At 73.0% G+C, this 56016-nt stretch carries 53 protein-coding genes (1 of these 53 only partly in view); 24 read left to right on the forward strand and 29 right to left on the reverse strand.

Annotated features, from left to right (window positions below):
• Positions 1-86: 86 nt before the first annotated feature.
• The 5 genes from MNZ27_RS00005 to MNZ27_RS00025 all read right to left on the reverse strand — a co-directional run bounded on the left by MNZ27_RS00005 (position 87) and on the right by MNZ27_RS00025 (position 6661).
• Positions 87-863, reverse strand: coding sequence for a GIN domain-containing protein (locus tag MNZ27_RS00005; protein WP_242391960.1), 777 nt, complete (start codon positions 861-863; stop codon positions 87-89).
• A 198-nt stretch (positions 864-1061) separates the two neighbouring features.
• Entirely contained in the window at positions 1062-2048 is a 987-nt protein-coding gene (locus MNZ27_RS00010; RefSeq protein ID WP_242391961.1) for an MBL fold metallo-hydrolase, read from the reverse strand.
• Between the two features lie 25 nt (positions 2049-2073).
• Positions 2074-2877: a ribonuclease H-like domain-containing protein gene (locus MNZ27_RS00015; protein ID WP_242391962.1), complete on the reverse strand. Its 804-nt coding sequence runs from the start codon at positions 2875-2877 to the stop codon at positions 2074-2076.
• Between the two features lie 52 nt (positions 2878-2929).
• Entirely contained in the window at positions 2930-4477 is a 1548-nt protein-coding gene (locus MNZ27_RS00020; RefSeq protein WP_242391963.1) for a sensor histidine kinase, read from the reverse strand.
• 114 nt (positions 4478-4591) lie between these two features.
• The gene (locus MNZ27_RS00025; RefSeq protein WP_408629665.1) at positions 4592-6661 is read right to left on the reverse strand and encodes an AAA domain-containing protein; all 2070 of its coding nucleotides are present in this window, start codon (positions 6659-6661) and stop codon (positions 4592-4594) included.
• A gap of 279 nt (positions 6662-6940) precedes the next feature.
• Between MNZ27_RS00025 and MNZ27_RS00030 the strand changes: the two genes are divergently transcribed.
• Positions 6941-9223 carry a hybrid sensor histidine kinase/response regulator gene (locus MNZ27_RS00030; RefSeq protein WP_242391964.1) on the forward strand — a complete coding sequence of 761 codons (2283 nt, stop codon included), beginning with the start codon at positions 6941-6943 and terminating at the stop codon, positions 9221-9223.
• Between the two features lie 35 nt (positions 9224-9258).
• On the opposite strand, the gene MNZ27_RS00035 is transcribed toward MNZ27_RS00030, so the two are convergent.
• The gene (locus tag MNZ27_RS00035) at positions 9259-10797 is read right to left on the reverse strand and encodes an ATP-binding response regulator (RefSeq protein ID WP_242391965.1); all 1539 of its coding nucleotides are present in this window, start codon (positions 10795-10797) and stop codon (positions 9259-9261) included.
• 103 nt (positions 10798-10900) lie between these two features.
• Between MNZ27_RS00035 and MNZ27_RS00040 the strand changes: the two genes are divergently transcribed.
• Positions 10901-11899 carry a DUF6976 family protein gene (locus tag MNZ27_RS00040; RefSeq protein WP_242391966.1) on the forward strand — a complete coding sequence of 333 codons (999 nt, stop codon included), beginning with the start codon at positions 10901-10903 and terminating at the stop codon, positions 11897-11899.
• Between the two features lie 233 nt (positions 11900-12132).
• Here MNZ27_RS00040 and MNZ27_RS00045 read toward each other — a convergent pair whose 3' ends face one another.
• Positions 12133-12954: a phosphatase PAP2 family protein gene (locus tag MNZ27_RS00045; RefSeq protein WP_242391967.1), complete on the reverse strand. Its 822-nt coding sequence runs from the start codon at positions 12952-12954 to the stop codon at positions 12133-12135.
• A 149-nt stretch (positions 12955-13103) separates the two neighbouring features.
• Here MNZ27_RS00045 and MNZ27_RS00050 point away from each other — a divergent pair, with 149 nt between their 5' ends.
• A complete protein-coding gene (locus tag MNZ27_RS00050) occupies positions 13104-13427 on the forward strand; it encodes a Smr/MutS family protein (protein ID WP_408629666.1) in 324 nt (107 codons plus the stop codon).
• Between the two features lie 456 nt (positions 13428-13883).
• Here MNZ27_RS00050 and MNZ27_RS00055 read toward each other — a convergent pair whose 3' ends face one another.
• Genes MNZ27_RS00055 through MNZ27_RS00075 form a run of 5 tightly spaced genes read right to left on the reverse strand, consistent with a single transcriptional unit; the run spans position 13884 to position 20127 of the window.
• Entirely contained in the window at positions 13884-15800 is a 1917-nt protein-coding gene (locus MNZ27_RS00055) for a hybrid sensor histidine kinase/response regulator (protein ID WP_242391968.1), read from the reverse strand.
• Entirely contained in the window at positions 15764-17188 is a 1425-nt protein-coding gene (locus MNZ27_RS00060; protein WP_242391969.1) for a hypothetical protein, read from the reverse strand. Before MNZ27_RS00060 ends, MNZ27_RS00055 begins: the two co-directional genes overlap by 37 nt.
• Positions 17163-17531: a hypothetical protein gene (locus MNZ27_RS00065; protein ID WP_242391970.1), complete on the reverse strand. Its 369-nt coding sequence runs from the start codon at positions 17529-17531 to the stop codon at positions 17163-17165. The genes MNZ27_RS00060 and MNZ27_RS00065 overlap by 26 nt, the downstream gene beginning before the upstream one ends.
• A complete protein-coding gene (locus MNZ27_RS00070) occupies positions 17528-18274 on the reverse strand; it encodes a sensor histidine kinase (RefSeq protein ID WP_242391971.1) in 747 nt (248 codons plus the stop codon). The genes MNZ27_RS00065 and MNZ27_RS00070 overlap by 4 nt, the downstream gene beginning before the upstream one ends.
• A gap of 14 nt (positions 18275-18288) precedes the next feature.
• Positions 18289-20127, reverse strand: a complete 1839-nt coding sequence (locus tag MNZ27_RS00075; RefSeq protein ID WP_242391972.1) for a sensor histidine kinase — start codon at positions 20125-20127, stop codon at positions 18289-18291.
• 325 nt (positions 20128-20452) lie between these two features.
• Here MNZ27_RS00075 and MNZ27_RS00080 point away from each other — a divergent pair, with 325 nt between their 5' ends.
• Both MNZ27_RS00080 and MNZ27_RS00085 read left to right on the forward strand, forming a co-directional pair.
• Entirely contained in the window at positions 20453-21088 is a 636-nt protein-coding gene (locus MNZ27_RS00080) for a DUF47 domain-containing protein (RefSeq protein ID WP_242391973.1), read from the forward strand.
• Positions 21089-21098: 10 nt separating this feature from the next.
• The gene (locus MNZ27_RS00085) at positions 21099-22157 is read left to right on the forward strand and encodes an inorganic phosphate transporter (RefSeq protein WP_242391974.1); all 1059 of its coding nucleotides are present in this window, start codon (positions 21099-21101) and stop codon (positions 22155-22157) included.
• A gap of 237 nt (positions 22158-22394) precedes the next feature.
• Here MNZ27_RS00085 and MNZ27_RS00090 read toward each other — a convergent pair whose 3' ends face one another.
• On the reverse strand, positions 22395-23441 hold the full coding sequence (locus MNZ27_RS00090) for a radical SAM protein (protein WP_242391975.1): 1047 nt from the start codon (positions 23439-23441) through the stop codon (positions 22395-22397).
• Between MNZ27_RS00090 and MNZ27_RS00095 the strand changes: the two genes are divergently transcribed.
• Positions 23440-23838, forward strand: coding sequence for a hypothetical protein (locus MNZ27_RS00095; protein ID WP_242391976.1), 399 nt, complete (start codon positions 23440-23442; stop codon positions 23836-23838). The genes MNZ27_RS00090 and MNZ27_RS00095 overlap by 2 nt on opposite strands.
• A gap of 204 nt (positions 23839-24042) precedes the next feature.
• On the opposite strand, the gene MNZ27_RS00100 is transcribed toward MNZ27_RS00095, so the two are convergent.
• Positions 24043-24651 carry a DNA-3-methyladenine glycosylase gene (locus MNZ27_RS00100; protein WP_242391977.1) on the reverse strand — a complete coding sequence of 203 codons (609 nt, stop codon included), beginning with the start codon at positions 24649-24651 and terminating at the stop codon, positions 24043-24045.
• Between the two features lie 152 nt (positions 24652-24803).
• Between MNZ27_RS00100 and pyk the strand changes: the two genes are divergently transcribed.
• From pyk to MNZ27_RS00120, 4 genes are all read left to right on the forward strand, one after another.
• A complete protein-coding gene (gene pyk, locus MNZ27_RS00105) occupies positions 24804-26276 on the forward strand; it encodes a pyruvate kinase (protein WP_242391978.1) in 1473 nt (490 codons plus the stop codon).
• A gap of 243 nt (positions 26277-26519) precedes the next feature.
• Positions 26520-27704, forward strand: coding sequence for a M24 family metallopeptidase (locus tag MNZ27_RS00110; protein WP_242391979.1), 1185 nt, complete (start codon positions 26520-26522; stop codon positions 27702-27704).
• Positions 27704-29197, forward strand: coding sequence for an MBL fold metallo-hydrolase (locus MNZ27_RS23820; RefSeq protein WP_242391980.1), 1494 nt, complete (start codon positions 27704-27706; stop codon positions 29195-29197). The genes MNZ27_RS00110 and MNZ27_RS23820 overlap by 1 nt, the downstream gene beginning before the upstream one ends.
• A 185-nt stretch (positions 29198-29382) precedes the next feature.
• The gene (locus MNZ27_RS00120) at positions 29383-29907 is read left to right on the forward strand and encodes a hypothetical protein (RefSeq protein ID WP_242391981.1); all 525 of its coding nucleotides are present in this window, start codon (positions 29383-29385) and stop codon (positions 29905-29907) included.
• A gap of 566 nt (positions 29908-30473) precedes the next feature.
• On the opposite strand, the gene MNZ27_RS00125 is transcribed toward MNZ27_RS00120, so the two are convergent.
• The 3 genes from MNZ27_RS00125 to MNZ27_RS00135 all read right to left on the reverse strand — a co-directional run bounded on the left by MNZ27_RS00125 (position 30474) and on the right by MNZ27_RS00135 (position 33106).
• Positions 30474-31031, reverse strand: a complete 558-nt coding sequence (locus tag MNZ27_RS00125) for a hypothetical protein (protein ID WP_242391982.1) — start codon at positions 31029-31031, stop codon at positions 30474-30476.
• Positions 31032-31169: 138 nt separating this feature from the next.
• On the reverse strand, positions 31170-31700 hold the full coding sequence (locus MNZ27_RS00130; protein WP_242391983.1) for a toxin-antitoxin system YwqK family antitoxin: 531 nt from the start codon (positions 31698-31700) through the stop codon (positions 31170-31172).
• A complete protein-coding gene (locus MNZ27_RS00135; RefSeq protein ID WP_242391984.1) occupies positions 31697-33106 on the reverse strand; it encodes a sigma-54-dependent transcriptional regulator in 1410 nt (469 codons plus the stop codon). The genes MNZ27_RS00130 and MNZ27_RS00135 overlap by 4 nt, the downstream gene beginning before the upstream one ends.
• A 329-nt stretch (positions 33107-33435) precedes the next feature.
• Here MNZ27_RS00135 and ftsH point away from each other — a divergent pair, with 329 nt between their 5' ends.
• The 4 genes from ftsH to MNZ27_RS00155 all read left to right on the forward strand — a co-directional run bounded on the left by ftsH (position 33436) and on the right by MNZ27_RS00155 (position 38931).
• Complete coding sequence (ftsH, locus tag MNZ27_RS00140; RefSeq protein ID WP_242391985.1) at positions 33436-35310, forward strand: ATP-dependent zinc metalloprotease FtsH; 1875 nt, start codon at positions 33436-33438, stop codon at positions 35308-35310.
• A gap of 131 nt (positions 35311-35441) precedes the next feature.
• Positions 35442-36860 (forward strand): phospholipase D-like domain-containing protein, encoded by a 1419-nt coding sequence (locus MNZ27_RS00145; RefSeq protein WP_308197882.1) that lies wholly within the window; start codon positions 35442-35444, stop codon positions 36858-36860.
• A 251-nt stretch (positions 36861-37111) separates the two neighbouring features.
• Complete coding sequence (locus MNZ27_RS00150) at positions 37112-38416, forward strand: DUF2157 domain-containing protein (protein WP_242391987.1); 1305 nt, start codon at positions 37112-37114, stop codon at positions 38414-38416.
• Positions 38416-38931 (forward strand): GDYXXLXY domain-containing protein, encoded by a 516-nt coding sequence (locus tag MNZ27_RS00155; RefSeq protein WP_242391988.1) that lies wholly within the window; start codon positions 38416-38418, stop codon positions 38929-38931. Before MNZ27_RS00150 ends, MNZ27_RS00155 begins: the two co-directional genes overlap by 1 nt.
• Positions 38932-39159: 228 nt before the next feature.
• Here MNZ27_RS00155 and MNZ27_RS00160 read toward each other — a convergent pair whose 3' ends face one another.
• The 5 genes from MNZ27_RS00160 to MNZ27_RS00180 all read right to left on the reverse strand — a co-directional run bounded on the left by MNZ27_RS00160 (position 39160) and on the right by MNZ27_RS00180 (position 43991).
• Positions 39160-39867: a hypothetical protein gene (locus MNZ27_RS00160; protein ID WP_242391989.1), complete on the reverse strand. Its 708-nt coding sequence runs from the start codon at positions 39865-39867 to the stop codon at positions 39160-39162.
• Positions 39864-41399: a recombinase family protein gene (locus MNZ27_RS00165; RefSeq protein ID WP_242391990.1), complete on the reverse strand. Its 1536-nt coding sequence runs from the start codon at positions 41397-41399 to the stop codon at positions 39864-39866. The genes MNZ27_RS00160 and MNZ27_RS00165 overlap by 4 nt, the downstream gene beginning before the upstream one ends.
• Positions 41400-42440: 1041 nt before the next feature.
• Positions 42441-43607, reverse strand: coding sequence for an AAA family ATPase (locus MNZ27_RS00170; protein ID WP_242391991.1), 1167 nt, complete (start codon positions 43605-43607; stop codon positions 42441-42443).
• Entirely contained in the window at positions 43604-43786 is a 183-nt protein-coding gene (locus MNZ27_RS00175) for a hypothetical protein (RefSeq protein WP_242391992.1), read from the reverse strand. Before MNZ27_RS00175 ends, MNZ27_RS00170 begins: the two co-directional genes overlap by 4 nt.
• Before the next feature lie 13 nt (positions 43787-43799).
• On the reverse strand, positions 43800-43991 hold the full coding sequence (locus MNZ27_RS00180; RefSeq protein ID WP_242391993.1) for a helix-turn-helix domain-containing protein: 192 nt from the start codon (positions 43989-43991) through the stop codon (positions 43800-43802).
• A 267-nt stretch (positions 43992-44258) separates the two neighbouring features.
• Here MNZ27_RS00180 and MNZ27_RS00185 point away from each other — a divergent pair, with 267 nt between their 5' ends.
• The 6 genes from MNZ27_RS00185 to MNZ27_RS00210 all read left to right on the forward strand — a co-directional run bounded on the left by MNZ27_RS00185 (position 44259) and on the right by MNZ27_RS00210 (position 47007).
• Complete coding sequence (locus MNZ27_RS00185) at positions 44259-44498, forward strand: hypothetical protein (protein WP_242391994.1); 240 nt, start codon at positions 44259-44261, stop codon at positions 44496-44498.
• A 389-nt stretch (positions 44499-44887) separates the two neighbouring features.
• Positions 44888-45076, forward strand: a complete 189-nt coding sequence (locus MNZ27_RS00190; protein WP_242391995.1) for a hypothetical protein — start codon at positions 44888-44890, stop codon at positions 45074-45076.
• A 4-nt stretch (positions 45077-45080) separates the two neighbouring features.
• Entirely contained in the window at positions 45081-45365 is a 285-nt protein-coding gene (locus tag MNZ27_RS00195; protein WP_242391996.1) for a hypothetical protein, read from the forward strand.
• Positions 45366-45422: 57 nt separating this feature from the next.
• Entirely contained in the window at positions 45423-45947 is a 525-nt protein-coding gene (locus MNZ27_RS00200) for a hypothetical protein (RefSeq protein WP_277957414.1), read from the forward strand.
• Positions 45948-46091: 144 nt separating this feature from the next.
• The gene (locus MNZ27_RS00205) at positions 46092-46517 is read left to right on the forward strand and encodes a hypothetical protein (protein WP_242391997.1); all 426 of its coding nucleotides are present in this window, start codon (positions 46092-46094) and stop codon (positions 46515-46517) included.
• Positions 46518-46632: 115 nt separating this feature from the next.
• The gene (locus tag MNZ27_RS00210; RefSeq protein WP_242391998.1) at positions 46633-47007 is read left to right on the forward strand and encodes a helix-turn-helix domain-containing protein; all 375 of its coding nucleotides are present in this window, start codon (positions 46633-46635) and stop codon (positions 47005-47007) included.
• A gap of 40 nt (positions 47008-47047) precedes the next feature.
• On the opposite strand, the gene MNZ27_RS00215 is transcribed toward MNZ27_RS00210, so the two are convergent.
• Positions 47048-48022 (reverse strand): hypothetical protein, encoded by a 975-nt coding sequence (locus tag MNZ27_RS00215; protein WP_242391999.1) that lies wholly within the window; start codon positions 48020-48022, stop codon positions 47048-47050.
• A 55-nt stretch (positions 48023-48077) separates the two neighbouring features.
• Here MNZ27_RS00215 and MNZ27_RS00220 point away from each other — a divergent pair, with 55 nt between their 5' ends.
• Positions 48078-49232: an IS4 family transposase gene (locus MNZ27_RS00220; protein ID WP_242392000.1), complete on the forward strand. Its 1155-nt coding sequence runs from the start codon at positions 48078-48080 to the stop codon at positions 49230-49232.
• Between the two features lie 13 nt (positions 49233-49245).
• Here MNZ27_RS00220 and MNZ27_RS00225 read toward each other — a convergent pair whose 3' ends face one another.
• The gene (locus MNZ27_RS00225; RefSeq protein WP_242392001.1) at positions 49246-49425 is read right to left on the reverse strand and encodes a hypothetical protein; all 180 of its coding nucleotides are present in this window, start codon (positions 49423-49425) and stop codon (positions 49246-49248) included.
• Between the two features lie 150 nt (positions 49426-49575).
• Here MNZ27_RS00225 and MNZ27_RS00230 point away from each other — a divergent pair, with 150 nt between their 5' ends.
• Entirely contained in the window at positions 49576-50280 is a 705-nt protein-coding gene (locus MNZ27_RS00230) for an AbiV family abortive infection protein (RefSeq protein ID WP_242392002.1), read from the forward strand.
• A gap of 273 nt (positions 50281-50553) precedes the next feature.
• Here the strand turns inward: MNZ27_RS00230 and MNZ27_RS00235 are convergent, their stop codons facing one another.
• The 5 genes from MNZ27_RS00235 to MNZ27_RS00255 all read right to left on the reverse strand — a co-directional run bounded on the left by MNZ27_RS00235 (position 50554) and on the right by MNZ27_RS00255 (position 54743).
• Positions 50554-50949, reverse strand: coding sequence for a hypothetical protein (locus tag MNZ27_RS00235; protein WP_242392003.1), 396 nt, complete (start codon positions 50947-50949; stop codon positions 50554-50556).
• A gap of 263 nt (positions 50950-51212) precedes the next feature.
• Positions 51213-51818 carry a recombinase family protein gene (locus MNZ27_RS00240; RefSeq protein WP_242392004.1) on the reverse strand — a complete coding sequence of 202 codons (606 nt, stop codon included), beginning with the start codon at positions 51816-51818 and terminating at the stop codon, positions 51213-51215.
• A gap of 51 nt (positions 51819-51869) precedes the next feature.
• Entirely contained in the window at positions 51870-52052 is a 183-nt protein-coding gene (locus MNZ27_RS00245) for a hypothetical protein (protein ID WP_242392100.1), read from the reverse strand.
• Positions 52053-52169: 117 nt separating this feature from the next.
• Positions 52170-53594, reverse strand: coding sequence for a sensor histidine kinase (locus MNZ27_RS00250; protein WP_242392005.1), 1425 nt, complete (start codon positions 53592-53594; stop codon positions 52170-52172).
• Positions 53595-53603: 9 nt separating this feature from the next.
• Entirely contained in the window at positions 53604-54743 is a 1140-nt protein-coding gene (locus tag MNZ27_RS00255; protein ID WP_242392006.1) for an alpha/beta fold hydrolase, read from the reverse strand.
• Between the two features lie 451 nt (positions 54744-55194).
• Between MNZ27_RS00255 and MNZ27_RS00260 the strand changes: the two genes are divergently transcribed.
• Both MNZ27_RS00260 and MNZ27_RS23825 read left to right on the forward strand, forming a co-directional pair.
• Entirely contained in the window at positions 55195-55533 is a 339-nt protein-coding gene (locus MNZ27_RS00260; protein ID WP_242392007.1) for a P-II family nitrogen regulator, read from the forward strand.
• A 10-nt stretch (positions 55534-55543) separates the two neighbouring features.
• Positions 55544-56016, forward strand: partial view of a two-component system sensor histidine kinase NtrB gene (locus MNZ27_RS23825; RefSeq protein WP_242392008.1) — the start only. Its footprint extends 586 nt past the window's final position; only the first 473 of its 1059 coding nucleotides appear in the window; it begins with the start codon at positions 55544-55546; the stop codon falls past the right edge of the window.

Below are 56016 nucleotides of genomic sequence, written 5' to 3' on the forward strand. Positions count from 1 at the left end.
CGGCCGTCCACGCCTCCCCGCGGGCGGCCGCCCGGCCGGCCGGCGCGGCGCGGGGCGATCGCCACCCGCGCCGGCGCCCGGGCTCGCTACGGCGACGGGGCGCAGCTCACGCGATTCCCGCTCCCGTCGTAGACGTCGCAGCCCGCTCCCGGCGCCGAGTTCTCGACCCGGCCCGGCGGCACCGCGGTGCCGGTCACGTCCTGGGTCGCGTCGAGCTGGGCGAGGGCCTCCCCGGTGAGGGCCACGCTCGCGGTGGCCACCGCGTAGTGCCGCGCGTCGAGCCGCGCGCCGGCGAGCACGACGTCGAGGGCCGGCGACGCGCCCGTCCCGGCGCCGGAGAGGAGGAGCGTGCTCCCCTCCCCGCCCTCGACCCGGAGCGCCTCCGCGGCGACCTCGCTCGCGGCGATCCGCGTCTTGCCGACCGCCCGGGCGAGGCGCAGGTCGGGCACGGAGACGGTGAGGCGGAGCGGGTTGCGGGCGGTGTAGCCGCTCAGGTACGAGACCCGCGCCACGAGCACCGGGATCCCCTCCGTCGCGTCGGTCTCGACCTTCGTCTCGACGTACGGGACGACGTTCTCGTCGCCGCTCACCACGACGCGCAGCGGCTGCCCGACGGTGACGTCGGTCTCGATCCCGTCCTCGACCTGCACGCCGACGAACGGCGAGAGCGTCGAGGTCCGGTCCTCCTCGCGGAGCACCCCGTTCCCCTGGATCGAGGGGTGGCACCCCGAGACGGCGATCGCGAGGAGCGCCGCCACGAGCGCGCCGGCCCCGCGCGCCAGGTCGGGGACGCCGCGCCTCGAGGGCTCGCGCGCGCCGCGGGACGCGCCCCTTGGGCGGGCGAGGCGGACGACGCGCGCCACCGCCGATGGTTTCCGATCGCGCTGCACGCTCCCTGCTCCTCGCGGCGCCCGCGCAAGAGGGCCGCGGGCCGGAGGCGAGGATACCTGCGCCGCCGTGGCCTGGACCATCCTCCGATGGCGTGTGTGGACGCAGGTCCCACCCGCTCGGCGGCCGCTCGCGGCGCCCGCTCCGAGGGATGGAGCCGGGGGATGGAGGGGCTACCGCGGCGGCGCCGGGGGCGCGCTCCGGGCCACCTCGAGGCTCTCGCCCACCGCGAGCACCCGGACGCGCTCCGGCGAGATCCCCCGCCGCGCCCGGGCCGCCTCGAGCCGCCGCGGCGGCTCGTCGAGCGGCTCGTCGGTGAGCTTGAACGTGCCCCAGTGCATCGCGACGAAGGTCCGGGCGCGGAGGGCCTCGAACGCCTCGAGCGCCTGCTCGGGGTTCAGGTGCTGCCGCTCCATGAACCAGCCGGGATCGTAGGCGCCGATGGGGAGGAGCGCGGCGTCGAGCGCGAACCGGGCGCCGATCTCCTCGAAGCCGTCGAACGCGGCGGTGTCGCCCGCGTGGTAGAGCGTCGCGGTGGAGCCCTCGACGACGAAGCCGCCCCACAGCGTGGAGTTCGAGTCGAGGAGGCCGCGCCGGCTCCAGTGCTGCGCCGGCACGAAGGCGATCCGGACCGCGCCCACCTGCGTCGTCTCCCACCAGGCGAGCTCGGTCGCGGGGATCCGCCGGGCCTGGAACCACCGCGCGAGGCCGAGGCCGGCCACCACCGGCGCCCGCACCCGCTCGATCGTCGGCAGGTCCAGGTGATCGTAGTGCGAGTGCGACACGAGCACGGCGTCCACCGGCGGGAGCCGCTCGACGGGCACGCCGGGCGGGACGTTCCGCTCGACCCCACCGAAGATCGACGGGAGGAGTACGGGATCGACGAGGAGCGAGACGCCGTCGAGCTGGACGAGGAAGCTCGCGTGGCCGAGCCAGGTGATCCGCGCGGGCTCGCCGGCCGCGGGCGGGCGGGCGAGCCGGTCGAGGTCCGGGGCGACCACGCGGACCGGCGCGCGCGGCGGCGACACGCGGCGACGCCCGGTGAGCCGGTCCCACACGGCCCAGCGGAAGATCTTCCCGACCGAGTGCGGCCGCGAGCCGTCGAGGTTCACGTAGCGACCGTCGTCGTCGCGGGGCTGGGCGGGGGCGGAGGCGGGCATGGGAGGTGTCCGGGGCGGCGCCGGGTCAATCCAGGGCGAGCAGGAGCTTCGTCACATCGTAGCGGACGTCGCCGCGCTCGGACACTGGCACCGGCTCGGCCGGCAGCCGGAGCCGCTCGATCATCCGGTTGTAGCCGAGGTCCATCAGGGGTCTCAGGTTGACCGCGTCGAGCAGGTTGTACTCCGCGAGCAGGCGGAGGGCGCCCGCCTCGCCCGCCTGGTGCGCCCGCCAGAGCCGGACCGCGTCGCGGCCGGTGAGGCCGTGGAGGTGCGGAGGGCGCCCCACGCCCGTCTCGGCCTCGAGCCGCTTCAGCCCGCCCGCGTGCCCCAGGCGGCGCCACAGGACGTAGAGGTCCACGTGCGCGAGCGGCGGGCGCCACCCCGGGAACGCCCGGCGGAGCGCGGGCACGTCGAAGGCCGCGCCGTTGAAGGTGACGAGGAGCTTCCAGCCGCCGGTGGCCTCCGGGAAGCGGTCGAGGTCGCGGCCGGCGACGAAGATCCGGGGACCGTTCCGGTCCAGGACGGCGACGCAGGTGAGGTCCTCCCCGTCGCTCTCGACGTCGAGGAACGCCGCGTCGGCGGCGAAGGCGGCGTAGAGGCGCCAGCGCTCGGCGCGGGGGAGCATCGCCGCGAGCGCCTCGGCGTCCCCCGCGGCCAGGGCGACCTCGGCGCGGGCCACCGCGTCGGCGAGGCGGGGCCGGAGCCGCGGGGAGATCGCGGTGTCCGGCGCGCCCGGGAGCTCGGCCCAGCGCCGGACGCCGGCGTTCCAGAGGCGCGACTCGAACCACGGCCCGATCCCGGGCGCGAGCCGGAAGGTGCTGCGGATCACCCGCGGGACTGTACGGCGCGCGGTCGGCTCGCGCCAGGGCAGGGCTCGAGACCTACTCGACGCCCTCGCGGCCCGCAGCGGGGAGGTGGATCCGGAAGGTGCTGCCCTGGCCGAGCGCGCTCACCGCCTCGATCCGGCCGCGGTGCGCCTCGACGAGCAGGCGGGTGATGTAGAGGCCGAGCCCGAGCCCCTCGGGCCGGCGCGCCCCGCGGGCGCGGTAATAGCGGTCGAAGACGTGCGCCAGGTCCTCCGGCGCGATGCCGACGCCCCGGTCGGACACGGCGATCCCGACCGCGGCGCCGCCGTCCTCCGGCCCGACCGCGACCGTCACGGGCGCCTGGCCGGGCGAGTACTTGAGCGCGTTCGAGAGGAGGTTCGTGAGGATCCGCTCGAGCCGCGCCGGATCGGCGAGCAGCGGCGGCAGCCCGGGCTCGAGCTCGAGGGCGACCCGGTCCACCTCGAGCCCGCCCCGGAGGCGCTCGACCAGCTCGGGGAGGAGGCTCGCGAGGTCCACCGGGATCGGGGCGAGCTGGAGCTGCCCCGCCTCGAGCAGCGTCGTCTCCACGAGGTCGTGGATCATCGTGCTCATCCGCTCGCAGCTCCGGACGATCGCGCGCGCCCGGTCCGAGACCTTCGCCGGGTCCTGCGCCGCCTGCCGGAGGAGGTGGGCCTGGGTGTAGACGGCGTTGAGCGGCGTCCGCAGGTCGTGGCTGATCATCCGCACGAGGTCGTCCCGCGCGTCCTCGAGCGCGTGCACCGCGCTCTCGTCGGAGAGCGTCAACACCGCCCCGGCGACCCGGTTGTCCGGGGCCCGGACCGCCGCCGAGCTCGCGAGGAGCCAGCGCTCCGCGCTCGACGGCGTCGCCACGCGGAGGTGCGCGCCGAGCACGGTCTCGCCCGCGAGCGCGCGCGTCACCGGCGCGTCCTCCGGCGCGAGCGGGCGCCCGTCGGCGGCGGTGAACCGGCGCCAGAGCCCCGGGCTCGCGAGGGCCGTCCGCGGATCGACGCCCTCCCGCTCCACCAGCCGCGCGGCGCTGCCGTTGTAGCGGAGCACCTCGCCGCGCGCGTCGTAGAGCACGAACCCGTCGGGGATCGCGTCGATCACCGCGTCCAGCTCCGCGGCGCGCCGCAGGGCGTGGTCGAGCGCGGCCTCGGCGCTCCGGCGGGCGAGGACGAACGCGGTGGTCTCCCAGAGCTCGAGGAGGAGCGCGGGGCAGCCGGCGTGCCGGAGCGGGCGCGCGCGGCAGGAGAACCACCGCGTCGCCGGGCCGAACGGGACCGGGTGGTCCTCGAGGTGGAGCGGCTGGCCGTTCAGGAGGGCGCGCCGAAGGTTCGGGATGCGGGCGGCAGGCAGGGGCGACAGCTCCGGCACGGTGCGGGAGACCGGATCGACCTCCGGCGCGGAGGTGAGCGCGCGGTACGCCCAGTTGACCCGGACGTACCGCAGGTCCTCTCCCACGACGAGGGCGAGCCCTGCCGCCGACGCGTCGAAGACCGCCGCGAGGAGCTCGCGGTCGTCGGCGTCACGCTGCGTGGAGGCGACGAAGGCGCCTCCCGCGCCCCCCGGACCCGCGACCGGGCCAACGACCCTGCTCGCCATGGGATCTCCCCCCAGAGACCGGGCGGCATCTTACGACGTCCAACGGGCTCGCGCCCGGATTCGACCCGACGGCGGGCCCGATTACACGATCTGTCGCACCCGGGCGGGCCAGCGTCAATCCCCGCCGGCGAGCGACGCGTCCCGCTCCCAGGCGCTCCGCCATGCGCCGACGTCCTGGGCGTGCCTGAAGAATCGCTCGTAGAAGGGATGGCGCGACACGGTGGCGCCGTCGCCGATCACCACCAGCTTGGAGCGCGCCCGGGTCAGGGCGACGTTCATGCGGCGGATGTCGGCGAGGAACCCGACCTCGCCCCGGTCGTTCGAACGGACGAGGGAGACGATCACCGCCTCCTTCTCCCTCCCCTGGAAGCCGTCCACCGTGTCCACCTCGAGGCCGCGATCGAGCCAGGCGGAGAGCCGCTCGCGGATCCGCTGCACCTGCGCGTCGTAGGTGGCGATCACCGCGACCTCCCCCGGCGCGACGCCGAGGGCGAGGAGCCGCTCCGCCTCCGCCCCCGCGAGATCGGCCTCGCCCGGGTTCTGCTTCGAGTCGGAGCCCTCGGGCGTCTCCTCCTCGAAGCCGCGCCCGGCCGTGTCGATCACCTCGAGCGGCGCGCCGTCGAGGGCGCGCGACGCCACCGCGGGGTGCGCCCGGAGGGCGCCGCCGTAGACCGCCGCCGAGGGGAACGCCATGATCGCCGCGTTCATCCGGTGCTGCTCGGCGAGCGTGACCTTCACCGCGTCGCCGTGCGCCAGGGCGAGCCGCTCGAACAGCGAGATCCCCAGGCCGCCCGCCTGCGCCGCGGCGGAGAGGACCGTCGGCGGGAGCTGCAGGTGATCGCCCGCGAGCACCGCCCGCTCGGCGCGGAGGAGCGCGAGCACGGTCGCGGGCTCCACCGCCTGGGTCGCCTCGTCCACCACCGCGAGCGCGAAGCGCCGCGCGGCGAGGGCGGGGGCGTCGAGGGAGGTGAGCGTGGCGAGCACCACGTCGGCGCGGTCGAGCACCTCGGCCTCGGCGCGGGCCTCCAGGGCGCGGGCCTCCGCGAGCAGCGCCCGGGCGTCGCGCTCCGCGGCGCGGGCCTCGCTGAAGCGTCCGGGGCCGCGCCGCGCCTTGCGCTTCCGGGCGTCGCGGCGGAGCGCGAGCGCCTCCTCGACGAGCCCCTTCGCGATGCGCGCCGCCTCGTGATCCGCCACCCGCGCCTCGAGCGTGTGCGCGAGCACCGCCGGCAGCACGCGGGCGGGGTGGCCGACCCGCACGCAGGAGAGCCCCGCCGCGGCGAGCCGCTCGACCAGGTTGTCCACCGCGAGGTTGGAGGGGGCCGCGGCGAGCACCTTCTCGCCGCGCGCGGCCGCCCGGCGGATCACCTCCACGAGGACGGTGGTCTTGCCGGTGCCGGGCGGGCCGTGCACCAGGGCGAGATCCTCGGCGCGGTCGGCGAGGTCGAGCGCGGCGCGCTGCTCGCCGTTCAGGGCCGCCTCGAGCGCCGGGCCACGCGGGCGGGGGAGGAACCGCGGCGGCGCCCCCGAGAGCGGCCCGTGCCAGCGCCTCCCGGCGCGGTCGGTCCGGAGCCGGGAGAGGCCGGCCGCGAGCCGCTCCCAGGTCACCGGCGAGGGCTCGAGCTCGAGCACCACCCGACCGTCGGTCGCCCACTCCGGCGGCGGCTCGTCGAACGCGACCGCCATCTGGGTCCGCGTGCGCCGGGCGACCACCCCGGTGGGCGCGTCGTCCCGGACCTCGCGCCGGAGCGCCACCGACACGAGGCTGCCCGCGCCGATGCGTCCGCCGGGGAGCGGGCGCCCCCCGCGCGCGAAGGTGACCAGGGTTCGCCCGGCGAGGGCGCCCTCCTCCGCCGCCTCGACGTCGGCGAGGGCGAGCCCGCGCGCCTCGCGCTCGGCGAGCGAGAGCCGCGCCCTGCCCTCGGCGAAGCGCGCACGCTCCTCCTCGCGCTCGGCGGCGAGGAGCCCGGCCAGCCGGTCGATGTGATCCGAGAGATCCAGGGCGCTGACGTATAGTCCGCCGCCCGCCCCTGCGCGAGCGCCGCACTCGCACGCGTGAGCGTGGCCGGAGCGCGTGCCCGGAACCCCGCCATCCGACGCCGGCCGCCCGCCCCCTCGACCGAGAGAAGTTCCGATCCCCGACCGAGGGCCACCCGGCCACCCGACCGAGAGAAGTTCGCGGGCCACCCGACCGGGCCACCCGACCGAGAGAAGTTCGACTGCGCGCCGGCACCGCGGGGCAGCATCCCCCCATCGGACCGGGGCGCCGGGCACCCCCGAGGCGGCAGCGACCCGCCGCGCCAATGAGGGCCGATCGTCAGCTAGTCCCCCGATCACGGGACAATGCCGGAAAAGGCGCGGTCCGTTCGCGGGCGAACGGATCATGCATCCAGGGGCGACGTGCCCGTGATCCCGTCCTCCGCCGACCCGTCAGGCGCACCGGGCTCCTCCCAGGAGGATCCGGCGTTGACGGCGGCGCTCCTGCGTCTGGTGGCGGGACGGGCCCCGCTCGGGTTCGCGGTCTGCGGTCCACGCGGCGAGCTCCTCGCGATGAACCGGACGCTCGCCGAGCTGTTCGGCGTGACGACCGGGGAGGTCGCCGCGATCCACGCCCTCGGCCGGACGCCCGAGGCTCGCGCGGCGCTCGCCACGGCGCTGTCGATGCGGACCCTCGACGCCACGGCGTGGCGCTGGAAGATGCTGCACGAGGGCTCCTCGGGCGCGCCGGAGGAGCTCGCGCTGACCGACGGCCGGGTCCTCGAGCGGTCCTGCATCGCGAGCGCGGGCCCCGCGACGATCGCGGCCTTCTACCGTGACGTCTCCCTGCGGCGCCGCAACCACGCCGAGCTCGCCGCCCGGGCGAGCCAGCAGGCCGCGCTCGCGGTCCTCGGGGAGCTCGCGATGAGCGCGGAGGAGGTGGAGCCGCTCCTCCACGCCGCCTGCGCGTCGATCGCCGAGGTGCTGGAGGCGGACGCCGCCGCCGTCTGGGACCAGCCGGAGGGCCGGGTCACGATCGTCGCCGGCGCCGGGATCCAGAAGGGTCCGCTGGACGGCGCCTCGCCGGCGGCGGCGCTCGGGTTCCGGACCGCCGCCGAGGTGGCGCTCTTCGGGTGCGAGCGCAGGGTCCTCGGGGCGTACGCCCGAGACGAGCGCGCCTTCTCCGCGGACGAGGTGCGCTTCCTCGAGACGGCGGCGAGCCTCCTCTCCACGGCGCTCGCGCGGCGGCGCGCCGAGGAGGAGGTCATCGACCGCGAGCGCGAGGGGCGCGCGGTGTTCGAGGCGGCGCTCGACGCCATGCTGGTCTTCGACGACGACGGCGTGATCCGGGACGCGAACGCGGCGGCGGGGACGCTCCTCGGCACGACGCCCGCGGCGCTGGTCGGGCGGAGCATCGACACGCTCGTGCCGGTCGCCCACGACCGGCTCCCCGCGGGCCCGGGCGGCCCGTCACCTCTCCGGGAGGCCCAGGTCACCGGGCCGGACGGCCGCGCCCACCCGGTCGAGCTCGCCGTGCTCGCGGCGATCCACCCCGGCCGGCAGCTCGCGGTGATGCGCGACATCGCCGAGCGGAAGCGGCTGCACGCGCGGCTCGCCTTCGAGGACCGGCTCGTCTCCACCGGCACCCTCGCCGCCGGCGTCGCGCACGAGCTGAACAACCCCCTCGCGTACGTCAACGCGAACGTCGCCTTCCTCGCGGAGCGGCTCGAGCGCGTCCGCGAGCTGCTCGCGCGCACGCCCGGCCTCTCCCCGGAGGACGCCGACCTGACGGTCCAGCTCGCCGAGGCGGCCCGCGACGCGCGCGCGGGCGCCGAGCGGATGCGCGGCGTCATCCGGGACCTCGAGACGTTCTCCCGCGCCAGCGACGAGCCGAGCGGGGCGGTGGACCTCCGCCCGGTGATCGAGTGCTGCGTGAAGCGGGCCTGGACCGAGATCGGCCACCGCGCCCGGCTGGTGAAGGACCTGCCCGAGCTCCCGCCGGTGCGCGGAGACGAGGCGCGCCTGAAGCAGGTGTTCCTGAACGTGCTCGTGAACGCCGCCCAGGCGATCCGCGAAGGCGGGGTGGCGGAGAACGAGATCGCGATCCGGGCGCGGCGCGACGGCGCGCGCGTGGTGGTCGAGATCCGCGACACCGGCTGCGGCATCGCGCCGGAGCACCTCCAGCGCGTGTTCGATCCCTTCTTCACGACCAAGGCGCCGGGCGCGGGCATCGGCCTGGGGCTCTCGATCTGCCACCACATCGTGACCGGGCTCGGCGGCGAGATCTCCGTGGAGCCGGCGGCGCGGGGCACCCTCGTCCGCGTCGCCCTCCCCGCGGCGGAGCGCGCCGGGCGGTCCGCCGCCCCGCCGGCGCCGGCGCCGCCGCCGGCCGGCCGCGGCCCGCGCCGCCTCGGGGACGCCGAGCCGCTGGTCGGCACCGGCCTCGCGCGGGCGCTCCGGGGCGAGCACGACGTGACGTTCGTCTCCTCCGCCCGCGCGGCGCTCGAGCGGATCGAGGGCGGCGCCCCGTTCGACCTCGTGCTGACCGACCTGCTCATGCCCGGGATGAGCGGCGTGGACCTCTACCGCGCGCTCGGGCGGCGGGACCCGCGCCTCGCCCGGCGGGTGATCTTCCTCACCGGCGGGGCGTTCACGCCGGCGGCCCGCGCCTTCCTCGCGACCGAGCCCGTGCCGTGCGTCGAGAAGCCGTTCGAGCTCGACGCGATCCGCGGCGTCCTCGCGCGCCGCCTCGCCGAGCTGTCAGCCGCCTAGCGGCCCGCGAGCGCTCGCGACGGAGGCGCGGGCGATCAAGGGGGCACCACCGACGAGACCGCGCGGAGGAGGTCGTCGATCCCGGTCGGCTTGCCGAGGTGCAGGTCGAACCCCGCCTCCCGCGCGCGCGCGCGATCCTCCGGGCCGGCGTACCCGGTGAGCGTGATGAGGGGCGTGTCGCGGAGGGCGGGATCGGCCCGGATCGCGCGCGCGACGTCGTAGCCGTCGAGCCCGCCGGGGAGCCCGATGTCGCAGATCACGAGGTCCGGCCGGAGCCGGCGGACCGCGGCGAGCCCCGCCGCGCCGTCGCCCGCGACGGCGACCCTCATGCCCTCGAGCTCGAGCGCCTCCCGCACCGTCTCCGCGGCGTCCACGTTGTCCTCGATGACGAGGACGTGCGCGGCGCGCGGCGCGGCCGGGCGGGGCGTCGGCGTGGAGACCACCGCGGGGGCGCAGGGCAGGCGCAGCGACACCTCCGTCCCGGCGCCGCGGCCGGCGCTCGAGACCGTCACGCTGCCCCCGTGCAGCTCGACGAGCCCCTTCACGATCGCGAGCCCGAGCCCGAGCCCGCCACGCGTCCGGGCGAGGCTGCGGTCCGCCTGCGAGAACGGCTCGAAGATCCGCCCGAGGACGTCGGCGTCGATGCCCTCGCCCGTGTCGCGGACGGAGAGCAGCGCGCTGCCCGCGGCCTCGTCCTCGAGCTGCACCGTGACCGTCCCGCCCGGCGGCGTGAACCTGGCCGAGTTGAGCAGCAGGTTCCCGAGGATCTGCGCGAGCCGGGTCGGGTCGCCCTCCACCCAGGTCGGCGCGGGCGGGAGCTGCAGGACGACCCGGACGCCCGCCGCCTCGAGCCCGGCGCGGTGGTCCTCCACCGTCTCGCGGACGATCCGCGCGAGATCGACCGTCACGCGATGGAGCTCGATCCGCCCGCGGGTGATCCGCGTGACGTCGAGGAGATCGTCCACCAGCCGGGAGAGGTGCCCGACCTGCCGCTCGATCACCTCGCGGGCGCGCGCCGCGCGCCCGGGGTCGTCCCCCCCGTGCGAGAGGAGGTGGAGGGCGTTCCGGATGGGCGCGAGCGGGTTCCGCAGCTCGTGCGACAGGACCCCCAGGAACTCGTCCTTGCGCCGATCCTCCTCCTCCAGCCGCGCGGCGATGGCGCGACACCGCTCCTCGCTCTCCTGCAGCGCCCGCTCCGCCGCCTTCTCGGCGGTGAGGTCGAGGACGAACGCGGCGAGGCCGTCCTCCTGCGCCGAGATGCCGACGAGGATCGGCACCCGGGTGCCGTCCGGCCGGACGCACTCGGCGGCGTGGCGCGGACCGAGCGCGGGATCCAGGAAGTCGGGGAGCGCGCTCCCGGCGAGGCGAAACCGCTCGGCCTCGAACTCGTCGCTCGAGCGACCGACGATCCGCAGGTACTCGTCGTTCGCGAACTGGGCGGTGCCGTCACTCGCGATGAACAGGATGCCGATCGGGGCGTCGCGCGCGAACCGCTGGAACCGGGTCGCCTCCGCCTCGAGCGCGGCCATCCGGAGCTGCTGCGCCAGCAAGTTGAGGCCGGAGAGAGGGGGCATGGGCGTGCTCGGCCGGTCGGCGGCTGTCACGAACGGCTCCGCGTCTTCCTCCGATAACCCGCCCGGCGCACCGGCGCCCGGGCGCCTATGATGCATTGACCCCATGCAACGTCATCTCCTCGACGTCGACGAGGTCGCGACGCTGATCCGTCGCGGCGAGCCGCTGCTGCTCGCCGGGGACGAGAGCCGCCTCCGGCTGCTGCCGCGGGGGAGGTGGATCGCGGGGACGATCCCGTACTTCATGAGCGACGACGGCGGGATCGCCGATCGAAGCCGGATCTTCGCGGAGCGGCTCCCGGACGGGTTCGAGCACGTCGCCATCCGCCGCTATGACGAGGCCGGGATCGCGCGCGTCTACACCGATCTGCCCCCCGACGGGATGGGGGTCATCGTCGCGCCATACGGGAGCGCCGTGCACCTCTCCTTCGCGCGCAACGCGCCGCGGTACGACGGGTTCGCGACCGCCCCCCTCTTCGGCTGGATCTCGGGCGTCCACCTCTCCGAGATCGGGAGAGCGCTCCCGAGGGTGTTCGACGGCTCGACCGGAGAGGTCCTGCATCGGCACGCCGTGGTGATGCAGATCGCGATCCCTCCACGAAAGGTCGTGGACCTCGCGATCCTCAACATCTTCGAGAAGGGCGACGGCCCCGCCATCACGTTCCCCGCCACCGGCTTCACGGCCACCTCGGCCGACGTGGACGGCCAGCGCCGCGGCTTCGCGGAGTACGTGCGGGAGGCCGGGCTCGACACGCGCCTGCCCCTCGTCGCCGACTACTACGGCGCGCGGATCAACGTGAGCTTCCAGGCGGTGGACGACGCCGCGGGCGAGGTCCGGTTCTTCGCGCCGGTGTTCGCGGGCGTGCGCTATCACCACGCCCGTCCGGTCCCCGACTACGTCGCCGCGTTCGCCTCCGCGCTCCCCTCCGGGCTCGGGAACCGGATCGCGTTCTCGTGCAACTGCATCCTCAACTACGTCAACTCGTCGCTCGAGGGCAGGAAGACCGGGGACATCGTCGGCCCGATGACGTTCGGCGAGATCGCCTACCAGCTCCTGAACCAGACGATGGTCTACGTGAGCGTCCTCGACGAGGAGAACGCCTAAACGAGGGTTCGCGATTCGCGAACACCTTCGGTGTCGCGCCTCGCGCCCTCGTTTAGCCAGGTTACACGGGGGCTGCGCCCCCGCCCCGTCGAGCGAAGCTCGCCGGGGCCCCACCCCTGGCTTCGCGGGGCCCACGCGCGCTGGCGCGCGCTGTCCCGCGGGGAGGGGCGCTGCCCCTCCCCACCTGCGGTGGGGCCCCTCCCCGCTGACCGTTCTCGAATCATGATCGCCGTTTAGAACGCCACCAGCACCCCGAGCGGCAGCGGGAACACTTGTACGCGCGCGGTCGCTCCCGGCGCCTGCGCCCCGTCCTCGCGCCCGTGCAGGGCGAGCGGCACCGCGACCCCGATCGCACCGCCCAGCGCGGCGCCCACGAGCACGTCCGTGAGGTAGTGCTCGTCCCCGGCGATCCGGAGGTAGCCGACGGTCGTCGCGAGCGTCATGCCGACCGCCCACACCCACGGTGTGCTCCGGTAGCCCCGGAGCGAGGAGACGGTCCCGGCCGCCGCGGCCAGCGAGAACGCGACGGTGGTGTGGGCCGAGTAGAAGGAGAGGTTGTCGTCCGGGTCGGGGGCGCGACCCGCCGGCGCGTTGCCGTAGTGCGCGAACGGGCGCTGCCGCCCCACCGTGTACTTGACGAGCTGGTCCAGGGACCCGGCGATCCCGACCGCCTCCACCACGAAGAGGAGGTCCCGCGCCCCCTCGCGCGCGCTGCCGCCGGCGCGCGCGGCGAGGAGCTGGTGCGCCGCCACGCCGGCGGGCATGACGGCGTAGGTGAGCACGTCGGACGCCCGGCGCGGCAGGTCCACGTCGCGGGCGAGGAGGAGCTCGCGGGCGCCCGCGTCGAGGGAGTTGGTCCCGCAGACGCGGCAGCGCGCCGGCGCCAGGTCGTGCTTCAGGAGCTCGGTGCCACCCCAGAGGACGAGGGTCCCGGCGGCGATCGGGACGTCCACGGAGAGGTCGTACCGGAGCAGCCGGGGCCCGGCGGCCGCGGCCGGAGCCGGCGCAGCGGCGGCGAGGATCGCGGCGAGGGCGAGGGAGGCGGCGAGGCGCATCGCCGGAAACTACCCGATCCCGGTCGCTCGCAGGGCTCGCGCGGGGACGAGCGAAGGGGGACCGGCCTCGCGCGCCGCTCGACCGCGTAGGGGCGCCGCCCTTCGGAGGCGACGCCGCTCGCACCTGTCCACCTCGCGGTGACCTTTCGATGGCCCACCCGTCTCCGGTCGGGCTACTACCTGGCGCGATGAGCCTGGACGACGAGCACGACGCGCCGGTGCCGCTCCCGATCGACGGGCTCCTCGACCTGCACGCGTTCAGGCCGTCCGAGGTGGGCTCGCTCGTGCCGGAGTGGCTCGGCGCCTGCCGCGCGGCCGGCCTGGTCGAGCTCCGGATCGTGCACGGGAAGGGCACCGGAGCGCTCCGGCGGACGGTCGAGGCGCTCCTAGCCCGCGATCCCCGCGTGGCGTGGTTCGGGCCGGCCGGTGAGGACGCCGGCGGCTGGGGCGCGACGCTCGTGCGGCTGCGGTGACGGGCACGGATCACCGGGGCGTGCCCGAACGCGAACGCGAACCCGTACCCGTGACCGTGACCGTCACCGTGACCGTTCCCCGTATCCGTACCCGCCTCCCGCATCCCGTGGCCCGTGTCGCGTCGGGTCACGGGATCGGGCGACGGGCCACGCGATACGGTTCACGGGGCACGGGACGGTCGGTGACGGTGACGGGGACGGATCACGGGGCACGCTGTGCTGCTCGCCCTTCGACTCCGGCGCGCCGCGCGCGCCTACGCTCAGGGCGAACGGAATCGCCAGTCACGGCATGCAGGTGACCGCAGGCAGCGATCGTGCGTCGCAGCCAGGGCGAGACGCACGAGCGCGTCGCCGAGGCGGGCACAAGAGGAGCGCGCAGCGCAGGCGTACTGTTTCCGTACGCCGAGCAGCACAGCGACGAGTCTGCCCGCCGCAGGCAGCGATCGTGCGTCGTAGCTACGCGATCGCCTTCGGCGGCCCGAGCAGCCGCCGGAGATGGCCGAGCAGCGCCTCGCTCGTGAACGGCTTCTGGATGAGCTCCACGTCGCCGTCCACGAGCCGGTCCTGCACGAGCGCGTCGTCGGTGTGGCCGGTCATGAAGAGGACCTTCATCCCGGGCTGGTCGGACGCGAGCGAGTCGGCGAGCTCGGCGCCGCTCATCCGCGGCATGACGAGGTCCGCGAGGAGGAGATCGATCGGCCCGCCGCGCCGGCGCGCCGCCTCGAGCGCCTCGGCGCCGTTCCGCCCGGCGATCACCTGGTACCCGGAGCAGGCGAGGACCCGGCCGAGGAGCGTGCGGAGCGCGTCCTCGTCCTCGGCCACGACCACGGTCTCGCCGAGCCCGCGCGGCGCGGCGGCCGAGACCTGCAGCCGCACGTGCCCGGCGCGCTCGGGCGCGACGGGGAGGTACACCGTGAACGCCGTGCCCGCCTTCGGGCGCGACTCGACCCGGATCGCGCCCGCCGCCTGGCGGACGATCCCGTAGACGGTGGCGAGGCCGAGCCCGGTGCCGGTCTCCTTGGTCGTGAAGAACGGCTCGAAGATCCGGGCCCGGACGTCCTCGTCCATCCCGCAGCCGTCGTCCTTCACCGTGAGCGTCACGTAGCGCCCGGCGGGGAGCGGCAGGCCCCGGAGCGGCTCGCGGAGCTCCACGTTCTCGGTGGCGATGGAGAGCCGGCCGCCGTCGGGCATCGCCTCCCGGGCGTTCACGGCGAGGTTGATGAGCACCTGGGCGAGCTGGTCGGCGTCGGCGAGCACCGGCCAGAGCCCGTCCTGCAGCCGGGTGGTGAGCTCGATCCGCTCGCCGATGGCGCGCGAGAGGAGCCGACTCACGTCGGTCACCGCCTTGTTGAGCGACAGCAGCTCGGGGCGGAGCAGCTTCTTGCGGGAGAGCGTGAGGAGCTGGCGCGTCACGCCGACCGCGCGGTTCGCCGCCTCGACGATCCCCTCGGCGCTCTCCCGGACCCGCTCGTCGCACTCGGGCAGGTCGCGCATCAGGAGCTCGGAGTAGCCGAGGATCACCGCGAGGACGTTGGAGAAGTCGTGCGCGACCCCGCCGGCGAGCCGGCCGATCGCCTCCATCTTCTGCGCCTGCCGCAGGTTCTGCTCGAGCTCGCGCCGCTGCGCCTCCGCCCGCTCGCGCTCGGAGACGTCGCGGACGAAGACCACCCGGAGCGCCCGGTCGTGCAGCCTGAGGTCGTCCACCGTGATCTCCACCGGGAACCCGGTGCCGTCCGCCCGCCGGTGGCGCCCCGGGGCGGCGTGCAGCCCCGGGCGCGGCTCCTCGGGCTCCGCCTCCGGATCGAGGAGCTCCGCGAAGCGCAGCCGCCGGAGCGCGTCGCGGTCCCGGCCGTAGAGCCGCTCCGCGGCCGGGTTCGCGTCGTCGAGCCGCCCGCTCCCGGCGTCCACGATCAGGATCGCGTCCGAGGAGGTCTCGAACACGCCGCGGTGCAGCGCCTCGCTCTCGACGAGCCGCGACACGAGCTCGCGCTGGGAGCGCTTCATCCGGACCTTCTCGGCGGCGTTCTCCACCTTGAGGTTGAGCGCGTCGTAGTCCGACACCGGCTTCGTCACGTAGTCGTAGGCGCCGATCTGGACCGCCTGGATGGCGGAGTCGAGCGAGGCGTACCCCGTGACGAGGATCACCTCGACGTCCGGCTTCGCGGCCTTGAGCCGCCGCGCCACCTCGAGCCCGGAGCCGTCGCCGAGGTTCTTGTCCACCAGCGCGACGTCGATCTCGCCGGCCTCCGCGGCGAGCGCGAGCGCCTCGCGCGCCGAGCCGGCGAGCAGGAGGGTGCGCCCGTCGCCCTCGAGGAAGCGACGGAAGACGTCGAGGATCACGGGCTCGTCGTCGACGATGAGGATCGTCGCCATGGGACTCCTTCCAGGTCGAAGCGGAACCCGGCCGAGAGGCCGAAGGCCGCGAAGGCGCCCGCGGGCCCGCCGCTCGCGGCGAGGACCGACGCCTCGAGGTAGGGCGCGCCGGGCCGGAGCGGGAGGGCCGCCCCCACCGCGAGCCGCCCGGCCGGGGCGACGCCGGGGCCGGGCGCGGAGGGGCGAGCCCGCGCGAGGAGGGCGCCGGCCGTCGCGCTCGCCCAGACGTGGACGCGGCGCACGTCGCCGTGCAGCGCGCCGCCCGCGAGGAGCGCGCCCGCGAGGAGCCGGTCCACCCCGGCGGCACCGCCCGGGTCCGCGGCGAGCGCCTCCGCCTCCAGGCGCCACGCGAGCGGGAGCGTCCCGCCGGGGCCCGCGAGCTCGGCGGCGAGCCCGACCCGGGGACCGACGAAGCGCCCCCGGGCGTCCGCCGCGACACCGGCCCAGACCGAGGCGCTCGAGCTCGCCGGGCGCGGCGCGAGCAGCCGCTCCGGGTCCGCGGCCGCCACGCCGGGCGGCGCCTCGACCGCGCCCGCGGTGCGCTCGACCCGGAGCACGACGCGCGAGGCGGGCGATCCCGGGAGCCGCACCACGAGCCGGTCCTCGACCTCGCCGGCCCCGCCGGGCGGCAAGGTCCAGGTGCCCTCGAACGCGCCCGGCTCGCGGGCGACGAGCGCGACGCTGCCGCGGCTCGCCTCGAGCGCCGGCGCGTCGCCGCGGCGCGCGGTCCCGTGGGGCGCCACCACGTACGCGAGGACCCGGACGCTCTCCGGACGATCGGCGCGCACCGAGGCGCGGTCCACGACGGCGTGCAGGAGCGCGGTCTCCGGGACGTGGAGGTCCACGGGCGTGAAGCCCTGGTGCCCCTCCCGGACGCCGGGCGGCACCACGACGGGGATGACCGCCACGCCGTCGGCCCCCGCGACGCGCGGCCCGAAGGTCTCGTCGCCGATCCGCAGCGCGACCTGCGCGCCGGGCGCGGCGTGGACGTGCGCGTCGCCCTGGCCGGAGAGCGGCAGCGCGAGCCAGCCGTCGAGCAGGCCGTGCCCGGTGCGGGCGAGGGCGGAGACGATGGCGACCTGCGGGAACCGCGCCGCCGGCGGGCGGTAGCGCGCCGCGAAGCCTCCGCCGGGGAGCCGCCGCACCGCCTCGATCGACCCCGCGCTCGCCGAGAGCGCGACGTCCTCCACCTCGGCGGGCGCCGCGATCCGCAGGTCGGCGCCGGCGTCCCGCCCGAGCACGAGCCGCCGCGGCTCGGCGACGATCCGCAGCGTCCCCCCCGAGGCGGGGACGGCGTCCGCCGCGCGCGCGCTCGCCGCCAGCGCGGCGAGCGCGGCGGCGACGGCGAGCGCGGGGAGGCGATCAGCGAGCGGACGACGACGCACCATTCCAGTCGATCTCGACGTCCGCGTTCGCCTTCACGCAGCGCGCCTCGGGGAACGGCGCGGACGGATCCGAGGGCGCCGCGTCGGGCGAGCACGTCTCCGCGCGCGCGGCGGCCCGGCGCGCCAGGCGGGCGACCACGCCGGGGGGGACCTCGGCGGGCGAGCGGGCCCGCTCCCGCCACGCCTCGGGGGCGGGTGCCTTCACCGGGGCGAGAGTCGCCGCCGGCGCCGTTCGCGCCGGCACCGGCGCGGGCGCCTGCTCCTCGTGGGCGCGGAGGCCCGCGCGCGCGAGCGCGACGACCCCGAGGATCGCGAAGGCGCCGATCGCGACGCGGAGCCCCCTCACGGCGTCACCCCCGCCGGCGGCGCCGGCACGGTGATGCAGAACTCGGTGACCGCCCAGGGGAGCCGCGCGGGGTCGCCCTCGTCCACGAGCCAGATCCGGCCGCCGAAGCGGCTCATCAGGCGGCGCGAGAGGTGGAGGCCGAGCCCGGTGCCCTTGCCGGGCGGCTTGGTCGTGAAGCGCGGCTCGAAGAGCCGGGCGCGGTGCTCCGCGGCGATCCCGGCCCCCTCGTCGGAGAACCGGATCTCGACGCCGCGCTCCGCGGCGGGCAGGACGCGCACCGCCACGCGCCGCTCGCCGCCCACCTGCTCCACCGCGTCGAGCGCGTTGGCGAGGAGGTTCGTCGCGGCGTGCACGAGCGCCGTCGGCGCGCCGAACCCGTGGAGCGGGGCGCCCGCGGCGCTCAGGTCGAAGCGGTGCGCGAGCGGCCGGATGCGGTGGGCGAGGAGGTCCACCGCGCGCGCCACCACCGGCCCGACCTGGAACGGCGCGGGGCCGGCGTCGTCGGCGCGCAGCAGGGCCTCGTACCCGTGCACCACCTCGGCGAGGCGCGCGAGCTGCCCGCGCAGGAGCCGCCACTCCTCGTGGCGCGCGAGCTCCGCGCCGGCGACGCGCTCGAGGAGCGCCGCCGCCGCGTCCGCCCCCATGAGCGGCTGCTTGAGCTCGTGCAGCAGCCCGGGCGCGAGCAGCTCGGCGTCGAGCAGCTCGAGCGCGGGGGGCGAGGTCTGGTCCCGTGGCTCCGCCATAGAGGTTCCTCCGGTCACGCGAGGTGCGCGGCGGTCGCCGCGGGGAGCAGCACGGTCACGGCCGCGCCGGCTCCCTCCTCGCTCTCCACCACGATCCGGCCGTGGTGGGCCTCCACGATGCTGTGCGAGACGGACAGGCCGAGCCCGACCCGCCCCACCGAGTCCTTGGTGGTGAAGAAGGGATCGAAGATCCGCTCCCGGATCGTGACCGGGATCCCCTTGCCGGTGTCGGCGACGCGGAGCCGGAGCGCCTCGCCGCCGACGGTGCCGAGGCTCACCTCGAGGGCGCCGCCGCCGGGCATCGCGTTGACGGCGTTCTCGACGAGGTGAGCGACCACCTGCTGGAGCTGCACGGGGTCGCCCTGCGCGTCGGGCAGCGGCTCCTCGAACCGGGTGGTGAGCGTGATCCCGGCGGCGCGGAGCCGGTCCTCGTAGAGCGCGAGGGCGGCGCGCACGGGCCGCGCGAGGGGGAAGCGCTGCCCGGGGGTCGCCTGCTCCTGATCGGCGAACGCGCGGAGATCCTCCACCACCCGCGCCACCCGGCCCGCCTGCTCCTGCGCCCGCGCGATCATCTCCGCCTGCTCCGTGCCCTGGAGCTGCTTCTTCAGGATCGCCAGGTAGCCGGTCACCGCGGTCATCGGGTTGTTCAGCTCGTGCGCGAGCCCCGCGCCGAGCGAGCCGAGCGCGGCGAGCCGGCGCGTCCGCAGGATCTGATCCTGGGCCGCCTCGAGCTCCGCGGTCCGCTCGTCCACGCGCTTCTGCAGCTCCCGGTTGAAGGTCCGGATCTCCTCGTCGCGCCGCCGGACCTCGCCGGTCATGTGGGCGAAGGCGCGGCCAAGGTCCGCGATCTCGTCCCGGCCGCCGACCGCGACGGGCGCGGAGTAGTCGCCGGACGCGATCGCGGCGGCGGCGCGCGAGAGCCGCGCCACCGGCCGCGTCACCATCCGCGCGAGGACCACCCCGAGCGTCCCGGCGAGGATCACCGCCACCGCCGCCCAGCTCCAGGTGTAGAACCGCAGCCGCCCCGAGGCGCTGAACGCCTCCGCCATCGGCTGCGCCACCACGGCGCCCCAGCCGAGCCCCTTCACCGGCGCGAAGGCCGAGAGCCACCGCTCCCCGCCGGCGCGCCGCACGAGCCGCGACCAGGACAGGTCGCGCGCGAACCCGACGTCCGAGAGCACCCGCTCATCGGGGGTGAGCGAGAGCGGCCGGCCCGAGGCGATGGGCTCGCCGCGCGCGTCCACGAGGTAGGCGAGGCTGCTCCCGCCGGAGAGCTCCGCGAGGCGGCTCTCGACGTCCCGCAGCACCAGCTCCGCCGCGAGGGTGCGATCCTTCGCGATCCGGAGCGCCACCGCGATCCGGACCGGCCCGTGCGCGCCGCGGTAGGGCGCGCCCAGGGCGGTCGCGCCGGGGCGGGGCGGCGCCGGAGGGATCCGGCGCGAGAAGGCCTCCACGTCCGCGTCGGTCACCGGCTCGCGCCCGGCGAGCGCGGGGGACTCCTCCGGGTCCCGCTCGAGGACGGGCCCGGCGATCGGGACGCCGCGGTCGTTCACGACGGCGAGGATCGAGACGAAGGAGAGCTGGCGGTACGGCACCGACAGCATCTGCGCGGTCTCGCCGGGCGCGAGCTCGTCGAACGGCAGGGCCGCCACCGCGAGGCGGAGGCTCTCGATCGAGCTCGAGACGAAGCGATCGGTGAAGAGGGCGAGGTCCGCCGCGGTCTGCGTCTGCATGCGCCCCACGGTCCGCTGCAGCTCGTCCCGGCTGACCGTGTAGGACACGAGCCCCAGCAGCGCGACGGGCAGGACGCCCACCGCGAGGAGCACGAGCCCGATCTTGGCGCCGAACCGCATGCGGTGCGCGTCCTCCGACCGGCCCGCCGGCGCCCCGGCGGGGAAAGAGGCGAGCCCGCCCCGGGTGGCCATCCCACCCGCTCGTACATGGGCGGGTCAATATGGCTGCCTCACCGGCGGGCGGACAAGCCACGAAACAGCCCCCAATGTCCCACATTCCGGAGACATGTCCACGAAAGGGATGCGCCCCCGTGGTCAAGGCCTTCGCGCGGGCTGCCGCACGATCGGGCGCCCTGCCCCCCGCCCGGTGCCTGTTTGACTGGCGTGCCGGAATGGGTATGGTCGCGCCGCCGAGCCAAGGCCCCCCGGCAGGAGACGACGGTCGATGACGATGTTCGAGAAGCTGATGCCGAAGTCCGACGATTTCTTCTCGGATTTCGAGGCACAAGCGGCGACGGTCGTGGCAGGCACCAAGCTGCTCCACGACCTCCTCCAGGACTTCACGGACGTCCCCGCGAAGTGCCAGGCGATCAAGGACATCGAGCACCGCGCGGACGACATCACGCACCGCGCCTTCGCCCGCCTCCACACACAGTTCATCACCCCGTTCGACCGGACCGAGATCCACCGGCTCCTCTCCCGGATCGACGACGTGCTCGACCTCGCCGACGCCGCCGCGGAGCGGCTCGGGCTCTACGACATCGAGTCGGTGCTCCCGGAGTCGCGCGAGCTCGCGGCGGTGCTCGTCGCCCAGTCCGAGAAGATGGTGGAGGCGGTGAAGCTCCTCCGGACGATGAAGAAGGATCCGCGCGCCATCATCGAGGCCTGCAAGGAGATCAACGTCCTCGAGAACCAGGCCGACACGCTCACGCGCAAGACCATGGCGATGCTCTTCAAGCGCGGGAACGATCCGCTCACGGTCATGAAGTGGAAGGAGATCATCGACCTGATCGAGAGCGCGACCGATCGGGTCGAGGACGTCGCGAACGTGATCGAGGGCGTGGTCCTGGAGCACGCGTAGCGAACCCACCATGCTCACGCTCGTCGTCGTCGCCCTCATCGCAGTCGCCCTGGCGTTCGACTTCCTCAACGGCTTCCACGACGCGGCCAACTCCATCGCGACGGTGGTCTCGACGCGCGTCCTCTCGCCGCTCACCGCGGTGGTCTGGGCGGCGTTCTTCAACTTCGTCTCGGCGGCCCCGGTGCTCTGGGGCGTCGAGCTCAAGGTCGCCGCCACGATGGGCAAGGGGATCGTCGAGTTCCCCGCGCTCCAGGCGCGCGGGCCGACGTTCGTGCTCGCCTTCATCTTCGCCGCCCTGGTGGGCGCGATCGTCTGGAACCTCGTCACCTGGTGGTGGGGGCTCCCGTCGTCCTCCTCCCACGCCCTCGCGGGCGGGATGATCGGCGCCTGCCTCGTGGCGCTCGGGCCGAGCGGCCTCATCCGCGCCGGCATCCTCAAGATCGTCCTCTTCATCGTGCTGTCGCCGGTCATCGGCCTCGTGCTCGGCGGGACGATGATGGTCCTCACCGCCTGGGTGGTCCGGCGGAGCACCCCGCTCAAGGTGGACCACTGGTTCCGCCGGCTCCAGCTCTTCTCCGCGGCGATCTTCAGCTACAGCCACGGCACCAACGACGCCCAGAAGGTGATGGGCATCATCACGGTGATCCTCTACGGCACGGTCTGGGCGGATCGCGCGGCGATGACCCCCGGCCACTTCCCGGTGCCGTTCTGGGTGGTCCTCGCCTGCCACCTCTCCATCGGCCTCGGGACGATGTTCGGTGGGTGGCGCATCGTCAGGACGATGGGCCACAGCCTGACGAAGCTCCAGCCCATCGGCGGCTTCTGCGCGGAGACGGGCGGCGGCGTGACCATCCTCGCCCTCGCCCACCTCGGCATCCCGGTCTCGACGACCCACACCATCACCGGCGCGATCGTCGGCGTCGGCGCGACCAAGGGCTCGCGGGCGGTCCACTGGGGCGTCGCCGGCCGGATCATCTGGGCCTGGATCTTCACGATCCCGGCGGCGGCCGTGGTCGCCGCGGTGCTGTTCAGCGTGACCCGCGGGGCGATCGCGCTCGTCGGGGGTTAGGCGCGCAGGGCCGGTGACCGCTCCCCCCGTGGCCGTGCCCGTACCCGTCACCGATCACCGTGCCCGCCTCCCGAGTCCCGTGTCCCCTGGCCCGTGACTCCGTCGGATCACGGGGTGCGGGCCACGGGCCACGCGAGGGCGGGTCACGGGTGACGCAGAAGCCGGTGACGGTGACGGGCACGGTGCACGGGTGAGCGAACCCTGACCTCGTCGTGCTCGTGACCGTGCCGACCGCGCTCACCGCCCCCGGGCGCGCGACGCGAGCATCCCGCAGGCGGCGTGCTCGTCCTGCCCGCCCGAGTAGCGGCGGACGATGGGCTGCCCGGGCAGCTCGCGGGCGAGGGCGTCCCGGAACGCGTTCCACTCGTCCTCGCCGGGCGGCCGGAAGCGGCCGCTCGCGTCGTTCACGGCGATGGGGTTGAGCCGCACCGGGATCCCGGCGAGGAGCCGGCCGAGGGCGGCCGCGTCCTCCGGGCCCACGTTCACGCCGGAGACCATCACGTACTCGAGCGTCACCCGCCCGCGCGCCGCGGCGTGCTCCCGGATGGCGTCCACGAGCTCGTCGAGCGGGAAGCCCTCCTCGACGGGCATGAGGGCGCGGCGCTTCCAGGGGATCGCGGCGGTGAGCGAGACGCAGAGCCGGAACTTGTGCCCCTCGGCGGTGTACCGCCGGATCATCGGCACCACGCCCGCGGTGGAGATCGAGATGCGGCGCGCGTCGATCCGGCCGCCGGCCGGATCGCAGAGCGCGTACGCCGCCTCGAGCACCGCGTCGTAGTTCAGGAGCGGCTCGCCCTGCCCCATGAAGACGACGCCCGTCACCGGGAGGGTCGAGTCGGCGCGGACGTGCAGCACCTGGGCGACGATCTCCCAGCTCCGGAGCGAGCGGGTGAGCCCGAGCTCGCCGGTGGCGCAGAAGGCGCAGCCGAGCGCGCAGCCCACCTGCGAGGAGACGCAGACCACGTGATGCGTGTCGTGGAGCGGGATCCGCACCGCCTCGACGCGCTCGCCGTCCGGGAGGGCGAGGAGGTACTTGCGGAAGCCGTCCCGGGCGTCCACCGCCTCGACGCGGGTGAGCTCGCCGGGGATCGCGAGGGCGGCCACCCGATCCAGCACCTCGCGCCGGACGTTCCGCGCCCCTCGGAGCGACTCGCCCCGCCCGATGACCGCGCCGGTGATCCGCCGTGCGTCCTCCAGGGAGATCCCCGCTTTGCGGGCGAGGGCCCGGCTGTCCTGACCCAGCAGGTGGAGCACGGCCGCCAGATAGCATAAGTTCCGCGCCATGAGAGCACTCGCGCTAGCGGGCCTCCTCCTCCTCGGAGGGTGCATGGCCTACGTGGAGCCGTACGCCGAGCCGACCACGCCCCCGCCGCCGGCCGCCCCGCCGCCGCCGGCGAGGCCCGCGCCGCCGCCTCGCCGGTACCTCTCCGAGCGCCAGGCGGTGGACGTCGCGTTCCAGATCGCGCAGGACCGCGGCCTCGACGTGGAGCGCGTCCGTCACGCCCACCTCGACGGCGCAGGGCGCTGGCACGTCGAGCTCGGCGGGCGCGATCGCGCGAACCTCGTCCTCGACGCGCGCGACGGCCGCCTCCTGAAGGGCCAGTTCAAGCAGCGCGGCCACGGCCACGGCCACGGCCATGGCCACGACGACGACGACCAGGGCGAGGAGTGGGACGACTGAGCATGGGCCGCTCGGCCGGGTCGAGCCCGTCGCGAGGCACACGATGCCGTCGCCGAGCCGGGCACACGACGACGGAGCAGCGCAGGCGCTTCGAAGTTCCGTTCGCCCTGAGCGTAGGCGCGCGCTGCGCGCCGGAGTCGAAGGGCGAGCAGCGGACGGAGGAGTCTGCCCGGCGCAGGCAGGCAGCGTGCGCCGCAGCAGGGCTCAGCCCGCCCGCCCCCGCCGGCCGGAGGGCGTCGGCCTGCTCACCCACGGGTTCCCGGCCAGCGCGAACCGCCACGGCCGCTCCGCCCACTCGCCCGCGGACTGCACGTTGACCCGCGGCCCGGCCACGATCCGCTCGGCCGGGGGCGGCGCGTCCTCGACGAAGAGATCGTCGCCCAGGAGGTCGCGGCCGTTGTCGTGCTCGCGCCGGATCGCGAGCGCGCGGCAGAGGTTCCCCGGGCCGCGCGTCGAGTGCAGGCACCCCTCGAGCGGCTCGGCGGCGCGGACCAGGACCGCGGAGGGGAAGCCCTCCGGCCCGGTCACCACGTTCATGCAGTGGCTGGTGCCGTAGATCAGGTAGACGTACGCGACCGCCGGCGGCCCGAACATGATCGCCGCGCGCGGCGTGGGGCCGGCGCGCGCGTGCGAGGCCCGGTCGTCCGGGCCGTGATACGCCTCGGTCTCCACGATGCGCGCCGCGCGGCGGTCGCCGCCGTCGCGGTGCACGAGGATCTTCCCGAGCAGCTCGCGCGCCACCGTCCGCGTGTCACGCGCGTAGAACTCGCGCGGGAGCTTCCGGGGGGCGCGCGCAGGGAGGGCCTGGGCCATCTCGCCGTGACCGTACCGCGCGGGCGACGCGGGCGCCAACGCGATGGCCCCGTGCGGGGCGTGCACCGCGCCGGCGCTCGCCCGGCGGGCAGCCCGCGCGCCGGGCGGATGCGTGGACTCCGGTCGCCGTGCGGCGTTAAGAACACGCTTCTATGCGCCGAGCCAAGATCGTCGCGACGCTCGGGCCCGCTTCCGCAGACCCGGCGGTCCTCGAGAAGCTCCTCGATCTCGGGGTGGACGTCGCGCGCCTCAACTTCTCCCACGGGCGGCACGAGGATCACGCCCAGATGCTCGACAAGGTCCGGGCCGCCTCCCGCCAGCTCGGGAAGGCGATCGCCGTCCTGCAGGACCTGCAGGGGCCGAAGATCCGCACCGGCCCGCTCAAGGCGGGCAAGGCGGGCGTGCGCATCCGCAGCGGCGACGAGCTCGTCATCACCACCGAGGACGAGGTGCTCGGGGACGAGAAGCTCGTCTCCACGACCTACCCCCACCTCGCCGAGGACGTGCGGGCGGGCGACCGGCTCCTCGTGGACGACGGCCTGCTGGAGTTCCGGGTCCTCTCCACCGACGGCGTGCGGGCGCGCGTCGAGGTGGTCGAGGGCGGGATCCTCGGCGAGCACAAGGGCATCAACCTGCCCGGGGTGGCGCTCCGGGCCGAGGCCCTCTCCGAGAAGGACCGGGCCGACGTCGCGTTCGGGATCTCGCACGGCGTGGACTACGTCGCGCTCTCGTTCGTGCGCACGCCGGCGGACGTGCAGCTCTGCCGCGCCGAGATGGAGCGGGCGGGGCGCGTCGTCCCGATCATCGCGAAGATCGAGAAGCCGGAGGCGCTCGACAACATCGACGCGATCATCGCCGCCGCGGACGGGGTGATGGTCGCGCGCGGCGACCTCGGCGTGGAGATCCTGCCGGAGCGCGTCCCGGGGCTGCAGAAGAAGATCTGCCAGAAGGCGAACGCGGCCGGGAAGCCCGTGATCGTCGCCACCCAGATGCTCAACTCGATGATCGAGCACCCGCGCCCGACGCGCGCCGAGGCCTCGGACGTCGCGAACGGCGTCTGGGACGGCGCCGACGCGGTGATGCTCTCGGGCGAGACCGCGAGCGGCCGCTACCCGCTCCTCTCCGTGCAGATGATGGACCGGATCGTCCGCGAGGCGGAGGAGGACATCGCCCCGCACCCCGTCGGCCTGCCCACCCGGCTCGGCGACGCCGAGAGCCCGGACAGCGAGGTGATCGCGGCCGCGGCCTGCGAGGCCGCCGCCGTGTCGCGCGCGGTGGCGATCTGCTGCTTCACGCTCCGCGGCGAGACCGCCCGCCTCCTCGCGCGGTTCCGGCCGCACGTGCCGATCGTCGCCTTCTCGCCGGACCAGGCGATCCGGCGCCGGCTCTCGCTCTACTGGGGCGTGGTCCCGAAGGTGATGGAGCCGGTGAAGAACGCGGACCTCATGGCCGAGCTGGTCTCGGACCGGCTCCTCGAGGAGGGCTCGGTGAAGCCCGGCGACCGGGTGGTGCTCGTGCACGGCTCGCCCCTCGGGATCCCCGGCCACACCAACTCGATCCGGCTCCACGAGATCACCCACCCCTCGGAGCGGGGACCCGCGAATAGATACCGCGTGCCGGTGTAGAGAGGCGGGACGGGCACGAGTTCCGTGCCCGTGCCCGTGCCCGTCACCGTGACCGTTCCCCGTGCCCGCATCCCGCCTCCCGTGTCCCCTGGCCCGTGATCCGACGACGGCGTCGGTCCACGGGAACCGGGCCACGGGCCACCGGAGGCGGTTCACGGGTCACGCAAAAGCCGGTGTGTACGGTGCACGGGGTACGAGCGACGAAACGGAGCGTGCGGCCTCCGCGCGTTATAGCCTCTCCCCATGGACATCCCGGCCCTCCAGCGCGCGCTGGCCGAGCAGGACCTCGACGCGTGGCTCCTCTACGACTTCCACGGCCAGAACCCGACCGCGCTGGACGCGCTCGGCCTCGCCGGGCACATGCTCACCCGGCGGTGGTTCTACCTCGTGCCGCGCGCGGGCGAGCCGGTCGCCCTGGTCCACGCGATCGAGCTCGGCTCGTTCCCGCGCGAGGTGGAGGGCGAGCGCCGGCGGTACGCGTCGTGGCAGTCGCTCCGCGCGGAGCTGGGCGCGCTCCTCGGCCGGCTCCGGCCCGGGGCGCGGATCGCGATGGAGTACTTCCCGGAGGGGGCGATCCCGTACCTCTCCCGCGTGGACGCGGGGACGCTCGAGCTCGTGCGGACCTTCGGCGTCGAGGTGGTCTCCTCCGCCGAGCTCGTGCAGCGCTTCCTGTGCCGCTGGGACGCGGCGCAGGTCCGCAGCCACGCCCGGGCGCTCGCCGGGATCGAGGCCGCGAAGGACGCCGCCTTCGCCCGGATCGGCGAGGCGCAGCGGCGCGGCGAGCGGATCCTCGAGACCGACGTCCAGCGGCTCCTCCTCGAGCGCTTCGCGGCGGACGGCCTCGAGGCCGACCACCCGCCCATCGTCGCCGTGAACGGCCACGCCGGGGACCCGCACTACGAGCCCTCCGAGGCGACCCCGACCGCCATCGCGCGCGGGGACCTCGTCCTCATCGACCTGTGGGCCCGCGGGACGGGGCCGCGCGACGTCTACGCCGACATCACCTGGGTCGGCTTCTGCGGCGACGACCCGCCCCCGCGGCTCCGGGAGATCTTCGCGGTCACCGCCGGCGCGCGGGACCTCGGCCTCGCCACGGTCGAGCGGGCGCACCGCGCGGGGGAGGTGCTCGAGGGGTGGCAGGTGGACCGCGCGGTCCGCGACTTCATCGGCCGCCACGGGTTCGCCGAGCGGTTCCTCCACCGCACCGGCCACTCGATCGGCACGAGCGTGCACGGCGACGGCGCGAACCTCGACGACCTCGAGACGCACGACACCCGCCGGCTCGTCCCCGGCCTCGCCTTCTCGATCGAGCCCGGCATCTACCTCCCGGAGGAGGGGCTCGGCGTCCGGAGCGAGATCGACGTGGTCCTCACCGCGGACGGGCCGAAGGTCTTCGGCGACCTCCAGCGGGAGCTCGTGAGGATCTAGTGTCCTTCGTCCCGATCGCGCTCCCGCCCGCGCCGCCGCCCGCCGAGCCCGTGATCGCGGCCGCGGTGATCCTCCACCGCGAAGGGCCGCGCGGGCGCGAGGCGGTCCTCGTCCGGCGCGGCAAGGACCTCCGCTTCGCCGGCGGCTGGCACGCCTTCCCCGGCGGGCGGCTCGACCCGGAGGACCGCGCGATCCCCGTCGCCGGCGCGCCGGACCCGGAGGCCGCCGCCCTCGTCGCCTGCGCCCACCGCGAGGTGTTCGAGGAGACCGGCGTCCTCCTCGCGCGCGGCCGGGAGCGCCTCGGCGCCGCGGCGCGGACCGCGGCGCGGCGGGCGCTCCTCGACGGGTCGCTCGGGTTCGGCGCCTTCGTCGCCCGGAGCGGGCTCGCCCTCGACGCGCGCGACCTCCTCCCGGCCGGTCGCTGGATCACCCCCGAGCACCTCCCGCTCCGCTACGACGCGCGGCTCTTCCTCGCGGCGCTGCCGGCGGGCGAAGTCGCGGAGATCTGGCCGGGGGAGCTCGCCGACGGCGGGCTGCGACCGGTCGCCGACGTCCTCGCCGCCTGGTCGCGCGGCGAGGTGCTGCTCCACCCGCCCAACCTGAACGCCGTCCGGACGCTGGCGCGCCCCGGTCCCGTGGACCTCGACGCGCTCCGCGACCCGCCGCACTGCGCGGGGTTCGTCTGCCGGCGGATCGAGTTCCAGGAGGGGTTCTTCCTGGCCGCCCTCCGCACGCCGACGCTCCCCCCGGCCACGCACACGAACTGCTGGCTCGTCCCCGACGGCCCCGGCCTCGCGGTGATCGACCCCGGCGCGCCGGATCCGGCGGAGCAGGCGATCCTGTTCGAGCTCGTGGACGGCCTCGCGGCGGAGGGGCGGCCGCCCACCGCGATCTGGGTCACCCACTGCCACCCGGATCACACCGGCGCCGTCGCGGCGCTCGCCGCCCGTCATCGGCTCCCGGTGCGGGCCCACCCGCGCGCCGCCGGCCGGATCCGGGGCGTCGAGAACGCGCCGCTCCGCGAGGGCGAGCGGCTCGGCGATCGCTTCCGGGTCCTCGAGACGCCCGGTCACGCCCCCGAGCACCTCGCCTTCCTCGACGAGCGGACCGGGGCGCTCCTCTGCGGCGATCTCGTCTCGACCCTCTCGACGATTGTGATCGACCCGCCGGAGGGCGACATGGCCGAGTACGAGCGGCAGCTCGCGCGCGTCGAGGCGCTCGGCCCGCGGACGCTCTATCCCGCCCATGGCCCGCCGGCGCCGGACGCCGTCGGCCAGCTCGCCGCGTACCGCGCGCATCGGCGGGAGCGCGAGGCGCTCGTGGTCGCCGCGCTCGCCGAGCCGGCGCCGCTCGCCATCGTCACCGCCCGCGCCTACGCGGACACGCCCCCGGTCGCCCACCCCATCGCGGCGCGGAGCTGCCTCGCGGTCCTGCTCCAGCTCGAGCGCGAGGGACGGGCGCGGCGCGACGGCGAGCTCTGGCGGGCGGCCTGACGGTAGCTCGCTCGGCCGCGTGCGTGGCGCCGGCTCGCCTGCTCGCCTGCCCGCATGCATCGGATTTCCGAGCGTAGTCCACGGAAAGCCGCGCCTCGCAGGGGGCCCGGTACCGGAACGATCGGATAAGGCCCCGGATTCCCGGAGCCCGACCAGGGGCATGGCCGTTGCAAACCTGACCTGTCATGTACGCAACCGCGGCGAAGATGGTCCGGGTCACGCTCCTCCTCCTCGCCGCCTTCGTGCTCGGCGGCGCCTCAGCGGAGGTCGCGGTCCGTACCCGCGACGCGGTGAAGGTCGCGGACGTCGAGCGCGCCACCGGCGCGGCCGGCCAGCTGGTGGCGCTCCAGCTCACCGACGGGCTCGGCCAGGTGGTGGCGCGCCCGCGGCTGATCTGCCCGGCGGGGAAGTCGGCGCAGGTCGTGCTGCACGATCCCGCGCGGCCGGCGGAGGTCCGGCTCGCCTTCCGGGTGGAGGCGGAGCGGGAGCCGTCCGGCGAGATCGCGCTCGACTACGAGCTCTGGATCCCCGAGCGCGCCGTCTCGGCGAAGGGGAAGCTGTCGCTCACCCCCGGCGCCGAGCAGGCGGTCCAGCTCGGTGACGGAGAGCTGGTCGCGACCTGGCTCGCGGTGCCGGTCCCGTCGGCGCAGTTCGACGCGATCATCGACGCCGAGCGGGCCGCGCGGAGCAGCGTGGTGAAGGCGTCGTAAGGAGAGCCGTCCGCTGCGACCGGGCGCGGTCCGCGAACCCGAACCCGCCACCCGCACCCGAAACGTCTCCCGAGTACCGTGGCCCGTGAATCCGTCGGATCACGGGAACCGCCGGGCCACGGGCCACGCGAGGCGGTTCACGGGTCACGGAGAAGCCGGTGACGGTGACGGGCACGGTCACGGGGCATCTCGAACGCGAACCCGCAACCCGCACCCGTCTCCCGGTTCCCGGGTCCCTGGCCCGTGAATCCGTCGGATCACGGGAACCGCCGGGCCACGGGCCACGCGAGGCGGTTCACGGGTCACGGAGAAGCCGGTGACGGTGACGGACACGGTCACGGGGCATCTCGAACGCGAACCCGCAACCCGCACCCGTCTTCCCGGTTCCCGGGTCCCTGGCCCGTGAATCCGTCGGATCACGGGAACCGCCGGGCCACGGGCCACGCGAGGCGGTTCACGGGTCACGGAGAAGCCGGTGACGGTGACGGGCACGGTCACGGGGCATCTCGAACGCGAACCCGTTTCCCGTGCACCCTGGCCCGTGATCCGGACCGCCGGACCGGCCCTCACCGCTCGGCAGCGCGGGCCTCCGCCTCCGTCGCGGCGGCCTCGACGCGGACCTGCCGGAGGCGCGCGGCGAGGGCGTCGCGCTCGAGGAGGAGCTGGTGGAGCCGTTGCATCTCGAGCGGGCTCGCGGCGGTCCTGCCGGTCGAGCCCGCGGCGGCGTGCCGGACCGTCGCGACCGAGGAGAACCCCCGGCCCGGGCCGGACGCGAGCGTGCGGCGCAGCCCGGCGATCCGGACGTCCAGGTCGGTGAGCGCCGCGGCGAGCCGATCGGCCTCGTCGTGCAGCGCGTCGGCGCGCTCCCGCAGCTCCTCGGCGCTCGGCGCGACCGCGGCCGGGGCGGGCGTCACGGCGGAGCGTTCGTCGATCTCCTCGGCGAGCTCCTGGGCCCGCACCAGGAGCCGCTCGAGCTCCCGCCCGGTGGCGCGCCCCTGGAGCCGCTCGTTCTTGAGCTGCGCGATCCGCTCGGCCACCGCCGAGAGCTCGGCGCGGGCCGCGTCGAGGGTGGGATCGGAGGAGGCGAGCGCGAAGGCGAGGGTGAACCCGATGATGCACGGCATCGCGGTGAGCCTCGGAGCAACCTCCGTGCCGCCCCGAAGCCCGCTGTTCACGCGCTTTTCCGCGTCCCGACCGCGACGCGCGCGCCGACTTTTGCGGGAGCGCCCTCGAAAATCCGAGCCCTCCGCCGTGCGGGCGCCCTACGGCGTGCTCGACTGCTCGCCGTAGTCCACCGTCCCGATCTCCCGCCCGGCGGCGTCGAAGGTCCGCCACCGGCCGCACTGGGCGCCGCCGCAGTGACGCCCCTCGGTCTTCGGGGTGCCGTCCGGCCAGTACGCCGCGAACGGACCGTCCGCCACCCCGTCCCGCCAGGTCGAGATCTCCTCGATCTGGCCGGACTCGGAGGTGATCGTCCAGCGCCCGGTCTTGCGCCCGCCGGAGTAGGTGCCCTCCCGCGCCCGCCGGCCGTTCCGGTGGTACTCGACGAACGGGCCGTCCCGCTTCCCTTCGCGGAACCGCTCCTCCGTCCAGAGGCCGCCGTGATCGTAGTACGTGCGCGCCGGCCCTTCTCGCCGGCCCTCGCCGTACGGGTCCTTCCCCTCGCACCACTCCTCGTAGCCGTCGGTCGGCGCCGCGCCGCGGTGCTCGGTGCCGGCGGGGCACTCGAGCGGCGCCGGGGCGACCGGCGCCGGCGCGGCGGCGAGGAGCAGCGCGAGCGCGAGCGTCTTCACGACGCGTCCTCGCCGGGCTCGCCGGGCTTCACGATCCCGTACTTCTCGAGCTTGTAGTAGAGCGCCGACGGCTTGATGCCGAGGAGGCGCGCGGTCTCCGCCTTCACCCCCCGCGCGCGCTCGTAGGCGGCGAGGATGAGCTGCCGCTCCAGCTCCTCGAGGACGTCCGTGAGGCTCCGGTCGCCGGTGAGGACCGGGAGGGCGGCGGCGGGCGGCGCCTCGCGGAGCCCCTCCGGCAGATCCTCGGCCCGCACGAGCTCGCCCTCCGCGAACACCAGCGCCTGCTCCACGACGTTCTCGAGCTCGCGGACGTTGCCGGGCCAGCGGTACCGCCGCAGCAGCGCGAGCGCCTCCGGCGCGAACGCGGAGACCTTCCGCCCGATCCGGGGCGCGGCGCGGGCGAGGAAGGCGCGGGCGAGCTCCTCCACGTCGCCCTCCCGCTCGCGGAGCGGGGGCAGCGTGATGGGCACGACGTTCAGCCGGTAGAAGAGGTCCTCGCGGAAGCGCCCCTCGGCGACCATCGCGGCGAGGTCGCGGTTCGTCGCCGAGACCACCCGGACGTCCACCTGGATGGTCTCCTCGCCGCCGACGCGCTCGAACTGGCGCTCCTGGAGGACGCGGAGGAGCTTCACCTGGACCGACGGCGGCAGCTCGCCCACCTCGTCGAGGAAGAGCGTCCCCTCGTGCGCGAGCTCGAACCGCCCGAGCTTCCGCCGCACCGCGCCGGTGAAGGCGCCCTTCTCGTGGCCGAACAGCTCGGACTCGAGGAGCCCCTCCGGGATGGCCGCGCAGGAGACCGACACGAACGGCTTCGCGCGCCGCGCGCCCTGGTCGTGCACCGCGCGGGCGACGAGCTCCTTGCCGGTGCCGGACTCCCCGAGGACGAGGACGGTGGCGTCGGTCGCGGCGACCTTGCGGACCTGGTCGAGGACCCGGCGCATCGGCTCGGAGCTGCCCACGAGGCCGTGCGGCGCGTGGGCCCGCACCAGGTCCTCGTCGAGCGCGGCGGCGCGGGCGCGGGCGGCCTCGGCGCCGCGCCGCTCCCGGGCGATCTCGACGGCCTTCTCGACGCGGGCGCGGAGCACCTCCGGGCTGAAGGGCTTCTCCAGGAAGTCGATGGCCCCCTCGCGCATCGCCTCGACCGCGACGGCGATCGTGCCGTGCGCCGAGACGACGAGCACGGTGGCGTCCGGGTAGTCCGCCCGGAGCCGGCGGACGACCTCGATGCCGTCCACGGGGATCATCCTCAGATCCGTCACCACCACGTCGAACGGGCGCTTGTGGTAGGCGGCGATCGCCTCGGCGCCGCCCTTCACCGCCTGGACCTCGTGGCCGAGGCGGCTGAGGGAGAGGGTCATGCCCTCGCGGAGGGCGTCGTGGTCATCGGCGACGAGGATGCGGGCCATCGGCGCGGAGTGTAGCCGAGAGCCGGGGCGAGGGCGTCCGGGCGGGCGCCGGGCTGCCGGCAAGGCGCCGGGTGAGCGCGGCGCCGGGCGGGCGCCTGGCGCGCGCGGCTCGACGCCGTGCTCCCGGGCGAGCGGACGGGCGGCGGCGGAGCGCGAATCCTGACCGAGAGTAGTTTTCCCGATCGGTTCCCGGACCGGCCGGCGACCCGATTCGGGCGCGGCATTCCTTCACCATTCCTCACGGATCCTTCGCGAATTTGATGTTTGTGTTCGCCTGCCCGGTGGTTACGGATCATCGAGCGGCGCGCAGCGCGCCCGCCCAGGTGCCCATGAACAGGAAAGCAGCCGGCTTCAACCTCGCCTACGTGCTCCTCGCCGCCCTCGGCGTGCTCGTCCTCCAGGACTGGTGGGTGCGCTCCGAGGCGGTCGCGCGGATCCCCTACTCGGAGTTCCAGAAGCTCGTGCGCGAGGACAAGGTCGCGAAGGTCTCCATCTCGACGGACCAGGTCTCCGGCGAGCTCAAGCAGGCGCTCAACGGGAAGACGCGGTTCGTCACCACCCGCGTCGATCCCGAGATCGCGAAGGAGCTCGACGCGCACGGCGTGACCTACACGGGGCGCGTCGAGAACGGGCTCGTCTCGCTGGTGCTGTCGTGGGTGATCCCCATCGGCCTGTTCTTCGGCGTCTGGATCTTCCTCGGGCGCCGGATGGCGAAGCAGATCGGCGGCCCGGGGCCCGGCGGCCTCATGGCGATCGGCAAGTCGAAGGCGAAGGTCTACGTCGAGACCGACACCAAGGTGACCTTCGCCGACGTGGCGGGGGTGGACGAGGCGAAGGAGGAGCTCAAGGAGATCGTCTCCTTCCTGAAGGACCCGAAGGGCTACGGGCGCCTCGGCGCACGGATGCCGAAGGGCGTCCTGCTCGTCGGCCCGCCGGGCACCGGCAAGACGCTCCTCGCCAAGGCGGTGGCCGGCGAGGCGAGCGTCCCGTTCTTCTCGATCTCGGGCTCGGAGTTCGTCGAGATGTTCGTGGGCGTCGGCGCGGCGCGCGTCCGCGACCTCTTCGAGCAGGCCCGCGCCAAGGCGCCGGCGATCATCTTCATCGACGAGCTGGACGCGCTCGGCCGCGCGCGCGCCGCGGGGGGCGTGTTCGGCGGCGGGCACGACGAGAAGGAGCAGACCCTGAACCAGCTCCTCGTCGAGCTCGACGGCTTCGACCCCACCGCCGGGATCGTGCTCCTCGCCGCGACCAACCGCCCGGAGATCCTCGACCCGGCGCTGCTCCGCGCCGGCCGCTTCGACCGGCAGGTGCTGGTGGACCGGCCGGACCGGATCGGGCGGCTCGAGATCCTGAAGGTGCACACGCGCAAGGTGCTCCTCGAGGAGGCGGTGAAGCTCGAGGAGGTGGCGCAGCTCACGCCCGGCTTCACGGGCGCCGATCTCGCGAACCTCGTGAACGAGGCGGCCCTGGTGGCGACCCGTCGTCACGCCGAGCGGATCGCGATGGTCGACTTCAACGTCGCGATCGAGCGGATCGTCGCCGGGCTCGAGAAGAAGAACCGGCTCCTCAACCCCAAGGAGCGCGAGGTGGTCGCGCACCACGAGATGGGGCACGCGCTGGTCGCCGCCGCGCTCCCGGGCACCGACGCGGTGCACAAGATCTCGATCATCCCCCGCGGCATCGGCGCGCTCGGCTACACGATCCAGCGCCCGACCGAGGACCGCTACCTCATGACGCGGGAGGAGCTCGAGAACAAGATGGCGGTCCTGCTCGGCGGGCGGGCCGCGGAGGAGCTCGTCTTCTCGCACCTCTCCACCGGCGCCGCCGACGACCTCTCGAAGGCCACCGAGATCGCGCGCAGCATGGTCACCCGGTACGGCATGGCCGGGGCCCTCGGGCCGGTCACCTACGAGAGCGAGCCGAACGGCTTTCTCGGCGTCCCGGGCATGCCCGGCGCGACGCGGCGGCTCTACGCGGAGGAGACCGCGCGAGAGATCGACGTCGCGGTCCGCGGGCTCGTGGAGGACGCGTTCCAGCGTGCGCGCGGGCTCCTCGTCGCGAACCGGGCGCTGCTCGACGAGAGCGCGCGGGAGCTCCTCGCGAAGGAGACGCTCTCGGGCGCGGAGCTCGCCGAGGTGCTCGGGAAGGTCCGGGCGGGCGGAGCGCAGGTCGCGGCGGCCGCGGCCATGACGGGCGCCCGGTAGCGCCGCCCAGAGCCCCCGGTGGGGCGCTCGCCGGCGCAGGGGCCCGCGGATCGCTCGCGGCGGGAGGCGGCGGCGGTGGGCGGGAGACGAATGCTCGATTTCCCGCCCGGGCGGTGGTTCGATGCTCGCCGGTGGCGCGCGAACTGTGGACGATCATCGGCGGCGGCATCGCGCTCGCGGTGGCGCTCGTCGCGTCGGCGCACGCCGTGCTGCACAAGCGCGACGTCCGCGCGGCGCTCGGGTGGGTGGCGCTCATCTGGTTCGCGCCGGTCGCCGGCGCGGTCGCGTACGCGGTGCTCGGGGTGAACCGGATCCGGCGGCGCGCCCAGGCGCTCCGCCTGCCCGACGTCCGCGAGCGCCCCGAGGACCTCCCGCCGCCGCCGCACCTGCCCGAGGAGGCCGAGCACCTCCGCGCGCTCGTCCGGCTCGCCGACGCCATCGTCCGCCGGCCCCTCGTCGCCGGGAACGCGGTGGAGATCCTCGAGGGCGGCGCCCGCGCCTACCCGGCCATGCTCGAGGCGATCGACCGCGCCGAGCGGTCGGTCACCTTCTGCACCTACATCTTCGACCCGGGCGCCGCCGGCGACGCCTTCGTGGAGGCGCTCGCGCGGGCGCACGACCGGGGCGTCCACGTCCGCGTCCTCATCGACGCGATCGGCGCGCGCTACCGCTGGCCGCCCCTGTACCGCCGGCTCCGCCGGCGCGGCGTCGCCACCGAGCTGTTCCTCCCGCGGCTCACCCCGGCCTGGCTGCCGTTCGTGAACCTGCGCAACCACCGGAAGCTCCTGGTGGTGGACGGGCGGGTCGGGTTCACCGGCGGGATGAACGTCCGCGACGAGTTCCTCGCGGCGGACGGCCTCCCGCCCTCGGTGGACGTGCAGGTCCGGATCGAAGGGCCGGTCGTCGCCCACCTCCAGAGCGCCTTCGCCGAGGACTGGCTCTTCACGGCGGGTGAGCCGCTCGAGGGCGAGGGGTTCTTCCCGCCCCTCCCCGCCGCCGGCCCCGTGCTCGCCCGCGGCGTCGCCGACGGCCCGGACGAAGACTTCGAGACGATCCGCTGGCTGCTCCTCGGCGCGCTCTCCGCCGCCCGCCGCCGCGTCCGGATCGTCACGCCGTACTTCCTCCCCGACGCGACGCTCGTCACCGCCCTCAACGTCGCCGCGCTGCGCGGGGTCGAGGTGGACCTCGTGCTCCCGCTGATCTCGAACCTGCCGGTGGTGCAATGGGCGCAGACCGCCCAGCTCTGGCAGGTGATCGAGCGCGGCTGTCGCGTCTGGCTCACGCCACCTCCCTTCGACCACACCAAGGCGATGACCGTGGACGGCGCCTGGGCGCTGCTCGGCTCGGCGAACTGGGATCCCCGGAGCCTCCGCCTCAACTTCGAGTTCGACGTCGAGGCGTACGACGCCGACCTCGCCGCCCGGGTGGACGCCCTGGTGGACGCGCGCGTCGCGGTGGCGCACCTGCTCACCCTCGGCGAGGTCGATCGCCGTCCCCTCGCCCTCCGCCTCCGCGACGGCGTGGCGCGGCTCCTCTCTCCGTACCTGTGACGGCCGCGCGCACGCCGCCGGACCCGAGCCCGAGCCCGAACAACTTCTCTCGGTCGGGCCGAACCCAACCCGGTGACCCGCCCCGTGCGGTGCCCCGATGACCTGACCCGCGGATGACTTTCGGCCGGCGCCCCCCGGTCGGGGCGCCCGCGAATTACTCTCGGTCGGGCGCGGGCACCGCGGCGCGTCCTACCGCCGCGGCATTTCCTGCTCGACCCGGTGGTAGGCTCCCCATGAGGAGGGGTGTCTCCATGGAAGCGCTCTCTGGCGGGTTCCGCGACGGGCTCCGGCGGGAGCTGCCCCGCTGGCTGGACGAGGGGCTCGTCGCCCCGGATGCCGCGGCGGCACTCCGCGCGCGCTACAGGCTCGACGAGCGGGACAGGACGCTGCCCGGCCTCCTCGCGGTCTACCTGCTCGGCGCGCTGCTCGCCGGCGCCGGCGTCATCTCGCTGGTGGCCTGGCACTGGGAGGGGATGGCTCCCTCCTTGAAGCTGGCCCTCCTCGGCGGCGCGCTCGCGGCGCTGCACGTCGCGGGTGCCAAGCTCCAGCCCCGCGCGCCGCGCCTCGGCCACGCGCTCGCCTTCCTCGGCACGCTGGTGTTCGGCGCGAGCGTCGGCCTCGTCGCGCAGATCTTCCATGTGAGCGGCGTCTGGTGGGGCGGGTTCGCGGCCTTCGCCGCGGGCGCCCTCGCCGCGGGCCTCCTCTACGAGAGCCTCCCGCACCTGCTCCTCGCCGCGGTGCTCGCGCTCTGGGTCGCCGGCCCGGGCCTCGGTCACGATCACCCCGCGCCCGCGGTCGCAGGCGCCTGGGCGGCCGTGGCGCTCTTCCTCGGGCTCGCCTGGCGCCACCGCTCCCGCGCGCTCGTCGTCCTCGCCGCCGTCGGGCTCGGGGCGACCTTGGTCGGCGTGCTCTCCGGCGTGTTCGAGGGCACCCACGCCGTTCCCCTCGCCGTCGCCGCCGTGGGGGCGATGTTCGCGAGCGCACCGCTCGCCATCGCGCCGCTCCAGGCCCGGAGCGACACCGCCGCCCGCCTCGCCGGCGCGGCGCGGGTCACCGGCCGGCTGGCCTTCGTGGCCAGCGCCTGGTGCCTCTCCTTCACGGACCTCGCCCGCGGCGCGCTCCTGCCGAGGCCGATTGACGCCGCCATCCCCGCCGTGATCGCGCCCGCGCTCGTCCTCGCCCTCGCCGCCCTCGTCGTCGGGCTCCGGCGCGAGGACGTCGAGCCCCTCGCCCGCGGCGAGGCCATGCTCCTCTTCGCGACGGCGCTCGCCTTCGCGGCGGGGCTCTCGCTCGAGACGGGGCGCGCCGCCGCGCTGGTCGCGAACCTCGTCCTCGCCTTCCTCGCCGCCGGCCGGATCGTGCGAGGGCTCGCCACGAACCAGCGCGCGCCGTTCTGGGAGGGCATGGGGATCGCCGGCCTCGTGCTCATCACCCGGTTCGTGGAGAACGAGCTCTCGCTCCTGGCCAGGGGCGTGATCTTCCTCGCCGCCGGGATCGCGGTCATCGTGGCCGGAGCCTGGTTCGAGCGCCGCCGGGCGCGGGCGGAGGTGGCGTGATGCGCGCGACGAACGGGCGGCTCCTCGCGGTGCTGCTGGTGCAGTTCGCGATCCTCGCGGCGATCCCGTTCCGCCAGGTCCGGGCCCGCGCCGTCGGGGCCGAGATCACCCTCGCGACCCTCCCCGTCGATCCCCGCGACCTCCTCTCGGGCCACTACGTCACCCTGCGCTACGAGGCCGAGATCCCACGTGGCCTCGCCGAGCTCGGCGCGCCGGCCGACGCGACCGTCTGGGTGGTGGTCGCTCGCGGCGAGCCCGCCTGGCGCCCCGTCGCGGTCGCGGTGGCGCACCCCGCGACCGGGCCGGATCAGGTCGCGATCCGGGCGCGCCAGGTGGACGGCCGCGCCGTGATCCCGTCCGCGCAGCGCTTCTACATCCCCGAGGCGCGCCAGGACGAGGTGAACCGGGCGCTGCTCGCGACCCGCGGCGCCGGCCTCGTCGACGTCCGGGTGGACCCCGACGGCAACGTGGCGCTCGTGCGCCTCCGCGTCGGCGACGTCGTGGTCGACAAGTAGCCGGGCCCGACCGAGAGTAATTTGCGAAACGCGATGACCGGAGACCGCGAGACCGGTTGGTCCCGCGCTCGGCGGGGCAGAATCGCCGACCAGGCCCGATGAAAGGCAAGAGAACGGGTTTGGAGGTCCCGTTGAGATCGTCGGCGCCGCGTTACAGAGGCGTGCGCGAGCCCTCGGCCTCTCGATCGAGAGCCGGTCGGGGCTGGCTAGGGCAACGGCGCGATCGGACTATTCGCAGGCTCCGCCGCACCTCGCGGCGTACTGGACGCGCATCAGCCACGTGCCTGGCGGGAACAGGACGTCGCGGACGCCCGCTCTCCAGGACTCGAGCGCCTCTTTGTACGCCGCGACGAACTCGGCGAGTCGCTGCAGCGCCTCGATCCGCTTCCACCCGTTCCTGCACGCGACGCGAGGGTTGAGCCCCCGCCGCGGCTCGCCGGAGGGTGGATGCGCGCGGGGCTTCTGGGCGAGGACACGGGCCACTCCCAGGAAGGACCGTCCTTCGCGTCCGAGCTCGGACGCGGCGCGATCCTCCGCGTCCCGCAGCGCCTCGCCGAGGCGCTTCCGGAATGAAGCATCCGACGCGAAGCCAGGAGGCCGACAAGGCTGAAGGCTCGCCGACGCCGGCATGCGGCCGAGCTCGCGGAAGAACACCGTCGGCCGCTCGGCGACGATGGGCTCTCCGCCGATCATTCCCGGATCGGACCAGAGCCCGGGCCACTCCCGCCCACGGCGCACGAGGCCAGCGGCCACGGGGTTCGCGAGTACGTAGACCATCTTCTCGATCACCGCGTCGTCCGTCTCGAGCTTCACTGCGCTGTAGCTGTTGCGTTCCCAGAAGCCATCCCACCGGCCAAGGGAACAGTTCGTCGCCCTGGCGACCAGGCCATCGAGGTACCGGTGGAACTCGGGGAGCCGCGCACGCGGATCGGTCACGACCAGGTGGAAGTGGTATCACCGCACAGTTGCGTGACGCCCTCCCCACCCGCGGGGGCGAGCGGCAAGAGCCCGTCTAGCTTCACTTCCCCGTCCGGCATGATGCGGACCGAGCAGTCGGCCCCCCCGAAAAGGAGTTCCACGACCCGGCGCCATCCGGCGAAGTCGTCACGGGCGATGTTCGCGCGGGCATCGCGTAGGGCCGCCTCGATGTCCTGCACGCGCGCCGTCGCGCGCCTCGCCGCCTCGACCGCCGCCTGTGCGACGGAGAGCCGGGACGTGGTTGCTTCGCGGAGGCGGGCGATCTCCTGCGCCTGCCGCTCGTAGACAGCGTCGCTCATCATGCCCTTGGACGCGAGCCGGACGAGCTTCTCCTCGCGCTTCGCGAGGGCGTCGAGTTCGGCGCGGATGTCCTCGACCTTCTCGACCTCGGCCGCCATCCACGGGCGGCGGATGGCGGCGAGGAGGGCCTTGGGATCGGAGAGCACGGGTCGGATCGCATCCTTGATCTCGGCGTCGATCGGCGCGACCTGTCGGAACCGCCCGCACGCAGGGTCATGGTCGCGCTGCCGGTGGGATCCGCATACGTAATAGATGTGCCGGCTCGCGCCAGTCTTGGCGATGTGGATGATGGAGCCACAGACGCCGCAGCGGGCGACTTTTCGGAGCAACGCCTCGTGCCGAATGGCCGTGGGGCCGGAGGAATACGAACGTGCGCGCCGCAACGCCTCCACGGCGCGCCGCTGCGTATCCTCGTCCACGATGGCGGGGCACGTCATCGACACGCCGTAGCTCGTCATTCGACCAACGGCGCTCGGCGCGGCGACCATCGCCTTGATCGGCGACGGATGCCACGCGCCGCCGCGCGGCGCTGGAATTCCGGCATCGTTCAGCGCCGCCGCGATGCTGCGCAGGCTCTTGCCGTCGATGACGTCGGAGAACAGCCGCCGATAGACCGCCGCCTCGACCTCGTCGATACCCCAGGTGCCGCGCTCGCGATCGTAGGTTCGTCCGTAAGGGAGGGTGGTGACGGGGACGCCCTCGCACGCCTTCCGATGGCGTCCGGCGAGCGTCCGCTCCCTGATCGCGCGCCGCTCGCGCGCGGCGAAGAGGGACTGCAAGTACCAGTCGATTTCGCCGATTTCGGAGCGGGGGTCGATGACGTGACCGGAGGCGTCGCGGATGACGGCGCCCGCATCCGAAACGAGCCCGTAGACGACGAAGCGCTCACGCGGGTCGTCGTGTCGAGTCAGGCGATCGATTCGACGCACTCGCAGTTCGTCGAATGCCCTAGCGTCCGAAAGCTCCTTAAGGCGTCGCAGGTCGGGGCGGTAACGGAAGCTAACGGCGCCCGAGACGGCGCGGATGGCGCCGCAGTCGATGCGCTCGACGAGGACGCCGGGGTGTGTCTCGCGCAGCCTGTCGAGCGCCGCGCGCTGGTCTGCGGGCGTGTCGCGGTCGGCCTGCGCCTGACCCGAGACCCGGAGTAGCTCGACGATTCGGGGGAGTGCGGGGGCCTCTCTAGCGGCCATGGCGGCGTTCCTCCTGCTCGACGCCGCGAGTCAGCAACGCGCGGATCACGTCGGAGCGGTTAACAGGAACAGGACCGGCCTTCGTCCAGCGTTCGGCAATTCGGTCAAGCCGGGGGATTACGTCGGCTGGGAGCCGGATGGCCGTCTGCACCTGCCTGGGGCGTTCAGTGGCCTTCATGGGTTATAGTGTATCCCACCGCGCCCCACCGATCAACCCGCCCGAGTGACGCTGAGCGCGTCGAGGCACCTGGCGAGGAGGTCGCCCCAAGCGTCGCGAGTCATCGGGCGGCCGACGATGGCGACGTGAGGGCGGCTCGCCGCGATCGCTGCCGCGTCGTCCCCATCGTTCGTATCGCCCTTCCCCCTTGCGTTCGACGAGGACCGGCGTCGCACCCCACGAGCCCGTGGCCTTGCGACGGCGACCACGTTGGACGATGTGAGGGGCGATGCGCGGTCACGATCAGCCGCCACTCGCTTCAACCGCCGCATCTCTCGACGAAACGCGGCGTCGTCAGGTTTGACGCCTGTGAAATCGATCAACATCCTGACCTCCATCTACTGGCGACGAAGGCGACAGCGCCGACGATGAGAACGGCGACCGCTAGCGTCATGACTCGCCTTGGATCACTCGCACTCCATTCCATTGCCGTTCCTTCTTTCGCTCGGCTGTATTCTCACCCTGATCACGAAGATCGGCCGCGTCGCGACCGCCTGCCGCGGGGAAATGCCTGGGGTTAACGGCTCTTGGAAGCCCGAACGCGCAGAGGGGTCTGTCTTCTGCTCAGGATTGGATCCACGCCATTTCCGTCGGAGGTGTGTGCGCGCCTTCGGCGCGCGTCGTTCCGAGAGTCGAGATTAAAGGCCGATCCTGACCTCGACTCGGAGGCGCGCCCGGAGGGCGCGTATTCCCGCTCCGGTAAGGTGGGATCGTGGATCCCACGTAGATCCCGGTGGATCCCATGGACCCACGGGAGGTGGAGTCGTGGTCCCCGCCCTTAAGGCGGGACCACCCACCGGATCCACCCACCCGACCGCGACACGTCATCGCGCGGCCTCAGGAAGTGAGTAGACGGGTTCTTGTCGCGACCCGCTCCCTTGAAGAGCGTTCGACGCGACGAGATCGGTGAGAGCGGCGCTAACCTTGTTCTTGCGAGCGCAGAGCCGTGCACTAATGACGTTGGCGCCGAAGGCGACGGATCCACCCTCGACGCGAATGAGTTCGAGGATGCGAGTCTTGAGAGCTTCGTAGCTCGACGATTGCGCCGGTCGATCCTCGGTCGCCGACCCAGTGATGGCGGACACTCGAAGGCCGGCTATCGGATCTCCGTCGCTCTCGACGTCCTCGATCGCTAGCCGAAAATCGTCGATCGTTCGTCCGGAGATGCGCGCCTTCTCGTGGACGACCTTGACCGGCTTGCCCTTCTCACCTGAGAAGATGAACACTGACGAGCAAGCGTCGAAGAGGGCGCCGGATCCTCGAATCGTCATCCGCGGTCCGCCGTTCGCCACGGCGCTAGGCTTTCGTGCGTGATGGATCACCTTGCACGTCATCCCTGTCTTCTCAGAGACTCGCGCTAGTCGATCGAGAGGAACGCGAGATTCAGACGAGTTCTCGTCAGTGCGAGGACAAGCGGCGCGAAACGAATCAACGATCAGAAACTCGATCTCGCCTCCGAGTCTCGACAATATCTCTTCGGCGTTATCGTCATCGAGATACAACTTCGGAAACGGGACAACGGTGAGCCTCCCCTGCAAGTCTCGTGGATCGATCCCGCGAGCGCGAGCGAGTCGCTGATAGCGCGAGCGTGTGAGGCGGCTTCCTTGTTCGTAGTCGAGATGAAGCACGCGGCCGCGGCGCACCGGAAATCGTCCCCACGCTGGGGTTCCGGACGCCACCGCGAGGGCGAAGTCCTGAGTTGCGACCGTTTTGCCCGTGTAGCCGTATCCAGCGATCAGAGACGGAGCGCCCGGTGCCATGTCGAGCGCCTGACACATCCAGTTGACAGGATCCAACGGCGCGAAGATGGCTTCCGCGTTTAGAAGCGACGCGGTCATGACCGCGACTCCGTTCGCGCGGGCGGCCGCAAGCTCCGCAGCGATCGCTGCGTCCTTGGCGTCCTCCTCGCGCCGCCCTTCTTGCCTCTCCCGAAATCGTTCACGCCGGATCTCGTCAATCCGGCGATTCCCTGAGAGATCGGCATACTTCACGCGCGCGCCTTCCTTGGATCTGGCGTGATGTCGATGATCTCGCGGATGTGCGGATCGCACTCGCAGATGCCACCGCGAAGCTGCGGGCAGTCGTCGTCATGCGCGATCGTGATGTGATAGACCCTGCCGCGCTGCAGTCGCCGAGACTCTCGGACGAGTGTCCGCAGGTAGTTGCTCATGGCGAGTTTCCGATCACTTCTGTGAGGGGTCGGTGGGATCAACCACCGTGATCATCTTCTCGACGTCTTCGTGGCGGAGGCGCAGCCGCGTGGCGACGCGGTACGCGCGAAGCTTCCCGCGCTTGATCAGCTTGTAGATGTGGACACGCGAGCAATCGAGGATCGCCGCGGCATCAGGGACCTTGATCCAGTTTCCGTGTGACATGGATTTCTCCTTGTTTCGCCCGGTCGTCATAGAAACGTTGCTGTTACGGAGAGCCAATAGTAAACGGGAGCAACGAATTGCCAAGCTAACCCCGACGGGTCCGGGGCTTGCTTGCTAGCTCCAGGCTTTACCGGGGGACGACGAACGATGCGGCGAGGGGCTGCGCGGGGTGCGCAACTATGCCGCCGCGCCTATATTGACGCCACCATGTCACGGCGAACGACGCGCGAGGTTAGGTGCCGAATCCCCGAGAGCCTGGCGCAGGCGTTGGACGCTTACCTCGCAGCGACGTATCCAACGGGCGAACCTTTCAGCACCGCCGTGCGCGAAGCTATCGCCGCGTTCATCGCGTCGAGCCCGTTCGCCGCCGTGACGCTCGCGGAGCGCGAGTCGATTCGTGCTCACTATTCGCAAGTCGCGAGGCTCGGCCTCGCTGCCGCGCTGCGCCGCATGTCCGAAGAGCTTGCCAGCCACGAGGAACTAGTCAAGCAAGGCTACGGACTGTGAGATCGGCATCGTTGTACAGGTGATGAATTGTGACGATCGATATCGCTTCCGCTCTTGTTGGACTTCTCGTCGATGCGATCCGGAGGGAGCAATCGGCACGTCGCGAGATACGCTCAGTCATGAAACGGCAGGCGCAACTCGTACGTCAGCTACGTGACGCGGGTGTAACGACGAGCGCGATCGTTCATCGCGTCACTAGCGCGGACGGGTCGATCCTCCCCCTCGCCGAACGCCTTAAGCTCGCGGAACGGATCCGAAAGCGCGTGTGGCGACAGCGGGCGGGGACATTGCGTCCGACCGATGACGTGACCGACGGTGGACACTCGGCCCTGGCGACCCCAGGGTCGGATCATCGGGCAACCCCGCCCGCCAATTCGGAGACCACTTCCATGCCGAAGAAGCTCATCAAGAAGATCGTCACCGTCGAGGAGTACGTCGAGCCGGACGATACCGAGGTCGAGGATGTCGCAGGCGACATCGACGACGCCGACGATCCCGAGGACGAGGATCAGGACGATGAGGAGGTCGAGGACGACGACGCTGGGAAGCCTCGGAAGAAGTCCCGTCGCCGCCGGTGATCATATGAAGATCGCGATGTTCGAGGGCTACGGTGAGCCGCCCCGCAGTCGGCGCTGCAACGGTCGCGGGAAGCTCGTGGAGCGTGTCACCACGACTCGCGAGCGCGTTCGGTTCGACGGGCTGATCGCCGACGTCGATCACGGGATTCGACACGGCGAATGCGGCCGCGCTTTGAAGAGTCTCCTCGAGGCGCACTCGATCACATTCGATGTGTCGAAGGCGCGACGCTCACTTGCGCAGGCGCGGGGCATCTTCCGCCGCTACTGCCGGGTGAGCCCTCGCATGTAATAGTCAGGATGGATCGACGAGCTTGCTGCCATCGATCCGTCCACCCTCACGATCCAGATGCCAACGAAGAAGAATCGCCACCATCACGAGCGAACGATCCCGCGCCGGATCGTCGCGGTCCACGAGGCGACGCACGCAGTCGTCGCCGTCGTGCTGCGCCGTCCGCTCCACCGCGTGACTATCGAGCCACGAGGCGAGATCCTGGGGCGCACCTACCCCGGTGCTCGAGCGTTCAGCCGCCGCAGTCTTGAAGGTGACCCGCGGGCCGGACGCGCCGCGGAGGCGGAGATCGTCACCCTCCTCGCCGCCCGAGCGGGTGAGCTAAGCGCAGCGTGGCACGGACCGTCCGGCGGCTCGAACGATCGGGTCTCGGCAGAAGCTCTCGCGGCGCGCCTCTGCACGACGGACGCCGAGTGGACCGCGCTTCTCAGCCTGTCGCGGATCCGTGCCGCGCAGGTAGTGGATCGGTGGTGGCGGCAGATCCGCGAGGTCGCGAAGGCGCTTGAACAGAAGAACACGCTTTCAGGCCCGGCGGTGCGCGCGATCGTCCGTCGGACCCGACGGCGCCGCCGTCGACGCTGACGATGACGGCGGCGCCAGTCACCTGACGTTCCAGACCGCTACTGGCGCGCACCCGTCGTGGTCGCGTTCAGGGAGCAAGGGAGGGCGGTCAAGGCCGTGTTCGCGCTTAGCGCTGCGACAACGGAGCCGCTCATCTGACCTCCGTTGAACGAGATCGTTCGTGTCTCGGCCATGGTGAGGGTGATGGGATTCCCATACGAGTCGGTGCCAATCGGCTGCGAGATCGCCGCGGTAACCGATCCGCTGCACGTTCCTGTGTCGATCGTGCCAGCGAAGGCGTTTCCGCTTTCGGTCCACGTAAAGGTCTTGGCGGTTGAATCGACCGTGACCGTCACGTCAGTAACGGTCGATGCGAAGGTCGTGTTCGAGCACATCCCGCCGCTCGATGACGAGCGGGTATCGGTGATCCTCCACGAACCGCTCGGTGTGCAGGCCGGCGTCGACGTCGTGTTGCCGCTTCCCCCACACGCAGATAGAACCATCGCGATCAGCATCACACTCAGCAGCCGTCCCATCGCTGTCTCTCCGTCCTTGCCGGGAAGGTCCCGAAAGCCGCCCGGCTTGAAATGAGCCGGCCGGCACCCGCCCGGAGTGGGCGGGCAGGTGATCGCTACCCTGTCAGTGCCTGCGAAGTCAACCAGTATGGGCGTACTCCTGCGACCTGCCCTGAGGGGGCGGGTCGAGGATGGAGAAGGCTCTCGCGAGCAGAATTGGGGCGGCGGCGCGCACGGCGCGAAAGGCGCTCGGGCTCACCCAGGACGACGCCGCGGAGCGGGTCGGGATCTCGCCCGAGTTCTACGCGCGGATCGAGCGCGGTGGGACGATGCCGAGCGTTCCGACCCTCGTTCGGATGTGCGAGGCGCTTGCCGTCAGCGCCGACGTCCTGCTCGGTCGCTCACCATCGTCCCCATCCCTCGGCGAAGCCGGGCAGGCGGGTGTGGGAGTCGTCGAGGAGCCTCCGGAACTCCGACGGTTGCTGAGAAGGCTTCGGAAGGCTCGGCCGCGAACGCTTCGTCTCCTCGGCATGCTCGCGACCGAACTGGAACGCGCGCAACGGTAGCTTCACGCGGGTGACGACGCGGAGGGCGAAAACTGGTCGTCTACACGCCACGCCCCCCCGGCAAGAACCGCCACGCTTCCATCATGTGTCCTACAGCGGACGCGTCGAGGAAGTCCTCTGCCCAAGCGGGATGGGGCACGATATTGAACGACCTGTCACCCCTCGACGTATCGGGGCGCTGGATCTCACGGGTAGGCACGAACTCAGCGCGATTCCCTCGCCGCACTGCTTGCGTGAGAAGCCATGTCAGACGAGTTGAATCTTCGGTTGGCCGAGGCCCAAGGACAGTGTGAATCGACAAGTAGGGCGATTCGTTCTGGATGAGTGCCAGCGTGATTCTGTTGCGGGACTCAGCATCTGAAGGTGGGAATCGGTATCCGATGAATACGACGGTCCCCGCTTCTCTGATCGCACGTTCCGCCGCCGCCCATACTCCGTTCAAGTGTTCACGAACTGTGCTCGCCTTGGTGGGCCCGGGCGTCGCCATTACTCGTTCCAACTCCAGGTCGAGATACGAACACTTATCGTTGATGGGGAACGCGCTGAGCGGGGCGCCGTTTCGAACCCAGTTGACCGATCCGTGCACCTTCAGTACTTGGGCCGAGTCTGTGGTCGGTAGGTTCGAAGGTTCCATGACGAAGAGTTTCGAGCCCAGCGATGCGAGGGTTTCCGGAATCAGGTCGTAGTTGAAGGTGATGATCGTGTTGTTCGGCCCCAGCCCCCTAGCCCATCGGATATACGGCCCCCACTGCTCTGATCTCGAAGCGTCGACCCCGTTAAGAAACGCGGAGCATTCGGCTGCGATGATGAGGCGCGCAGCCGCTGCGAGGTTCAGAAATGCCGCGGATCCGAAACGTTGAAGATCGAAACCAGTAAGCCGCAAGCGATCGCGATGAATTCGCGATCCCATTCCTGCGGCGTCGACGAAACCCAGAAATTCCTCCGCGTCACGCCAAAGGGGCTTCTCAGGGGACAGCCGACCATCAGCTAGATGTGCCCTGAGGGATCCCCTCATCTCGGCGGCGTAGTACCTTGAAATCACGGTGCAAGGGGATCATCGTGGCGCGATCTTGAACGCGCACGCTCTCGATCGATCCCGTCTGACGGACCTCGTCTCCACCATCTTTGCCGACGATCTGCACGCAAAGCGAGTCGCCTCGCTTGCGGGCGCCGCAGTCGGAGTGCTTGAAGGAGCCGCGCTCGGCATCCACGCCATCGGGCGCGCACTTGCCACCGCGGAGGGGCTCGAGAGGAAGCACGCCGTGAAGCAAGTGGACCGGCTGTTCAGCAACCGCGGCGTGGTCCCGTGGCAGCTCTTCGCGAGTTGGGTCCCCTACGTGCTCGGGGACCGCAAAGAGATCATCGTCGCCCTCGACTGGACCGAGTTCGACGCCGACGACCAGTCGACTCTCGCGCTCATGCTCATCACGAACCATGGGCGTGCGACCCCGTTGCTCTGGAAGACGGTCGTGAAGTCGAAGGTTACGGGATGGCGGAACGATCACGAGGACGCGCTGCTGCAGCGATTCCGCGAGGTGGTCCCGGATGGCGTGAGGGTGACGATCCTCGCCGACCGTGGGTTCGGCGATCAGAAGCTTTACGAGCTTCTGAAAGATCAGCTCGGGTTCGAGTTTGTCATCCGATTTCGCGGCGTGGTGCATGTCACGAACGAACGCGACGAGACCCGCCAGGCGAAGGAATGGGTACCGCCGAATGGCCGCGCGTTCCTCATCCCGGGCGCTCGCGTCACCAAAGCCAAGCGTCAGGTCGGCGCCGTCGTGTGCACGAAAGCTCGCGGCATGAAGGAGCCGTGGTGCCTCGCCGCAAGCGACGGCGCGCTCACCGGCGCGCAGGTGGTGAAGCTCTACAGCCGGCGCTTCACCATCGAGGAGAGCTTCCGCGATCACAAGAACCTGCGCTTCGGGATGGGGCTCTCCGAAACGCGCATCGGCTCGCCGGAGCGGCGTGATCGCGTGCTCCTCGTGAGCGCCATCGCCGTCGTGCTGCTCACGATGCTTGGCGCCGCTGGAGAGGCAATCGGCATCGATAAGTGGCTCAAGACAAACACAGTGAAGCACCGCACGATCTCGCTGTTAAACCAAGGCCTCTTTCACTATGCCGCCCTGCCGAGAATGAAACCCGAGCGCGCTGAAGCTCTTATGGCCAAGTTCGGCGAGATGCTCCTTCAACAGCAAGTCTTCCGTGACGTCTTCGGGCTCGTCTGAATGAGGGGATGGATCAGAGATGTGCCCGGTAGAGGTCCACGGTCGCGGCGATGGAAGGGTGATTAACCCAGCTATGCGAGCCGAACGCTGCCTGGAGAATGTCCATCGACCCCGGCGACAAGAGTTCGGTTAGCAGAGGCCCGCCGAGTGGCTTGCTGAAACCCGCCCCGAGAATCCAGACGATCTTGTTCATGGCACTATTTAACCCCGCCGGGCTGACACGTGCGATCACCTTGCTTCGCATCGTCCGGCCCACCCGCCCGTCTGTTCCTCCGCGCGGGATCGATTCGGTGAAGTCCCCGTCATTTCGTCAGTCAGAGGCGCCATGTATACTGCGACATGTATGATGAAGGAACCGTTGTTCGAGGCCTACTCTGGGCCGTTGACGCTAGCGGAGCTTGCGGAAGGCATGAACGCAGCGGCCGAGAATGCCAGTCGACTATGCCATGATGCTGAGATTCTGCTTGATGCGAAGAGATTTCCGACCGCCGTTTCCGTCGCGCTGCTCGCGATCGAAGAGGCCGGCAAGCTCACGATCTTGCGTCAGATGGTGCTTGCGTCCGATGTGGGCGTCTGGAAGAAGGCCTGGCGCGCTTACCGGTCGCACAAGAGCAAGAACGCTGCGTGGATGTTCCCGTCGATGGTTGGTGAGGGCGCGCGCAAACTCGATGAGTTTCGCGCTCTCTTTGACGGCTCTTCGAACCATCCGTTACTCGCGGATCAACTGAAGCAGCTTGGGCTGTATACAGATTGCGTCGGGCAGCGCCGCTGGAGTGTGCCGACGGCGCTTATCGACGAGGGGCCCGCCAGGGCGATGGTGGAAACAGCGAGGGTGATGGCCCGCAAGCCCGAGCACCCAGTCACGGTGCGCGAACTCGAACTCTGGCGAGAGCATCTTGGCGCAGTTCAGGGCGCCGGGTTCGAAACGCAGAAACGCGCGCTCGCGTGTTGGGTCAGGGCTCTCGTCGCTGAAGGCCTGCACGACCAGCAGAGTCTAGATGGGTTCATGAGGTTTCTCGGGCTGGCGGACGACACAGGGCACACGTAGGCCCCGGCGCCCCGGAGTGCGGCAATCGGGGCGAGGAAGTCGAGCGCCGTCTGCGCGCCCTGAAGTGCAGCCGGGCGAGCGGGCGCTCGAAGGATCGTCAGTGCCAGCGTACCGTCAGCACCCGCAATCCACACCGAAAGGGAACGGTTTCGGGCGGCGGCGCGCGGCTCCGACAACGCCGCGACGCATGGGCCTTCTCTCTCGCCGCGCAGCGCGCGGGGTTTCGGGCACCACTCGGGTGCGTCTGTCAGAGTGAGCGCGGCGTCTCCGCGTCTACGGAGCTACCATCCATCCGGGCGGAGAGATGCCGATCGCCTGATATGCCTTAGCCAAATAGTCGTAGGCCTGTCTTCGGAAGAACTCCGGATCGTCCAAGTGAAGCGCACCGGGTTGAATCAGGTTCCCGTGATCGACGGCATTGCGGGCACCCTTGAGGTCTGAGGGCTCAGTGATGTTCGCACCTGAGTTGAACTTCTTCACGATCTTCTTAAAGCATGTGAGCTTCGCGCCGAGGCCGGGCGGACGATCTGATGCACATCTCTGTGTCCACTCCGCCGATTTGCCGGGGAAACGCCGTGCGTCCTGTGCGTACACTTGTGAAATCAACTCGGTGAGCGTGCCTTCGAGAAAGCTTCCCGCGGCGCTCGCGATCGCCTTCGCGACAGCCATTCGCTCGCGATTCTGCGTTGACGCAAGAGCCGCGTACAGCACCTCCAAGTCGATGACGTGCTTGTAGAGCCCCTCCGGATGCCACGCCGGTTGCGCCGAGGGTTCAAACACCTCAGTACAAGGGCGCGCTTGCCCCTGCGTCCACGTCGCCGCTACGGCCTTATCACTCTCGGATCCGTCGGATGTCACGCGGTCCGTCCTAGTCGAGCGTGTGCGGCTCCGCAACCAGAGACCGAGGCCCTGCTCGCTCTTTGCAGGGGCGACTATGTGTTCGCAGCCAGGAATCGCTGCAACGTTGAACGCGCGACACCCTTGCGGCGCGCCGCCTCCGCCACGGGCACGCCTGCGATGACGAGGTCGCGGGCGGCATGGAGGAGGATCTGCGACGCCCGTGGTCGCCCGATCGGTCTTCCGCTCTTCGTGCCCTTCCGCCGCGCGCGGTCGAGCCCCGCGCGCGTGCGCTCGACGATGAGGGCGCGCTCGTACTCGGCGACCGCCGCAAGCATGTCGGCCGCCATCTTCGCGGCAGCGTCGGGCCGATCTGGATCGAGGTCGATCCCCTGCGTCACCGCGACGAGGCGGACTCCCGCGCGGCGTAGCTCGTCCACGTTGCGTGCGAGATCGAGGACGGAGCGCCCGAGCCGGTCGAGCTTCCAGACGAGCACGGCGCGGACCTCGCCGCGCCGCGCGGCGTCCATGACCCGGATGAGCCCCGGGCGGTCGGCCTTGGCGCCGCTGCCGGTCTCCTCGACGACGAGCGCCGGCGTGAGCCGCATGCGATCGGCCGCCTCGCGAAGGGCGGTGACTTGCTGCTCGCACGACTGCTCGCCGGTGCTGACCCTGGCGTAGATGGCGACCGGGACAGGCATCACGGATGGACCGCCAGCCGGACCGGGACCGCTTCGTACATCTGTGCAGTCCTACTGATTCGAGAGCACGCAATACGCGTGCACCTGGATCCCGTACCGGTTCGCAGCGACCGCGAGGACGTAGCGAAAGATCGCGTCCGTGTCCTTCGAGGGCCGGAGGAAGAAGCGACGCTCCGAGCAGCGGCGCGTGACGAGGTAGGTGGCGCCCTCGAGAACCTGACGCGGAAGGGTCATGCCAGGGGTGCAGGGCAACCGGCGTGCCGACGCGACACCCTTGAAATTGCGCGACGTCGCCGGTGCTGCGCGTCCGCGCGGCGGACGGGTGGTCCGCGAAAACTTCTCTCGGTCGGGTCAGGCGGGCTCGGCCTCGTCCGGCTCCGCCTCGCCCACCACGGGCAGCACGAGCCGTGCGACGGTCCCGCCGCCGTCGCGATCGAGGAGGGCGAGGGTCCCGCCGTGCGCGTCGGCGACCTTCTTGGCGAGGGCGAGGCCGAGGCCGGTGCCGGCGGACTTGGTGGTGAAGAAGGGGCGGAAGAGGGTCGCCCGCGCCTCGGGGGTGAGGCCGGGGCCGCGGTCGCGCACCTCGATCGCTGCGTCGTCGCCCTCCACCGTCGCGGCGACCTCGACCACGCTCGCCGCCGGCGACGCCTCCACCGCGTTCCGCACCAGGTTCACCACCGCCCGGCGGAGCTGCTCGCCATCGCCGCGCACCTCGCCACCGCCCTCCACGAGCAGCGACACCTGGCGCTCGGTCGCGACGGGCTGGGCGAGATCGGCGGCCTCGGCGAGCAGCCGCGAGAGGTCCACCGCGTCCCGCACGGGCGGCCGGCTCCGCGCGTAATCGAGGAACTCCCCGACGACCTTCGACAGCGCCGCGAGCTCGCTCCGGATCCGGGCCACGTGTGCGTCCTGGGGCGTGCCCTGGAGCTCCTCGGCGAGGAGCCCGGCGAAGAGATCGAGGGCGCCGAGGGGGTTGCGGACCTCGTGGGCGATCCCGGCGAGGAGGGTCTCGCGCTCCTCGTCGCGGGCGCGGAGGGCGCGGCGCATGTCCTCCAGGGTGTCCCGGAGCGTGCCGATCTCGTCGCGCCGCGGCCGCTTCGCGAGCGGCGTCTCGAGGTCCCCCCGGGCGATGCGGCGGGCGGCGTCGGTGAGGCGCGTGAGGGGCCGCGTCACCGAGAGGGACGCGCCCGCGGCGACCAGCGCGCCGGCGATGGCGCCGGCGATGGCGAACCCGCCGAGGAGCCGCCGGAACCGCCGCAGCGTGACGAACGACGCCGCGGTGCCCTCCGCGCCCACGACCGCCACCACCTTGCCCGCGCCGTTCCGGAGCGGCGCGTACCCGCTCTTGTAGAGCCGCCCGTCGGAGCCCTCAAAGAGCACCTGGCTCGCGATGGCCCTCCCGCCGGCGGCGAGGGCGATCTCGAGCCGGTCCTTCTCGAGCGCGGGCAGCGCGCCGCCGATCGGGGCGCGGCCGCGGGAGTCGGCGATGGCGGTCCGGTCCGGCCGGACCACGTAGAGCCGGGTGTCCGTCGCGCGGGCGAGGGCGTCGAGCCGCGCGCGCAGGTTCCCGTAGGTGCGGCTCCGCTCGTCGCCGGGGCCGAGCCGGGTGATCCGGTCGGCGGGGAGGATCGCGGCGGCGGCCTGGGCGGCGGCGACGAGCCGCGCCCCGAGCTCGTCCTCGAGGGCGCGGCGCGCGAGCCGGTCGGCGACGAGCGCCATCGCGGCGAGCGAGACCAGCGCGGGCAGCGCGGCGGCGAGGGCGAAGCGGCGGCGCACCGGACGATGCTACTGCGGATCGGCGCCGGTGCCCGCGCCCGCCCGAGCGGGTCCGGCGTCCCTGCCGTCGGTGCCGGTGTCGGCGGCGGTGGCGCCCGCGGGCCCGGTGACGGCGGAGTGCGTCCGGAGGAACCGCTCGATGAGCGGGTAGACCACCTCCGGCGCGGTCCGGCCGAGGAGCAGGTCCACGTGGCCGAACCCCTGCCCCACCACGACGTACTCCTTCGGACCGCCCCACCGCCGGTAGGCCGCCTGCACCACCGCCGGGGGCGCGAGTCCGTCCTTCTCGGCGGCGACGAAGAGCGCGGGCTGGCGGCAGCCCTCGAGGCCGGCGCGGTAGTCCACGGCGCCGTCCATCGAGCGGAAGCTGTCCTCGCGGATGAAGGCGGCGAACTGGGAGAGCACGCCGGGCTGGAGGTTCTCGATCCCGTTGGCGAGCATCCGCCGGTAGACCCGCGGCTCCACGTTGCGGAGCTGGATCGCGAGGTCGAAGAGCGCCGGATGCCAGTACCCGGAGAACGGCGCGAGCATCCGGGCCGCGAGCCGGGTCAGGTGGCCGAGGGCGGTGAACCGCAGCGTGACCAGCTTCCGGAGCCGCTCCTGGACGTCGTAGTGCGCGGGCACGCCGAGGGTGACGATCGCCGCGATCCGCTCCGGGCAGAGCTCGCAGGCGGCGAGCCCCACGATCCCCCCCTGGCTGTGCCCGACGTAGAGCACCTGCTCCGCCCCGGTCTCGCGCCGGATCGCGTCGAGGGCGGCGGGGAGGTCCTCGCGAACGTAGGTGTCGAGGTTCCACCGGCGCGACGCGCCCGGGCCTGGCCGCGACGCACCGTGGCCGCGGTGGTCGAGGGAGAAGCAGTCGAAGCCGGCGCGGGCGAGGTGGTCGGCGAGCGACCAGCGGGCGAGCCCGAACTCGTACGTCTGCCGGTTCACGCCGATGCCGTGCACGAGCAGCACGGGCGGCCCCCGGGGCGGCCCCACCGGGCGCCGGCGTCCCAGGGCCAGGTCCCAGCCGTCGCGCGTCGGCGCCCGGACGAGCGTGTCCTCGATCGGGGGCGCGCGCAGCCGCCAGGTCCAGAACGCGTAGTGCAGACCGGCGAGGAGAAGGAAGGCGGCGGCGAAGGCGAGGGCGACGAGGAGCGGCTGCACGGACGGAGATTCTATGGCGCCGCCCGCTCGCGTCGAGCGTCACGAGCGCCCGCCGCGATCGCGATGCGGGGGGTCCAAAACTTCTCTCGGTCGGGCGGGCCCGGCCCGGGCCCGGGCGGACCAGCGGGCCGGTCCGGCGGGCCGGGGCGGAACTTCTCTCGGTCGGGCACCTCTCGGTCGGGCACCTCCGCCACGGCCGGGCACGTGGCCCGGTGGTTGCACCCTGCTCCCTCGTGCAACGGGCGATCGACGGCCGTGGCGGCATCGCGCCGCCGACTCGCGCGATGCGTCGTGAAGGAGTCGAGGCGAAGCGACGAGGCGATGTGCAGGTGACGGGCAAGCGGAAGCACACGTTCCGGGCATGTCCGGCGGCGCGCGGTCTCGCATATCATTGACCGCTCGCGTCGACGGAGCGTAGCGTCCGGACATCCATATTCCAACGAGGTGAGCCGTGAAGAAGGTCGAGGCGATCATCAAGCCGTTCAAGCTGGACGAGGTGAAGCAGGCTCTCTCCGAGGTCGGGGTCGCGGGCCTCACGGCCACGGAGGTGAAGGGCTTCGGCCGGCAAAAGGGGCACACCGAGCTGTACCGGGGGGCCGAGTACGTGGTGGACTTCCTCCCCAAGGTGAAGGTCGAGGTCGTCGTGTCCGACGCCCTGGTCGGCCGCGTCGTCGAGGTGATCGAGCGCGCCGCCAAGACCGGCCGCATCGGCGACGGGAAGATCTTCGTGCTCCCGGTGGAGGAGGTCATCCGCATCCGGACCGGCGAGCGCGGCGACGAAGCCCTCTAGCCGAGGGGACGTGACCCGGACCGGCAAGGCCTCGCCGCTCGCCGCCGCCCTCGCCCGGGCGGCCCTCGACTCGCTCCCCGACGCGATCGTGGTCGTCGGGGCGGACGGCGGGGTGCTGCACCTCAACCCCGCCGCCGAAGAGCTCTTCGGCCGCTCGCGCGAGCGGGCGGTCGAGCTCCCGGCGCGCGCCCTGCCGGGCGGGGCGCAGCTCGCGATGCTCGCGGAGCGCGCCCGTATCTCGCAGGAAACCCAGGCGGGCGACTATCCGAGCCCTCAGGACCCCGGGACCTCGATCCCGGTCGAGGCGAACCCGCTCCTCGACGGCGCGGATTGCGTCGGCGCGGTCCTCGCCCTCCGCGCCCGGCGCTCGCCCGAGCGCGCCCTCGACTTCGAGGCGCTCGCCGCTGGGCTCGCGCATGAGATCAAGAACCCCCTCGCGGGGCTCCAGGGCTCGGCGGAGCTCCTCGCCCGCGAGGCGGAGGG

The organism is Anaeromyxobacter oryzisoli (genome assembly GCF_022690765.1).
Classification (GTDB): domain Bacteria; phylum Myxococcota; class Myxococcia; order Myxococcales; family Anaeromyxobacteraceae; genus Anaeromyxobacter; species Anaeromyxobacter oryzisoli.

Coding starts and splice junctions, on each gene's coding strand:
- MNZ27_RS00010 (WP_242391961.1), bottom strand. CDS start 2,048: ATGCCCGCCTCCGCCCCCGCCCAGCCCCGCGACGACGACGGTCGCTAC.
- MNZ27_RS00020 (WP_242391963.1), bottom strand. CDS start 4,477: ATGGCGAGCAGGGTCGTTGGCCCGGTCGCGGGTCCGGGGGGCGCGGGA.
- MNZ27_RS00035 (WP_242391965.1), bottom strand. CDS start 10,797: ATGCCCCCTCTCTCCGGCCTCAACTTGCTGGCGCAGCAGCTCCGGATG.
- MNZ27_RS00040 (WP_242391966.1), top strand. CDS start 10,901: ATGCAACGTCATCTCCTCGACGTCGACGAGGTCGCGACGCTGATCCGT.
- MNZ27_RS00045 (WP_242391967.1), bottom strand. CDS start 12,954: ATGCGCCTCGCCGCCTCCCTCGCCCTCGCCGCGATCCTCGCCGCCGCT.
- MNZ27_RS00050 (WP_408629666.1), top strand. CDS start 13,104: ATGGCCCACCCGTCTCCGGTCGGGCTACTACCTGGCGCGATGAGCCTG.
- MNZ27_RS00055 (WP_242391968.1), bottom strand. CDS start 15,800: ATGGCGACGATCCTCATCGTCGACGACGAGCCCGTGATCCTCGACGTC.
- MNZ27_RS00060 (WP_242391969.1), bottom strand. CDS start 17,188: ATGGTGCGTCGTCGTCCGCTCGCTGATCGCCTCCCCGCGCTCGCCGTC.
- MNZ27_RS00070 (WP_242391971.1), bottom strand. CDS start 18,274: ATGGCGGAGCCACGGGACCAGACCTCGCCCCCCGCGCTCGAGCTGCTC.
- MNZ27_RS00075 (WP_242391972.1), bottom strand. CDS start 20,127: ATGCGGTTCGGCGCCAAGATCGGGCTCGTGCTCCTCGCGGTGGGCGTC.
- MNZ27_RS00080 (WP_242391973.1), top strand. CDS start 20,453: ATGACGATGTTCGAGAAGCTGATGCCGAAGTCCGACGATTTCTTCTCG.
- MNZ27_RS00085 (WP_242391974.1), top strand. CDS start 21,099: ATGCTCACGCTCGTCGTCGTCGCCCTCATCGCAGTCGCCCTGGCGTTC.
- MNZ27_RS00095 (WP_242391976.1), top strand. CDS start 23,440: ATGAGAGCACTCGCGCTAGCGGGCCTCCTCCTCCTCGGAGGGTGCATG.
- MNZ27_RS00090 (WP_242391975.1), bottom strand. CDS start 23,441: ATGGCGCGGAACTTATGCTATCTGGCGGCCGTGCTCCACCTGCTGGGT.
- MNZ27_RS00100 (WP_242391977.1), bottom strand. CDS start 24,651: ATGGCCCAGGCCCTCCCTGCGCGCGCCCCCCGGAAGCTCCCGCGCGAG.
- pyk (WP_242391978.1), top strand. CDS start 24,804: ATGCGCCGAGCCAAGATCGTCGCGACGCTCGGGCCCGCTTCCGCAGAC.
- MNZ27_RS00110 (WP_242391979.1), top strand. CDS start 26,520: ATGGACATCCCGGCCCTCCAGCGCGCGCTGGCCGAGCAGGACCTCGAC.
- MNZ27_RS00120 (WP_242391981.1), top strand. CDS start 29,383: ATGTACGCAACCGCGGCGAAGATGGTCCGGGTCACGCTCCTCCTCCTC.
- MNZ27_RS00125 (WP_242391982.1), bottom strand. CDS start 31,031: ATGCCGTGCATCATCGGGTTCACCCTCGCCTTCGCGCTCGCCTCCTCC.
- MNZ27_RS00135 (WP_242391984.1), bottom strand. CDS start 33,106: ATGGCCCGCATCCTCGTCGCCGATGACCACGACGCCCTCCGCGAGGGC.
- ftsH (WP_242391985.1), top strand. CDS start 33,436: ATGAACAGGAAAGCAGCCGGCTTCAACCTCGCCTACGTGCTCCTCGCC.
- MNZ27_RS00150 (WP_242391987.1), top strand. CDS start 37,112: ATGGAAGCGCTCTCTGGCGGGTTCCGCGACGGGCTCCGGCGGGAGCTG.
- MNZ27_RS00155 (WP_242391988.1), top strand. CDS start 38,416: ATGCGCGCGACGAACGGGCGGCTCCTCGCGGTGCTGCTGGTGCAGTTC.
- MNZ27_RS00165 (WP_242391990.1), bottom strand. CDS start 41,399: ATGGCCGCTAGAGAGGCCCCCGCACTCCCCCGAATCGTCGAGCTACTC.
- MNZ27_RS00175 (WP_242391992.1), bottom strand. CDS start 43,786: ATGAGCAACTACCTGCGGACACTCGTCCGAGAGTCTCGGCGACTGCAG.
- MNZ27_RS00180 (WP_242391993.1), bottom strand. CDS start 43,991: ATGTCACACGGAAACTGGATCAAGGTCCCTGATGCCGCGGCGATCCTC.
- MNZ27_RS00190 (WP_242391995.1), top strand. CDS start 44,888: ATGCCGAAGAAGCTCATCAAGAAGATCGTCACCGTCGAGGAGTACGTC.
- MNZ27_RS00195 (WP_242391996.1), top strand. CDS start 45,081: ATGAAGATCGCGATGTTCGAGGGCTACGGTGAGCCGCCCCGCAGTCGG.
- MNZ27_RS00200 (WP_277957414.1), top strand. CDS start 45,423: ATGCCAACGAAGAAGAATCGCCACCATCACGAGCGAACGATCCCGCGC.
- MNZ27_RS00210 (WP_242391998.1), top strand. CDS start 46,633: ATGGAGAAGGCTCTCGCGAGCAGAATTGGGGCGGCGGCGCGCACGGCG.
- MNZ27_RS00215 (WP_242391999.1), bottom strand. CDS start 48,022: ATGAGGGGATCCCTCAGGGCACATCTAGCTGATGGTCGGCTGTCCCCT.
- MNZ27_RS00225 (WP_242392001.1), bottom strand. CDS start 49,425: ATGAACAAGATCGTCTGGATTCTCGGGGCGGGTTTCAGCAAGCCACTC.
- MNZ27_RS00230 (WP_242392002.1), top strand. CDS start 49,576: ATGATGAAGGAACCGTTGTTCGAGGCCTACTCTGGGCCGTTGACGCTA.
- MNZ27_RS00235 (WP_242392003.1), bottom strand. CDS start 50,949: ATGGCTGTCGCGAAGGCGATCGCGAGCGCCGCGGGAAGCTTTCTCGAA.
- MNZ27_RS00240 (WP_242392004.1), bottom strand. CDS start 51,818: ATGCCTGTCCCGGTCGCCATCTACGCCAGGGTCAGCACCGGCGAGCAG.
- MNZ27_RS00245 (WP_242392100.1), bottom strand. CDS start 52,052: ATGACCCTTCCGCGTCAGGTTCTCGAGGGCGCCACCTACCTCGTCACG.